Here is a 57,079-nt window from a genome sequence, read left to right as displayed (position 1 = left end):
ATCGGCGTAGTTTTTCCAGTCTTCGAGCAGTTTCTTCTGCGGGCCTTCCACTGTCGGTAGCAGCCGAGCGATCTCCAGATGAAACGCTTCAAGGGTTATTGGCGCACCATATCGCGTACCCTCCAGCCGATCGCGGCAAAACAGCGTCCATCGAGCCTGCTCCTCGGCACTCAGGGACTCCGGAAAGTTGCGCGCACGGTAACGCACCAGCAGATCAGCCAGACGCTGATCTTTCAGCGGCCACTGTTCGGCGATCAGGCTCCGGCCGTCCGCCTCACGAATCGCCGGCAGCAATCGATTATCGGCATCGCTGACAAACCCTTCGTACAGTTGCGTGTCGCAGTCATCCGTCTGCTGCCTGGCAGGAGCCGCATCATTGGCAAAGATTGATGCGAGGTGCGCCTGACCCGCTGCCCGCCAGGTCGCCAGCGTGTCGGCGTTTGCTCGCAATCGAGGCATATCCAGCTCCAGCCGTTCGATGTCCTGCTCGCGCAGGACATTCACATCTGCCAGCACGGGGCACTTGTTGATGTGCACTAGCTTCAGACCGGGGCGCTCCTGTCCTTCGGGCAGGTCTTCTCGGCGAGTATACAACCGCGCGCGGATGTCCTCCGGCGAGAGGTCGGTGAGCAGACCGGGATCGCAATCGAGGTCCCAGACGATCAGGGCGTTGCGGTTGCTCGGGTGCCAGCCAAGCGGCAGCACGACCGCCAGACCCTTGCGCTCGCGGCCGAAGCGACCGGAAACGTGAACAAGCGGCCGGACACGCTGCAGATCGATCAGCTGGCAAACTCTCTGCTTGCTGCGCAGCGAATACAGATACTCGTACAGACGCGGCTGGGCCGTGCGCAGCAGCCTGGCCATGGCGATCGTGGCCCGGACGTCGGCCAGCGCATCGTGTGCCTGACCGTGGGCTATGCCGTTGGCCGCGGTCAGCAGCTCCAGGCGCAGACTGGTCAACCCGTCCTGCTCGGGCCAGGTGATCCCTTCAGGTCTGAGCGCGTGAGCGGTACGCAAGGCATCGAGCAGATCCCAACGACTGTTCCCGCCCTGCCACTCGCGTGCGTAGGGATTGTAGAAGTTTCGGTACAGCGAGAAGCGGGTCATCTCGTCGTCGAAACGCAGATTGTTGTAACCGGCGGAGCAGGTTCCGGGCGCGGCCATCTGGTCATGCAACAGACGGATGAATTGGGCTTCCGGCAGCCCACGCATCATCCGCTGCGGGCCAATGCCGGTGACCAGACAGGCCATGGGAGCTGGCAATGTATCCTCGGCCAACCGACAGTCGATGCACAGCGGCTCACCAATTTCCTCGAGCTGTTCGTTGGTACGCACCCCCGCGACCTGCAGCGGCCGATCGCAGCGCGGGTCGATCCCCGTGGATTCGAAGTCGTACCAGAAGATGCTCTTGTCCATGTCGCCCCGCTCCAGGCAAAGCAGCAGGTTAACTCAACGGCACGACTCAGGCATCATCGGTGGGCTGGAAGCGGAAGTAATGCTCAAGCAGGCGAGCGATTCCGGCGAAGGCCTGCTGATTGGACACGATGCTGAAACCGGTATCGAAATGACCGGGCGTAAGATCCGGGCGGCACCAGTGGCTTCGTGCCTTGAAATTCAGCGTTTCGGTCTCCCCGGTCTGTGCAGGAAGGCGAATCTGCATGTCGAAGACCGCCTCGACCATCACCGGAATGGAGCTGATCATCATCATCCCGAGCGGAGATATGTTGCCGATGAATCCCATCGGCTGTCCGCTGTATGCATTGTACAACTGCAGATACGCGCTCAACTCCTGCCGCGCTATCTGTCTCTGTTCGCCATTTCCGGAGGAACCGGAGGACGGCAGGGATCGCATCAACAACGCTCCTGGACCAGTGTGGTCAGCTGGGCCTTGCGCGCCTCGACTCGCTTGCGGTCGACTTCGATCCGTTTTCCGTTGGCATCTTCGTCATACCAGAACATACGCTTGTCGAACTGCGCCAGCTGACGACGGAGGTCATCGCACTGGGCGCGCTGGCGGTTACGCTGCTCATTCAGCTTCAGCTGTTCGGCAGCCCGTTCCTCGCTGCGTACGTCCATGATGCGGCGGAGATTCTGCTCGCGCTGGCGAACCTGCGCGTCGCGTTCAATTACCTGAGGATCAACCTCGATCTGCTCGGCTCCCTGTACCGGGCGCTCACTGAAGTGCACCCGTCCCTGCGCATCGGTCCAGCGATAAATCTGCGCATGCAGCGGAGCAATGACCAGCAACAGGCTGAAACATGAGACCCATCGAAACATGAAATGATCCGTCACTCCGCCCTCGACCGGGGGCACGGCAGCACAGCATAGAGCAGCCGGACGTGATGGCCAATAGTCAGCGCCGGTCAGGCGCCAGCTTGTCCTTCGGATCGTAATGCCCGAGCAGACGCAATGTCTCGAGCCGGGCTCCGGCTCGATAGGCGTACTCGCTTGTGGGGGTATAGCGAACCAGATGCCGGTATATCTGGATGGCATCGAGGTATAGCCCCTGACGCTCAAGACACAGCCCGCGCAACAGGGATATTTCCGGCTGCAGATGGGGGCGCGAACGCGCGCTGCGCTCAGCCTGCGACAACTCCAGAATGACCTTCGCGCAATCGCCCTGATCATACGCCTTGTATGCCTGGTCAATATGTTTGCCGGGGGTGTTGGACGCGCAGCCCGCAATCAGGGCGGCTGCCAGTACGATGAGCAAGGGACGCATGATGACCTTGGGACCGGAGGATTTGATCGGTTATCGGCAAAGGCCGGTCGATCTTGAGAACACTTGATGCAGGTCACTGCGTGCGCGCCAGTGGGGACTACACTGGAGGGCAAAGGCATTCAGGCCCGAGTCACAGTTACAGAGGAGAACGGCCCCATGGATTTTCAGCACATTCTGGTAGTTATAGACCCCACCACGCCCGAGGAAGCCCAGCCCTCGCTCATCCGCGCGGAAGAACTCGGCATGCTCTACCCGCAGGCGGCTGTGACGCTGTTCATCTGCGACTACAACTCTGCGCTCGACGGCGGCAGGCTGTTCGCCACCCCCGGGCTGGAGAAGGCGCGCACCTCACTGATCGACAGCCACCTGCGGTATCTGGACAAACTGGCGGCACCCATGCGCGAGCGCGGAATCACTGTGAAAACCCGGGCGGTCTGGGGCAAACGGCTGGACCGCAACATCCTGCACGCGGTATCGGAAACCGGGGCGGATCTGGTTCTCAAGACAACGCACCACCACAACCCGATCAAACGGCTGCTGCTGACCAATACCGACTGGCAGTTGATCCGGCATTGCGAAGCGCCGCTGTGGCTGGTCAAGCGCGCTGACCGCAGCATTAAAGCGATCTGCGCAGGGGTCGACCCGCTGCACGAAGCGGATAAGCCGGCCGCGCTGGACCGCAAGCTGGTCGCAGTGGCCCAGGCGCTCGGCGCCACGACGCAGGCGCAGGTGCACACCGCGCACTGCTACAGCCCGCTACCCCGCACTCTGGTCTACGACGCCAGCGTCATAGCCGACTACGACGGCTACGCCGAGGAGGTGCGCAAGCGCCACGCATCGGCGTTCGAAGAGTTCGGCAGCAAGCTTGATCTGCCTGCGGAGCGTCGTCATTTGTTGCAGGGCTATGCCGAGGAAGTGATACCCGAGTTCGTCGAAGAGCAGCACATCGACCTGCTGGTGATGGGGGCCGTGTCGCGCTCGAGACTCGACGCTGCGCTGGTCGGCCACACGGCCGAACGCCTGCTGGACGATGTTCCCTGCGATGTCCTGGTGGTCAAGCCGGACGGTTTCGTCGATCCGAGCAAGCCCTAGGCGGACCGGGCTGCCACGGCCTCGGCCATGGACTCGCGGCATACCCGGGTGATACCCGCCCAGTCCTGCTGGGCGATCAGGTCGGTGGGCGCCATCCAGGTCCCGCCGACACCCATGACATTTTCCAGCGCAAGGTACGCGGGGACCTTGTTTCTTGCCACACCCCCCGTGGGGCAGAACCGAATCCCGGCGAACGGACCGGCGAAGGAGTTCAACGCTGCAATACCACCGCACACCTCTGCCGGGTACAACTTGAAGCGTCGATAGCCGAAGCGGTAGCCCTGGAGGATTTCGGACGCCGTCGCAACCCCCGGCAACAGCGGCACGGGACTGTCCAGCCCCAACGTGAGCAGTTCTTCGGTGCAGCCGGGTGTCACCACGAACTGGGCACCGGCATCGAGGGCCAGCTGATACTGTCGCCCATCGAGAATGGTGCCGGCACCAACGCACAGATGCGGCCGTTCGCGGCGCAGCTGAGCAATCGCACCCAGCGCATGCGATGTGCGCAAGGTAATTTCCAGCGTGGTCACGCCGCCCGCCTCCAGCGCATCGGCCAGGGCCAGCGCATCCTCGGCGCGACGCAGGCTGATCACGGGCAGTACGGGTGCGGATGCGAAGATCCGATCCAGTGTCTCGATATTGTCAGCCAGGCTCATGGGGTTCCTTGAGGTCAGGGGCGTAGAAGATGGTCAGCGGCTGCGCGAGAAACGCCGCTATCGGCATCTCTTGCGGATCCGTTTCGAAGGCGTGGGCGACTACCCGACGCTTGTCCGCACCGTTGACCTGCAGCAGGCGCACACGGGCGTTCCCGAGCACCGCACCGGTCATGGTCAGCCTGGGCAGGCGTTCGCCCTTGGGTGGCACTGCAATGCACAGAACCGCTGCATCGTCCTGCAGAGCCGCTTTCAGATCGGGCTCGCCCGGGAACAACGACGCTGTATGGCCGTCAGGGCCGACCCCGAGCACCAGCACGTCCAGGGGCAACACGCTGTCAATGTCTTCGCTCACCGCCGCGGCGTCGGCATCTGGCGCAGCGCCGCGGTACAGCGGAATCCAGCGCGCCTCGGCGAACACTCTGGGCATGCAGCGCCTGACCAGGCCGGCATTGCTCTGGGCGTCTTCGGGAGGCACCCAGCGTTCATCTGCGAGGGTCAGGGTGACACGACTCCAGTCCAGGTCGGACTCATCGAGCTTTCTGAAAAACTGGGCAGGGCTGCGGCCGCCGGATACGGCCAGGCTCGCCCGACCCCGCTCCTGCAGCGCCCGGCTCAATTCGGCCAGCACGTAATCAGCCATTTGCACTGCCTGCTCGTCGACGGACTCGGCATTGTACGTTCGGATGTGGCGGGCCGCCGCCTTCTCAGTAATCGGATCGGACATTGTCCTCCTCCGCCAGACTGCTGGTGAAGCTGCTCGCGCCCTGCTCCGCCACACTCAACGACTGGCGCATGAAGCCGAACAATTCGCGTCCCATGCCCCGCTTGACTGGCTCGCGTGCAACAACGGGCACGCGCCCGTCCAGCACATGCGGGTTCACCAGGGTAAGCGTGCCCTCCGCCGCGTCCAGACGCAGCCGGTCTCCGTCCTGAAGGTACGCCAGAGCACCACCCCGTGCCGCCTCGGGATACAGGTGGATGACGGCCGGCACCTTGCCAGAGGCGCCGGACATGCGCCCGTCGGTAACCAGTGCCACCCTGAAGCCACGATCCTGCAGCACCCCCAGATAGGGCGTGAGCTTGTGCAGCTCCGGCATACCGTTGGCTGCAGGGCCCTGGAAACGCAATACGGCGATCACATCCTGCTCCAACTCGCCGGCCTTGAACGCAACGACGAACTCATCCTGATCCTCGAATACCCGACACGGCGCCTCAACCAGCCAATGCTCGGCAGCGACGGCAGAGGTCTTGATCACTCCACGACCCAACGGCCCCTGCACCAGCCGTAGCCCGCCATCGGCACTGAACGGCTCGGCCGGAGCGCGCAGGATGCTGGCATCCAGACTCGCCGCCGGGCCTTCGCGCCAGGCGAGACGCCCATCCTGCAAGTGCGGCTCACGCGTGTACTGCTCCAGGCCCGGACCGAGGATAGTGTCGACGTCGGCATGCAACAGCTGCGCGTCCAACAGATGGCGGAACAGCCAGGCCGTGCCGCCGGCGGCCTGAAACTGGTTGATGTCGGCCTTGCCGTTGGGGTAGATGTGCGCCAGCGTCGGCACCACCTCCGACAGGCGGGCCATGTCGTCCCAGTCAATGATGATGCCTGCGCACTGGGCGATGGCTACCAGGTGCAGCGTAAGATTGGTCGATCCGCCAGTTGCCAGCAACGTGACCAGCGCATTGACGATGGCGCGCTCGTCGACGATGGAGGCGAGCCTGCCCGTTCCGCTCCGGGCCAGACGTGCGCCCTGCTCTGCCGCATGAACCGTCAGTGCGTCACGCATGGTCGTGTCAGGATTGACGAAAGACGAGCCTGGCAATTGCAGGCCCATGGCTTCGAGCAACATCTGGTTGGTGTTGGCAGTGCCGTAGAAGGTGCAGGTGCCCGGCGCATGATAGGACAGACTTTCGGCGTCGAGCAGTTCTTCACGGGTCGCCTTGCCTTCGGCGAAACGCTGGCGTACCGCTGCCTTTTCACTGTTCGGCAGGCCGGACGGCATGGGTCCGGCCGGCACGAAGACCACCGGCAGGTGCCCGAAGCGCAAGGCGCCCATCAGCAGACCCGGGACAATCTTGTCGCAGACTCCGAGGCACAACGCAGCGTCGAACATGTTGTGCGACAGGGCCACAGCGGTGGCCATGGCAATGACGTCGCGACTGTGCAGCGACAGCTCCATGCCAGGCTCACCCTGAGTCACGCCATCACACATCGCCGGCACGCCGCCGGCCACCTGGCCGGTCGCGCCGAAGGCGCGCAACGCGTCGCGAATCAGGCTGGGGAAACGCTCATAGGGCTGATGCGCGGAGAGCATGTCGTTGTAGGCCGTGACGATGCCAAGGTTGACCTCATCCATCATGCGCAGCCGGTCCTTGTCGCCGGCCGGACAGGCGGCCATCGCATGGGCCACATTGCCGCACGACAAGCCGCGGCGACCGCGGGGGCGATCGCCGGCCTCGTTCATCTGCTGCAGATACGCCTGGCGTGAGCCTTTACTGCGCTCGCGCACGCGTTCTGTAACTTCGCTGACACGGGGATGCATCCACTCTCCTTTAATGCTTGCCAGAGCGGGCCGGGACGGCCGGCAATCTGTCATGCGTCGATCATATGCTCTATTGTAGGCCGCAATTATCAGCTCACGTTCATATCGGAGGAATCCATCCATGACACTGCGCCGCACCAAGATTGTCGCCACCCTCGGGCCGGCCAGTACCAGCCCGGAGTGTATCGCAGCCCTGATCGATGCAGGGATGGATGTTGCCAGGCTGAACTTTTCCCATGGCACGGCCGATGAGCACCGCGAGCGCGCGCGACTGGTGCGCGAGCTCGCCGCCGACCGCGGCCGGCACGTCGCGCTACTGGGCGATCTGCAGGGGCCGAAGATCCGGATTGCCCGTTTCAGTGAGGGCCAGACTCATCTCGAGGTCGGCGACAACTTCCGCCTGTCCACCTCGCACCCACTGGACGAGGGCAACCACGACGTGGTCGGCATCGACTATCCGCAACTGGTCGACGACTGCCGCGCCGGCGACGAACTGCTGCTCGATGACGGGCGGATCGTCCTGCGGGTCGACAGCGTCGGCCGCGACGAGGTCCGCTGTACGGTCACCGCCGGCGGCACGCTGTCCAACCACAAGGGCATCAACCGCCGCGGCGGCGGCCTCTCGGCGGATGCGCTGACCGACAAGGATCGTGCGGACATTGTCCTTGCTGCCGAACTGAACATGGAATACGTCGCGGTATCCTTTCCTCGGGACGCCGCAGACATGCACCTTGCCCGCAAACTGTTGACCGATTCCGAATCCCAGGCCTGGCTGATCGCCAAGATCGAGCGCGCCGAGGCGGTGGCGGATCAGGCAGCGCTGGACGGCCTGATCGAGGCCAGTGACGGGGTCATGGTCGCCCGTGGCGATCTGGGTGTGGAGATCGGCGATGCCGAGCTGGTTGGCATTCAGAAGCTGATCATCAGCCGCGCCCGGGCGCAGAACAAGGTAGTGATCACCGCTACGCAGATGATGGAGTCGATGATCAGCAGCCCGCTGCCGACCCGCGCCGAAGTCTCGGATGTGGCCAACGCCGCTCTGGACTACACCGACGCGGTCATGCTTTCGGCTGAAAGCGCTGCGGGTAAATTCCCCATCGAAGCGGTCAAGGCGATGGCGCGCGTATGCGTTGGCGCGGAAAAGCACCCGACCAGTCAGCAGTCCGGCCACCGTCTTCACGAGAAATTCGAGCGCTGCGATGAAACCATCGCACTGGCAGCGATGTACGCCGGCAACCACTTTCCCGGCGTTACTGCAGTGATCACGCTGACCGAGACCGGCCACACGCCACTGATCATGTCACGCATCCGCTCACCTCTGCCGATCTTCGCGCTATCGCCCAATACGCAGACGCTGGGCAAGGTCGCGATGATGCGTGGCGTACAGTCGATCTACTTCAACCCGTCCGAACTCAACTCGCAGGACGTCAATCACGAGGCGGTCAATCGGCTGCTGCAGTTGGGGCACGTCAAGGCAGGGGATTGGGTCATTCTCACCAAGGGCGATGTGTACAACTCGCGCGGGGGAACTAACTCGATGAAACTGCTGCATGTTGGGGAGCGGTTGGTTTAGCTTTGAAATGGGGCCCCAACAACGTCGCGTCCGTGCAATCGCTTGCCGGTGCGGCAGGATTCCGCAAGACGCCGTGAACCCATCCATGGGGGCTTAACCAAGGCATCCATGCCTTGGATACTTGCTGCACTCTTCCGCACCGGCAAGCTCGGACTAGCACCAGGTGCCTTTGCGACTTTCCATCAGGCTGCACTCAGCAGGAGGCGGTATGGGGCGGCCTCGCTAAGCCGACCGTCGATCGCATGGACGCGATCGCCGAGCTACATGGACGTACTTGCCGCGTGTCGGCGTGTGGGGCCGGTCCATACCGCCTTGCACGGCGCTGATCGACACTAGTATCGGTGAACTGCGCATAAAAAACCCGGCCGAAGCCGGGTTTCCACAACGCCTGAAATCACACTTCCACGGCAAGACTTTCGGCGATCTTCTTCTGCCAGATCTGCGGGCCGGTGATATGCGCTGACTCGCCAGTGGTGTCGACGGCCACGGTGACCGGCATGTCCTTGACCTCGAACTCGTAGACCGCTTCCATGCCCAGCTCCGGGAAGGCGATGACATCGGCTTTCTTGATCGCCTGAGCGACCAGGTACGCCGCGCCACCGACTGCCATCAGATACACAGCCTTGTGATCCTTGATCGCTTCGATCGCAATCGGGCCGCGCTCGGACTTGCCGATCATGCCCAGCAGACCGGTCTGATCCAGAATCTGGCGGGTGAACTTGTCCATACGGGTTGCGGTGGTGGGGCCGGCAGGTCCGACGACCTCGTCGCGCACCGGATCAACCGGGCCAACGTAGTAGATGAACCGGCCCTTGAGATCGACCGGCAACTGCTCGCCCTTGTTGAGCATGTCGACCATGCGCTTGTGCGCCGCATCGCGACCGGTGAGCATCTTGCCGGACAGCAGTACGGTCTCGCCGCTCTTCCAGCTGAGCACGTCTTCGGGCGTGACGGTATCCAGATTCACCCGACGGACGCCACTGCCGACTTCCCAGGTGATGTCCGGATAGGCGTCCATCGGCGGCGCTTCGAGCACGGCCGGGCCGCTGCCATCGAGCACGAAATGCGCGTGGCGGGTCGCTGCACAGTTGGGAATCATGCAGACCGGCAGGCTGGCTGCGTGGGTCGGATAATCCTTGATCTTGATGTCCAGCACCGTGGTGAGGCCGCCGAGACCCTGAGCGCCGATGCCCAGCGCGTTGACCTTCTCCATGATTTCCAGGCGCAGCTCCTCGACACGGTTCTGCGGGCCGCGCTTGCGCAGCTCGTGAATGTCGATGGAGTCCATCAGTGATTCCTTGGCCAGCACCGCAGCCTTCTCGGCGGTACCACCGATGCCGATGCCGAGCATGCCTGGCGGGCACCAGCCGGCGCCCATGGTCGGCACGGTCTTGACCACCCAGTCGACGATCGAGTCGGACGGGTTGAGCATGACCATCTTCGACTTGTTTTCCGAGCCGCCGCCCTTGGCCGCGACGTGGAACTCGACCGTGTCGCCGGGTACGACTTCATAGTGAATGACCGCAGGCGTGTTGTCCTTGGTGTTGGTGCGCTTGCCCGCCGGATCAGCCAGAATCGATGCGCGCAGCACGTTTTCCGGCAGGTTGTAGGCGCGACGTACGCCTTCGTTGATCATGTCGTCCAGGCCCATGGTGGCACCATCCCAGCGCACGTTCATCCCGACCTTGACGAAGACCGTGACGATGCCGGTGTCCTGGCAGATGGGTCGATGTCCGGTGGCGCACATGCGCGAGTTGATCAGGATCTGGGCCATGGCGTCACGCGCCGCGGGCGATTCTTCACGCAGATAGGCTTCGTGCACGGCCTGAATGAAATCAACCGGATGGTAATAGGAAATGTATTGCAGCGCGTCGGCCACGCTCTGAATCAGGTCGTCTTGCTTGATTACGGCCATGCTGGGCAGGCTCCTATGGTTTGGCTACTGGATCAGCCTGCCCGGACGAGAGGGCAGTACTGCCAGAATCACGGACAAAGCGGCGAGCTGACCCCGCAGCCCTTGCTCAGGAAACAACAGGTGCCAGAGTATACCCGAGCCGCAACACGACGGCAGCGCTACCCCGGACTTTGACGGTCGGTTTCGACAAAAGGACTAGGCAAATCGAGGCCATAACGATAGATTGACGTCAAAGTGCCATCATACGGAAGAGGCATGATGTGACAGCGAAGGATTCGAGAGAAAGCAGGAATCAGGCGCTTCGATTGCAGCGCTTCTATCTTGCGCAGGTCAGCTACCTCATCACCTATTCGGTCATTGCGGTCGCCTGGCTGGTCGACCAGTACAATGGCCAGCTGTGGCATGCCGCCAGCCATGTGGTGCTCGGCGTGGTCACGCAGGCGATATTCTTCGGAATGTTCCTGACCGGGCAGAATCTGCGTTTCAGAGACCCCAGCCTGACCAGCCCGCAGATTGCCGTGGCAACCATCCTGCTGACCTATCTGCTGTTTCAGACCAGCGATATTCGCGGCAGCCTGTTGATGCTGTATCCACTCAGCTTGCTGTTTGGCGTGTTCATGTTGTCCATGCGCGCGTTCATCATGCACGCCGCGTTCGCCCTCGCCTGCTACTCTGTGCTTCTGGCTTGGGAGATTACCGCCGGCTCGCATGCGCGGGAGCTGTCAGCCAGCCTGCTTGAATGGTTCATCCTGGCCTGCTTTCTGACATGGCTGTGTCTGTTTGGCTCCTATGTGCGCGAGCTGCAGGAGCGGCTTCAGCGCCGCCATCAGACGCTGCAGGTCCATCAGGAAACGCTCAAGGGCATGATGGGGCAACTGCAGAGCCTGGCCGCTACCGATGCACTGACCGGCCTGGCCAATCGCAGGTATTTCCTGAACGAGGCCGAGCGCAGGATCCAGCTGCTCCGTCCGCCGCGTACGCTGGGCCTTGCCTTGATCGACCTGGATCATTTCAAGCGGATCAACGACCGCTTCGGGCATGCCACAGGTGATGAGGTACTGCGCGGGTTTTCCGAACTGGCGCGCGCCAATCTGCGCGGCGACGATCTGATTGCACGGTTTGGCGGCGAGGAGTTCATTCTGATACTCGGCAACAGCGACATGGCGACTCTGACCCATTGTCTGGATCGTATCCGTGAGGCGTTCTCGACCATGCGCTTCCCTGGCCTGCCCGAGGACATGTGCTGCACGCTGTCGGCCGGCCTTTGTCTGATTTACGCAGACAGCGATCTGGAGAAATGCATCCAGCAGGCCGACCAGGCGCTGTACGTGGCCAAGGAGAACGGTCGCAACCGCTGCGAAGCCCACGATCCTGCGCATGCCTGAGGTACGCGTACGCGGCCGTGCACTGCCTGTCGAAGCCGGCAAATGCCTGCTCGATGTGCTGCAGGGCGCCGGCCTTCCCGTGACGTCATCCTGCCGAGCCGGGCATTGTCAGACGTGCCTCGTGCGCAGCGACAGCTGTGCCATTCCTGCCTCTGCCCGGCACGGACTCGGTGCCGCCCAGCGCAAGCAAGGCTGGCTGCTGAGTTGCCAATGCCCGGTCCAGGGTGATCTGGACATTCAGTTGCTCGACCCCGCTCGCGACGGTACGCCCGCGACCGTGCACAGTCTAGACTGGCTGACGCCTTCGCTTGTTCGCCTCCGGCTGGTTCCGCAGCGGGCGGTCCGCTTTGCTCCCGGACAGCACGTGACACTCTGGCTGGACGACCGACTGGCCCGGCCCTATTCGATCGCCAGCCTGTCCGGCGACCCGTGGCTGGAATTTCACGTCCGCGTGCATTCGCAGGGCATCTTCTCCCGGGAAATCAGCCGGGTGGACGTCGGACGGATCATCCATCTGGGCATACCGACCGGTCACATCCGGTTCGATACGCAGTGGCTGGAGCACCCTCTTCTGCTACTGTCCAGAGGATCGGGGCTGGCACCGATTCAGGCGGTGGCGCGTGAGGCGCTGAATCAGGGACATGCACCGGGTATCACCTTATGGCACTGGCATTCCGATACTGATGATGGCTGCTATCTTGGCGAAGCCTTGCTAGAACTGCAGCAAGCCCATCCGTCGCTGACCCTGCATCTGCACCACGCGAAGCAGCTGGCCGCAGACCTGCAGAGGCTGCACATTGCCTCGCGCCGAACGGTCGCGTTGGCTGCAGGCAGTCCCACGTTCGTCGAACAGCTGCGTCGGCCGCTGTTCATGGCCGGGTTGCCCGGGCGACAGATCATCGATGAAGCCTTTGCCACCGGCAGGGCCTGACCAGAGGAGATATCCGTGAGCGAACATCTACTGGAAGAACGGACCGGAGCGGTCCTGACGTTGACCATGCATCGGCCGGAGAAGAAGAACGCGCTGACCCGGGACATGTACGGCGCCATGGCAGCGGCCATCAGTGCTGCCGAGGACGACGATTCGGTCCGCGCGCTGATCATTCGCGGTAGCGCCGAATGCTTCACCAGCGGTAATGACGTGGGCGATTTTCTGAACGCGCCGGCAAGCGGACCAGAGAGCCCGGTGTACAAGTTTCTCAAGGCGATCTGCCACGCGACCAAGCCCTTGATAGCCGCGGTCAACGGGCCGGCGGTAGGCGTTGGTACGACCATGCTGCTGCATTGCGACCTGGTCTACGTGGCCGAGAACGCCCGCCTGAAGATGCCCTTCGTCAACCTCGGGTTGTGCCCCGAAGCCGGGTCCAGCTTCCTGCTGCCACGCCTGCTTGGCCATCCGCGTACTGCTGAACTGCTGTTGCTGGGTGAGGAAATCAGCGGCGCGCGTGCCGTCGAATTTGGCCTGGCCAATCAGGCGTTGCCCGCCGGGCAGGCCGTGTTCGATGCCGCACTGACCGCCGCACGCCGCATCGCCGAGCAGCCGCCCGGCTCGATTCGTCTGACCAAGCAACTGATCAAGCGTGGCGTTGCCGATGTGGCTTCACAGGTAATGGATCAGGAAGGCGAATATTTCTCGCGCCTGCTCGGCGGCGCCGAGGCTCGTGAGGCGCTCGCTGCGTTCATGGAAAAGCGCAAGCCGGTGTTCAACTAAAGGCATCTATCGTCTGAGCATCCGCCCTAGCGGCGGATGCTGAACCAGACCGATACCAGTCGGTTGAGACTGGACCAGAGCCGGATCTTGAACCGGTGCCATAGCGGTAACGACTTCCAGGCAGACCGGGTCCACTCGACGCTTTGCTGAAAGTCCGCCTCGAAACTCTCCTGCACCGCCTGCGCCAGGTCCGAGTCGATCACGTTCTGATTGGCCTCCAGATTCCAGTGCAGACTCCAGTTGTCAAAATTGCACGAGCCCAGACTGACCCAATCATCGACCAGCACTGTTTTCAGATGCAGGAACCGCGGCTGGTATTCATAGATCCGAACACCAGCACGCAGCAACCGGGCGAAGAAACGTTGGCCGGCATAGCGGATGGAGGGATGGTCATGCTTCGGACCGCTGAGCAGCAAGCGTACATCCACGCCGCGTCTGGCTGCACGCATCAGGGCCCGGCGCACCCGCCAGGCCGGCAGAAAATACGGCGTCGCCAGCCATACGCGCCGATCGGCGCGGGCAACCGTCGCGAACAGTGATTGAAGCACTTCCTGCTGCGAGCTGGCATCGGCATACGAGACACGCGCCCAGCCGTCTCCGGTCGGCGGTGTCGGCGGGATGCGCTGTCTTTCCCCGCCGGACGGTTTACGCCGCCAGCCGGAGCCGGAGGCTTTCCATTGACGCTCGAAGAGATCCAGCCAGTCGAACACCACCGGTCCGCGTACCGCCAGCATCTGCTCGTGCCAGGGACAATAGCCACCCTCGACCGGCTGACAGAACTCATCGGTAAACCCGGTGCCGCCGACGAAGGCCAGTTCCTCGTCGATCAGCAGCAGCTTGCGATGATCGCGGTGGAAATTGCCTACCCAGTGGAACAGGCGCAGGGGATTGTAGAAACGCAGCTCGATCCCGGCATCCAGTAGTCGCTGCCGGTCGTCACTGTCCATCTCGTGGCTGCCCAGACTATCAAGCAGGCAGCGCACCCGCACGCCGCGCTGCACCGCCTCGATAAGCGTCGCGGACACCTCGTCGCTGCTCTCGCCGCTGCTGACCAGATACAGCTCGACATCGATGGTACGCCGCGCAGCCTGCATCTCCCGGATGATTCTCGGAAAGAACACCGTGCCGTCAATCAGCAGTTCGAAGCGGTTGTCGTTGCGCCACGGATAAACAGGACCAGCCATGCGTGCCTTTAATTGGGAATGGAGTAATCGTCCTGTTCGAGGAGATCCAGCCCGCACTGCAGCTGACTGGTCCAGTCGAGGAACGCATTGATCATAGCAGGCCCGACAAACGGTCGCCCGTGCTGCGGCACGATCATAGTCGGCTTGAGGGTGCGGATCATGTTCGCCCACAACCGGCACGCCTTGTTTCCCGCCATGTAGCGCCGATGAAAGCCTTCCATGCTGGGCAGGTGCGCCGTGAAGTCAGCGACCGGCTCGGCGTCATCGACCAGGGAGGCGCCCATGTCCCCGGAAAACAGGATGCCGCTGACCGGATCGAAAAACTGCAGATTGCCTACCGAGTGCAGGAAGTGGGCCGGCAGGGCCTTGATGACGGTCTGCCCGAGGGGGATTAGCTGCCCGCGATCGGGTACCGCAACCATGCGGTCAGTGGTGCTCTGGCCGTGGTGCTTGGTGAGATAGGCGGCGGAAAGATGAGGCAGAAAGCGCGCCCAGAGCTTGGAGCACACCACCTTGCAGCCGGTATGCAGAAACCACTTGTCCAGCGATGCGATGATGTCAGGGTCCTGGTGTGAAGCAAAAACATAGGTCAGCTCGCGAACCGGAATGTAGTCGCTCACCGCCAGCGACAGCGGCATGTAGGTCAGGTCGCCGCCTGGGTCGAGCAGCGCATGCTGATTGTGGTCGATGATCAGAAACTGGTTCGACTGGACGCCGTCTCCGGTTACCAGCTGGTCGAAGCAGAGTACCTTGTGCGGTCCGTTGTCGAAGAGAACGCGAGCTTTGCCGGGCATGAAAAATCCTTCTCTGGGCTGAAGACAGCGCACGTTATAAGCGACGCCCGGAACCCGGGTACTGACTCAGGTCAACACCTGGCGACTGTCATCCGAGCGCCACGAAGCCGTCATATGCCTGACACCCTCCCGTCCTAGCATCGGCCTTGAAGATCATTCCAGGCCGCCCTGACGGAGGTGCCCATGACTCACGCCGCAGTTGCACTCGAGCAAACCCCCACCCGCCACCTTGTAGTCGACATTGTCACGGATCAGAACACCTTGCGCGAAGCCCAGCGCCTGCGCTTTCGCGTGTTCGGTGAGGAGTGCGGCGCCACGCTGCCGGACGCAGCGGGCGGGCTCGATCAGGACCGATTCGATCTGTACTGCGAGCATCTGGTGGTCCGCGACCTGTTTACCGGTCAACTGGTGGCCACGACACGGCTGCTGGACAGCCAGCGGGCCAGGCAGGCCGGCGGCTTTTACAGCGAAGGCGAGTTTCAACTTGTAGGGCTTGGTTCGCTGCGCGGCGACGTTCTGGAAATTGGCCGCACCTGCGTACACCCGGATTACCGCAATGGCGCGACCATCTCCGTGCTCTGGGCTGGTCTCGCTCAGGTGATGAACGAGCGGCGCTACGACTATCTGATGGGTTGCGCCAGCATCGACATGCGCGATGGCGGCATTCAGGCTCACGCTATCATGCAGCGACTGCGCGAGCGCTACCTGAACCGCGATCACCTGAACGCCATTCCGCGCCTGCCCGTCCCTGAACTGGACCTGCCCACCAACGTCACCGCGCAGATGCCCCCGTTGCTCAAGGCGTACATGCGTCTGGGTGCGAAAATCTGTGGCGAGCCGTGCTGGGATCCGGACTTCAACGTCGCCGACGTGTTTATCCTGTTGCGGCGTGAGCAGCTGTGCCCGCGCTATGCAAAACACTTCAAGGCGGCCTGCGAGTGAGGATACGACCAACGCTGAGGCGCCTTCTGAAGGCGCCTCTGGTGGCCGCATGGATTGCCAGCGGGCTGGCGATGGTCGCGCTGGCAGCCGCTGCTGCCAGGGTGTCGCCCGGCCAGGCTGCAGCGTTCCGTGCACGGTTGTGCCAGCTCTGGATGACAGGACTGGTGGCAATCCTGCCTCTTCAGGTGCGCAGCAGCGGCAACCTGCCGCGACACCCTGCGCTGTGGGTCAGCAACCACATTTCCTGGCTGGATATCGTACTGCTTGGCCGTCTGGCTCCCCTGCACTTTCTATCCAAGGCGGAGGTTGCGGCGTGGCCGGTGATCGGCTGGCTGGCACGGGGAGCCGGCACCCTGTTCATCGAACGGGGAACGGGATCGAGCGATCTCAACGGCCACCTGGCGCAGACGCTCGAGGCGCGACGCAGCCTCGTGATATTTCCGGAGGGCACCACCACTGCTGGCGATCGGGTACGCACCTTCCATGGACGGTTGCTCGGTTGCGCTGTGGAGACCGCTACCCCACTGCAGCCTGTCGCCATTGCCTATCGCAGCCAGGGCGCGCGCGATACCGTGGCACCCTTCATCGGTGACGACGAATTCACCACGCATTTGTGGCGGTTGCTTGGCAGCGACACCATCGAGGTCGAGATCAGACTCCTGCCACCCATCCTCAGTGCGGGCGCTGCGCGCAATCAGCTGGCTCGCGACGCCCGTCAGGTGGTCGCTCAGACTCTGGGGCTGGACGGTGAACCGGAGATCAGCGCATCGCCTTCGGTGTCCAGGCGAGCCGCCTGAGCCAGCGCGAACGCGGTCACCTCCGGCATGAAGGCAAGGAAATCCTGCTGAAATTGTTCGTAGTCCGCTTCCAGCTCGCTCGCCGCACCCGGCAGAGCGGTCTGGCGGGTGAACCTGCGCGCCATGTTATCCAATGCCTGATGCATCGACTCGATACGAGCGTATGAGCCTAGCCAGTCGTGAGCAGCCATCTGGCTGATCACTCGCCGCGCGTTATCGGGCATCAGGTGCTGGTTGGACATCAGGTCGGCATAAGCTCTATCGGTGAACTGGCGCAGGGGCTGATCTTCGAAGCGCTGCCAGTTGCGCGCCAGCATGTGATCGTAAAACATGTCGACCATGATGCCCGCATAACGCCGGCGCAGCGGACTGACCCGCGCCTTGCTCAAGCCTACCTGCGGATGTGCATCGGTGAATGCATCGATCTGCCGGTGCAGCCATATGCCCTCGCGCACCCCTGGCGGCAGCTCCATGCCGGCGATCGGTCCCTTGACGAAATCGCCCAGCATACTGCCGAGCAGACGTTGCGGATCGCGCGGACCCAGATACAGGTGCGCGAGAAAATTCATCAGGGAGTACTGACCTGTTGCTGCAGCGTACGTATCTGCTCCTGCAGGGTCGTCAGGCTGCGGTTGGTCTGCAGCCGAAAGGAGTCGATCGAGCGCATTTCCTGATCCAGCGAGGACAGACGCTGGTCCAGCTCTGAGCGAATGACCAGCAGTTCCTGGGACACATCGACCGAAGACTGCTCCTGTTCGATTCGCTCCAGCGCCTGCTGCTGCGCCGCCAGCCGTTGCGACTGCGCGGCCAGCTGCTGCTCGATCTCGCTCACTGCAGCCAGCCGCTCGTCGATCGCCCGCGTCGACTCGCGCAGCTTGATCAGCTCCTCGCGTAGAGAGCTGGCAGTGTCATCACCAGCATCGAGCCTGCCGGCGAGGGTGGCAATGCGCGTATCGACCTGATCCAGGCGAGACTGCTGCTGGGTGTCCCGCTCACGTGCCGACGCACCGCCTCGCTCGGCCTCCTCGGCCTGCTGATTGACGCGGGTGGCCAGCTCATTGAGGCGGCGGCTCAGACCATCGAGCGTCTGCCGGGTCTGCTCCACATCGCTCAACGCCGACTGAGTCGTCGTGACCTTGCCGCTGATGTCCTGAAGCTGCCCTGCCGCTTCTTCACTGATCTGGGCAAAGCTGTTTTGCGTCGCGACAAGCTGCTGCTGCAATCGCGTCTGCTGTTGATGAGTCCAGTACCCGAGCCCGAGCAATGCCAGCACCAGAGCACCGCAGACCGCCCAGAGCGCGCCGCGCCCCGCTGCCCCTTCCTCACGAGAGTGGGTCCGCCGCGTGTCGCTGTTGCCCGGACGTCCGCCGCGCTGCTCGCCAGGCACATCGTCCAGCGCGCTGATCGGTGGCAGCAGATCCGGATCACGTTCTCTCATGTTCTTCCCAGCTCCATTCGCTCGAGTTCGACAACCAGCGGGCTGAAGCGGTGCACGCCGCGCACCGTCAGGCTGCATTCATCCTGCCTTCAGCGTGCGTCCGTGCCCTGGCAGGCCGCTAAAGCCGCGCCGGTGGGGAGGCCGCTGAAAGTGGTATGTATTCTGCTTGGTTGACTGCTGCTTGGCTAGGTTTCCGGGGGGAAGCCTGCCTTAAGGGGGACACATGATTAGCGAAGCACACTTCAACCGCGGCACGCTGGACTGCATGACCGCGCTGCGCCGGCGACTCAAGCAGGACATGGGGATCGTCATACGCCTGGCCGAGCCAGATGCTGTCGAACGCATGCTGCAGATCAGCCATGACAGCGCGCTCGCGGAAATCCGTGAACTGGGGATGCGGCTCTCGGGCATGCTGGCACCGCGTGCCGCTCCCGACGATGCGGTACTGGCTCAGGGGGCCATAGCTGCGCGCCGCTACCAACCGCGGGAGACACGCCCGGACGAAATGGGCGAAGAGAGCTCATCGACCCCCTCCACCAGCGTACGCATCTATCGAGGGCAGATGATTCGAAACTAGCAGGGCTAGTGGCGCCGTATTCTGCGAAACGCTAGAGCTTTTCCGAGCTCTGCCGACTGACAGCATGGAAACCGACCGGCCCAGCGGTTAGTCTGCCGGACAGGCACAGCGCAGCGGAGAACGGCATGCAATCCTGGATGATCTACGGTGCAAACGGTTATACCGGCCAGCTCGTCGCACGTGAGGCGGCTCGGCAGGGGCTGAGACCGGTACTGGGCGGCCGCCGGCGGGCGGCGGTAGAAGCCCTGGCCAGTGAACTGGGACTGGATTACAGAATTTTCGACCTGAGGGATGCCGACGCAGCCCGCCAGGGCGTACGCGGGATCAGCGTCGTTGCGCATTGTGCCGGTCCGTTCTCGGCGACCAGCAAGCCAATGCTCGACGCCTGCCTTGCCGAGCACGCGCACTATGTGGACATCACTGGCGAGATCGATGTGTTCACGGCGGCGCACGAACGGCATGCCGAAGCCGTTGCGGCAGGCATCGTGGTGTGCCCCGGTGTGGGGTTCGATGTCATTCCTACCGATTGCGTCGCCGCTACCCTCAAGTCCGAGCTGCCTGACGCCGACCGGCTGGCGCTCGGCTTCGACTCGCGGAGCGGGCTGTCGCCCGGCACCGCCAAGACCTCTGTCGAAGGACTCCGCGAAGGCGGCAAGGTACGCATTGACGGCGAGATCCGACAGGTCCCGCTGGCCTATCAGAGCCGCCACATCGATTTTGGCAACGGCACCAAGTCCGCCGCGACCATCCCTTGGGGTGACGTCGCCACCGCCTGGTTCTCCACCGGGATAGAGAACATCGAGGTGTTCGTTCCCATGGCGCCGAGCGCCGCGGTACGGCTGCGACGACTCGGTTGGGTGCAACCGGTACTGGCGCTGGGACCCGTGCAAGCATTGCTCAAGCGATATGTCGGTAAGCGGATCGTCGGCCCGGATGCCGCGCAGCGCGAGAGCGCCTGTACCTACGTCTGGGGTGAGGCGCAGAACCCCTCGGGGCGCAAGGTCACGGCACGCATCCGTACCGCCAACGGCTACGATGTGACGGTAAACGGCGTACTCATGGCGGTGCAGCATCTGCTGAACGCCGAAGCGCCGAGGCCCGGATACTTCACCCCCTCGCGGTTGCTCGGTAGCCGCTGTGTCGAACAGCTGCCGGGCTCCGGCAGCATCGTGATCAGCTGAGCAGTCGCGGCGCGGTGACGAGCAGCTGCGAGGTGAGGCGGTCGAGCAACCCGCCCCCGTGGCGCCAGCAATGCCAGTAAAGCGGGACGTCCACCGCCGCGGCGGGCGCCAGCTCGACCAGCGCGCCCCGTTCCAGCTCGCCGGCAATCTGCAAAGCCGGGACCATGCCCCAACCGGCGCCGGCCAGCAGTAGTTTGACGAAGCCTTCGGACGACGGGCACAGGTGGTGAGCGAAGTCCCCGGCCAGCCCCAACCCCGCGAGAAAACGATGTTGCAGCTGGTCATCGGGACCAAATACCACCGCTGGAACCTTCAGCAGCCGCTGCGGGTCTACTCGGCCTTCAAGTTCGCTGCGGACAAAATCATTGCTGGCGACCGCCACATACCGCATCACACCCAGTCGCACCGAGCGCGCACCGCCTATGGGCTCGGCGCTGGCACATACACAACCGGCCACTTCGCCGGCACGCATGCGACGCAGACCCACGTCCTGATCCTCCACCAGCATGTCCAGCAACAGCCGTTCCTGCCGACACAACGCCGCTACCGCATCGGCCCACCACGTGGCCAGGCTGTCGGCGTTGATGGCGATGCGCAGACGGGGCGCGGCGTCGTCTGCATCCAGCATCGGCATGTCGGAGCGAAGATCGCGCTCCAGCAACCGCACCTGCTGAACATGGTTGAGCAGGCGCTGGCCGACCGGCGTGGCGCGCGGAGGCGTCCCCCGAATCAGCACGGGTGCGCCGACTCGCGCCTCGAGCAGCTTGATGCGTTGCGATACAGCGGACTGGGACAGCGACAGCACCTGAGCGGCCCGTTCGAAACCGCCCTGTTCGACGACCGATGCCAGCGCGATGAGAAGCTTGTAGTCCAGCATCTATTTTCCTAATGGGTCATTCATAGTATTCGCTTTTCTTATACACCCGCCGTAGCGACAATACGACCCGGTCACCAACAGGAGCAGCACTCATGCCGGGCTTCGGCAGTTTCACCAACGGACTATTTGTCGGCGCCAGTCTGATCATTGCGATTGGCGCACAGAATGCCTTCGTGCTGGCCCAGGGGTTACGCCGTGAACATCACGTAGCTGTTGCGCTGGTATGCATGACCTGCGACGCCTTGCTCATCGCTGCAGGTGTGTTCGGGCTGGCCAGCCTGCTGCAGATGTATCCACTGGCATTGGACGTAGCTCGCTGGGGCGGCGTGGCCTTTCTGGTCGGCTACGCTGTACTTGCTCTGCGCCGTGCTGCCGGCAGTGGCGGATTGCGCGCGGTCGATGCGCCGCGCCGTCCGCTGGGCAGTGTGCTGCTGACTACGCTGGCGGTGACGCTACTCAATCCCCACGTTTACATTGACACCGTCGTGCTGGTCGGCTCCATCGGCGCGCAGCAACCGACCCCGGGCATCTTCGCACTGGGCGCGGTCAGCGCATCGATCCTCTGGTTCGGCCTGCTTGCCATCGGTGCCGCGAGACTCGCTCCCCTGCTGGCCAGACCATTGACCTGGCGGCTGATCGATGTGGGCGTGGCGCTGATGATGCTGAGCGTCGCCTGGATGCTCGCCAGGCCCGCCCTGAGCACCTGAGCGGGGCATAACCACACTTATGGTGCGTGGATAGCCCACGGTGCAGATGCTATGCTCTCGCCTTGCCAAACGATAGACGGGCAGCGCCCTGAGGTAAAAGAGGCGTCAGGTGCACGGATACATCCGTGAAGCCTGCCAGTCGAACGCGGAGTTAATACTTCGAAAGATTCCGTTTCTGAACCCTGATACCTGAAGATGGAGAGAAACCATGGCTTTTGAACTACCCCCACTTCCGTACGAGAAGAACGCTCTCGAGCCGCATATGTCTGCCGAGACGCTCGAGTACCATCACGACAAGCACCACAATACCTATGTGGTCAATCTGAACAACCTGGTCCCGGGCACCGAGTTCGAAGGCAAGGATCTGGAAACCATCATCAAGACTTCCAGCGGCGGCGTCTTCAATAACGCAGCCCAGGTGTGGAACCACACCTTCTTCTGGAACTGCCTGAGCCCGAACGGCGGCGGCGAACCCACGGGCGAGCTGGCTGAAGCCATCAACAAGGCTTTCGGCTCCTTCGACAAGTTCAAGGAAGAGTTCAGCAAGACGTCCATCGCTACCTTCGGCTCCGGCTGGGGCTGGCTGGTCAAGAAGTCGGACGGCTCGCTGGCGATCGTCAGCAAGGGCGGCGCCGGTAACCCGATGACCGATGGCGACGCTCCATTGCTGACCTGCGATGTGTGGGAACATGCCTACTACATCGACTACCGCAACGCGCGGCCGAAATTCGTCGAAGCGTTCTGGAACCTGGTCAACTGGGACTTCGTTGCGAAGAACTACGCAGCGGCCTGATCCCTCCAGGTTGACGAACACCCCGCCCAGGCGGGGTGTTTCGTTTGTGTCATATCACAATGATTTCATATTGATTTCAGTCAACATTTGCCCGCCCCCGCCGACGGTACATTGCGTTTAGGTATTGCAGGACATGCTGAAGAGCCTGCATGATGATTCGGGCCTAACCGATGCACGGAAATAACAAGACCTTGAAACTCGAGCGCCGGCACAGCCTGTCCATCAAGTTGCTGCAACTCGTATTGCTGTGGGCACTGGTGGTGGGACTGATACTCAGCTTTGGGCAGATCCTTTACGATCTGCGCAAGGAACGGGAGCTTATCGACAGTACTGCCGAGCAGATCCTGGCGATGGCGCGCGATCCAGCCACCCAGGCGGTGTACAGTCTCGACCGGGAAATGGCACTGCAGGTAGTGGAAGGGCTTTTCGAGCACCGTGCGGTACGCTTCGCATCGATCGGTCATCCAGACGAAGCGCCGCTGGCCAGCCGGGTTCGCGACCCTATGGACACGCCCTTTCGTGACATCACGGACTGGCTGTTCGGCGTCGAGCAGGCCTACGGCATAGCACTGCACGGCCGCCCACCCTACAGCGAATACTACGGTGATCTGGAGTTGATTCTGGACACCGCGCCCTATGGCAGTGAATTCCTTCAGCGATCGCTGATCATCGTCATTTCGGGCATCTTCCGTGCCATGGCCATGGCGTTCGTACTCTATCTGATCTACCACGTGCTGCTGACGAAGCCGCTGGCCCGCATCATCGAACACATTGCCCAGATCAACCCTGACCAGCCTGGCAGAGCGCCGATCCCGATGCTCCCGGGTCAGGAAAAGAATGAACTGGGTATCTGGATCACCAAGGCCAACCAGTTGCTCGACTCGATCGAGCGCAACAGCACCCGTCGCCGCGAGGCGGAGGCAAATCTGCTGCACATGGCCCAGCACGACCATCTCACCGGACTGCCCAACCGCAGCATGCTGCAGGAGCAACTGGGACGCGTTCTGGCGGATGCCGGCCGACGTCATCGAGGCGTGGCGGTGCTGTGCTGCGGCCTGGATGATTTCAAGGAGGTCAATGAGCAGTTCACCTACCAGTCCGGTGATGCGCTGCTGGTGGCGGTTGCGGATCGGCTGCGAGTCAGCAGCGCCCGTCTGGGCTGTCTGGCCCGGCTCGGCGGGGACCAGTTTGCGCTGGTCCAGACCGGCATCAGCGAGCCGTACGAGGCAGCGGAACTGGCACAAACCGTACTGGACGATCTGAGCGAGCCATTCGAGATCGGTGAGCATCGCGTCGGTCTGCGCGCGACCATCGGCATCACGCTGTTCCCCGATGATGGTGACGATGCGGAAAAGCTCCTGCAGAAAGCCGAGCAAACGATGATGCTCGCCAAGGCGCGCTCGAGAAACCGCTATCAGTTCTACATCGCCAGCCTGGACAGCGAGATGCGCATTCGCCGCGAACTGGAGAAGGATCTGCGCGGTGCGCTGTCACGCAACGAGTTTCACCTGGTCTACCAACCGCAGATCTGCCTGCGCAGCCACAAGGTGGTGGGCGTCGAGGCGCTGCTGCGTTGGGAGCACGCTGAGCGAGGACTGGTTCCCCCGGATTTGTTCATTCCGTTGGCCGAGCAGAACGGCTCGATCATTGCCATCGGCGAGTGGGTGCTCGACCGGGCCTGCCAGCAGCTGCGCACCTGGCACACCGCGGGCTATCCGCATCTGCGCATGGCGGTCAATCTGTCCACCGTGCAGCTGCATCACAGTGAACTGGCCCGGGTAGTGACCAATCTCATGCAGCGCTACGCGCTGCCACCGAACAGCCTCGAGCTGGAGGTGACCGAAACAGGCCTGATGGAAGATATCTCGGCCGCGGCGAACCACCTCAACAGTCTGAAGAAGGCAGGCGTGCTGATTGCCATCGACGATTTCGGTACTGGCTACTCCTCGCTCAGCTACCTGCGCGGCCTGCCGTTGGACAAGATCAAGGTCGACAAGAGTTTCGTTCAGGACGTGCTGCTGGACGAGGATGATGCAACCATCGTGCGCGCGATCATTCAGCTTGGCCGCAGCCTGAATATGGAGGTCATCGCCGAAGGTGTTGAAACCGCAGCGCAGGAAGCCTACATCATTGCCCAGGGCTGCAACGAGGGTCAGGGCTATTTCTACAGCAAACCCCTGCCCGCCGCCGCGCTGATGGACTGGGTACGCGATTTCGAGTATCACCACACTCCTGAAGGCACGCCAAGCCGTTGACGGAATCGGGCCGCACCCCGGTCATCATGTGGCGATCTTGACGGCAAAAGGCCGCTATCCCTGGTTATATTCGCCTTTTTCATACAATTGCGCTTATGCAACGCACAGTTGCCACAACGTCGTTGGATAATACCCAGCCGGACGTGGATAATACGTCGCTCTCCTCGCTCGCCACGCTTTCAGAAGGACCTATTCATGCTGCGTCGCCTGGTTATCCTCATCGTTCTGTTCGTGGTTGTGGTTGCCGGGTTGGGCGTCTACAAGGCGCTCTCGATCCGCTCGCAGATTGCCCAGTTCACCGCACCCAAGCCGCCGATCCACGTGGGCGCCGCCCCGGCCGAGCAGCTGCAGTGGCAGACGCGCCTGCCGGCGATCGGCACGCTGACTGCTGCGCTAGGCGTCGAACTGACCGCCGAGGTCAGCGGGGTGGTATCCGAGGTGCTGTTCGAGTCCGGACAGATGGTCGAAGCCGGGCAGGATCTGGTGCGCATGAGCGGCGACGTCGAGGAGGCCGGCCTGGCAACCGCCGAAGCCCAGGCCGAGCTCGCCGGCGTCGAGTTCAAGCGACAACAGAACCTGCTGCAGCGTCAGAGCATTTCGCAGAGCCAGTTCGATCAGGCGCGGTCTTCTCTGCGTCAGGCCACAGCGCGGGCCGACGAGTTGCGCGCGACGCTGGCGAAAAAACGTATCCGCGCGCCGTTCAGCGGGCGCATCGGCATCAGCCGGGTCGATCCCGGCGACTACCTCTCGCCCGGTGCCAACATCGCCACGCTGCAGAATCTGGAGCGGCTGTTCGTCGACTTCTTCATGCCCGAGCAGTATTACCCGCAACTGGCGGTTGGGCAGACCGTGCGGGTCAAGGTCGGGGCCTTCCCGGGCGAGGTCTTCGAAGCGACCGTAGCGGCCATCAACCCCAAGGTGGAAGCGACCTCGCGTAACCTGCAAATCCGCGCCAGCGTGGCGAACCCGGACGAGAAGCTCCTGCCTGGCATGTTCGCCGAGCTGGAGCTGGTGCTGCCGGGCGATACCGAACAGGTGGTGGTCCCGGAGACAGCGATGACGTTCACGCTGTACGGCAACTCCGTCTATGTCATCACGCCGCGGCGTGACGAAAACGGCGAAGCCGTTGCCGATCAGAGCGGCGAGCCGGTTCTGGAAGTGCAACGCCGTTTCGTCGAAACCGGCCAGCGGCGTGACGGACAGGTGGTCGTGTTGAAAGGTCTGCAGGCAGGCGAACAGGTGGTCACATCGGGCCAGCTCAAGCTGGATAACGGCGCACGCGTCGCCATCGACAACAGCAACCCCCTGTAAGGCGACCCGCCCATGGCATTCACAGATCCGTTCATCCGCAGGCCGGTACTCGCTACCGTCGTCAGTCTGCTGATCGTGCTGCTTGGCCTGCAGGCCTTCAGCAACCTCACCATCCGCCAGTACCCGCAAATGGAGAACGCGCTGGTTACCGTGACGACCGCCTATCCGGGGGCCAACGCCGAGGTCATTCAGGGGTATATCACCCAGCCGATCCAGCAGAGCCTGGCCAGCGCCGAAGGCGTCGACTACATCAACTCGGTAAGCCGCCAGAATTTCTCGGTCATTCAGGTCTACGCGCGCCTGGGCACCGACACCGATCGGCTGTTCACCGACATCATGTCCAAGACCGCCGAAGTGCGGAACCAGCTCCCACCGCAGGCGCAGGAACCGGTCATCAGTCGGCAGGCGGCAGACTCCACCGCGCTGATGTACATCAGCTTTTACAGCGAGACGATGAACAATCCGCAGATAACCGACTATCTGACGCGGATCGTCCAGCCACGCCTCGCCACTCTGCCCGGCATAGCCGAGGCGGAAATTCTCGGCCGCCAGACCTTCGCCATGCGCCTGTGGCTCGATCCGGTCCGCATGGGCGCCTACGGCGTCACTGCAGACGATGTGAACCAGGCAATCCGCGCCTACAACTATCTCTCTGCGGCCGGCGAGACCAAGGGCGAGTACGTGGTTACCAGCGTCAACGCGATGACCGATCTCGAGGACCCGGAGGCCTTCGCGGCGATCCCGGTGAAAATAGATGGTGAGACCCGGGTCCTCGTGCGCGACGTGGCGCGCGTGGAACTTGGCGCCGAAAGCTACGACTCGATCAGCTTTTTCGACGGCATTCCCTCGGTATATATCGGTATCCAGGGAACGCCGCTGGCGAACCCGCTCGACGTGATCAAGGAAGTCCGCGCAGCAATGCCGGAGATCGAAGCGCAACTGCCTCCCGAGCTCAAGGGCTCGATCGCCTACGATGCCACCCAGTTTATCGAGGAATCCATCGATGAGGTGATCAAGACACTGGGCGAAGCGGTGATCATCGTCATCATCGTGGTATTCCTGTTCCTCGGTTCGATGCGCTCGGTGATCATTCCGGTCGTCACCATTCCGCTGTCGATGATCGGCGTGCTGTTCTTCATGCAGCTGATGGGCTACTCGATCAACCTGCTGACACTGCTGGCACTGGTGCTGGCTATCGGGTTGGTAGTCGATGACGCCATCGTGGTAGTGGAGAACATCCACCGTCATATCGAGGAAGGCAAAACACCGTTCGACGCGGCAATCATCGGTGCGCGCGAGATCGCCATGCCGGTTGTCGCCATGACCATCACGCTGGCAGCAGTCTATGCGCCCATCGGCTTCCTGGAAGGTCTGACCGGTGCGTTGTTCCGGGAGTTTGCCTTCACCCTGGCGGGCTCGGTGATCATCTCCGGCATCGTCGCCCTGACGCTATCGCCGATGATGTGTTCCAAGCTGCTGCGCCACGAGGCCAATCCGTCCGGGTTTGCGCACAGGCTCGATGTGATCTTCGAGCGCCTGCAAACGCGTTATCGTCGGATGCTCTCCAGCAGTCTGGACACCAAGGCGGTCACTCTGACCTTCGGCGTTCTGGTGCTGTTACTGATCCCGGTGCTGCTGATGTTCACTCGCAGCGAGCTGGCACCCGAAGAGGACCAGAGCATCATCTTCATGATGTCCAACGCGCCGAAGACGGCGAACCTGGACTATCTCACCCATTACACCGATGAGGTAACACGCGTACTCAAGCAGTTCGACGAGTACGAATCGCACTTCCAGATCAATGGGTCGGACGGCGTTCAGAGCGGTATCGGAGGATTTCTCCTCAAGCCCTGGGAGCAGCGAGACAAGACCCAGATGGAGCTGTTGCCGGACATCCAGGCAGAACTGAACAAGGTCTCGGGCCTGCAGATCTTCGGCTTCAACCTGCCCTCGCTACCGGGCACCGGCGGCGGTTTGCCGGTGCAGTTCGTGATCACCAGTCCCGGCGACTATGAATCGCTGTTGCAGGTGACCGAACAGGTCAAGGCCCGTGCCCAGGAAAGCGGCAAGTTCGCGTTTCTCACCATTGACCTGGCGTTCGACAAGCCCGAAATCACCGTGCGTATCTCGCGGGAGAAAGCCGCGCAGATGGGGGTGTCGATGGCCGACATTGGCAGCACGCTTTCGACGCTGATGGGTGAAGGCGAGATCAATCGTTTTTCCATCAGCGGTCGCAGCTACAAGGTCATCGCCCAGGTCGAGCGAGCCTATCGCGACAACAGCGGCTGGCTGAATCACTACTATGTGCGCAACGAAGCGGGCGAGATGCTGCCGCTGGGCACGCTGATCGAACTCGACGAGCGCGCCCGGCCGACCCAGCTCAACCAGTTCCAGCAACTCAACGCAGCGCGTATTCAGGGCGTACCCCTGGTGAGCATGGGCGAAGCGCTGCAGACGCTGGAAGAGATCGCCGCCGCCGAGATGCCGCAGGGTTTCACCTTTGATTACGCCGGCGCAGCGCGCCAGTACAAGCAGGAAGGTGCCGCGCTGTACGTCACCTTCGGCCTTGCCCTGGCGCTGATCTACCTGGTGCTGGCAGCGCAGTTTGAAAGCTTCCGTGATCCGCTGGTGATTCTGGTCACCGTACCGCTCTCGATCTGTGGGGCGCTGATCCCGCTGTTTCTCGGGATCTCGACAATGAACATCTATACCCAGGTGGGGCTGGTGACGCTGATCGGCCTGATCAGTAAGCACGGCATTCTTATTGTCGAATTCGCCAATCAGCTGCAGCGTCAGGAAGGCCTGTCACAGCGCGAGGCAGTCGAAGCATCGGCGGCCGTCCGTCTGCGGCCTGTACTCATGACGACTGCCGCCATGGTGTTTGCGATGATTCCCTTGCTGCTCGCGGAAGGCGCAGGCGCAGTAAGCCGATTCGACATCGGTGTAGTGATTGCAGCGGGCCTGACCATCGGCACCCTGTTCACGCTGTTCGTGCTGCCGGCGGTGTATCTGGTCTTCGCCGAAAACCATAAGGCTCAGGCGATCGAAGCCCCGGTCTGAACCGAGGACTATCGGGCGACATGGACGCTGCCCGGGATCTGAGGGGCTTCGATGGCCGTTTGACGGTCGACCTATGCCGCCGATAACGGCCAAGAACACTGGATGACAGAGGAAGGGATTCGAAAAGGGACCGACCGCACTGCCGGTCGAGTGCTGGCAGCGCGGCAGCTGACCTGTATCTACTGAAACAATGACTCGCCAGTGAGACCGTGCTGCTCGAGGATGTCACGCAGACGCTTCAGCGCTTCGACCTGAATCTGACGAACCCGCTCGCGGGTCAGACCGATCTCCCGGCCAACCTCCTCCAGCGTGCTGCTCTCGTGGCCACGCAGACCGAATCGACGGGCGACCACTTCACGTTGCTTCTCGGTGAGCTCCGAGAGCCATTGATCGATGCTGGCGTTGAGGTCATCCCCCTGGAGCAGCTCGCACGGATCGTTGTTCTGCTCATCGGTGAGCGTATCGAGCAGCGTCTTGTCAGAATCCGGCCCGAGTGACATATCGACCGAGGCGACTCGCTCGTTGAGACCCAGCATCCGCTTGACGTCTTCGACGGGCTTGTCGAGCAGGTGGGCGATTTCTTCAGGTGAGGGCTCATGATCGAGCTTCTGCGTCAGCTCGCGCGCCGCACGCAGATAGACATTGAGTTCCTTGACGACATGAATCGGCAGGCGAATCGTGCGCGTCTGGTTCATGATCGCGCGTTCGATGGTCTGGCGGATCCACCAGGTGGCGTAGGTCGAAAAGCGGAAGCCGCGCTCCGGATCGAATTTCTCCACCGCGCGAATCAGCCCAAGGTTACCCTCTTCGATAAGATCCAGCAGGCTCAGCCCGCGATTCACGTAACGACGGGCGATCTTCACCACCAGGCGCAGGTTGCTTTCGATCATCCGCTTGCGACCCGCGGCATCACCTTTCTGGGCAAGCCTGGCGAAGTGCACTTCTTCTTCGGGAGTCAACAGGGGGGAAAAGCCGATTTCATTGAGATACAGCTGCGTGGCATCCAGCTGCTTGGTAAATTCGAAGGAGTTCTCGCGGCGATGCGTCCGGGGTGACGCAGCGCGACGCCCGGTTGGCGTCTCCAGACTCAGTTCTTCGACTTCCCTGGCCTCAGGCTCGACTAGAGTCGTTTCATCGTCACTGAGAACCTGTTCGGGCTGATTATTATTGACTGCCATTTTGCTTGCCCCATGTCAAAGTACGTCTGGATTAACGAGAAAGCCCGGCATTACCTTGCCACTCTCCCATCTTTCACACTTATTGACCGAGCAAGCCTCCGCTTGTTCCGGCCTGAACTATACTTTCGCAGATTATCTGCCGAGCATGACAACATTGTGCCGGTTTTGCCCCGCCGTCAACGTTTCGGCAGATGTCCGAGCGGATCAACCGGCTTGCCTTTCTGACGAATTTCGAAGTGCAGCTTCACCCGGTCGGTACCGCTGCTGCCCATTTCGGCGATGACCTGACCGCGCTTGACCTGCTCCCCTTCGCTGACCATCAACTTGCTGTTATGCGCATAGGCACTGAGGAAGGTGTCGTCATGCTTGACGATGATCATGTCGCCGTAGCCGAGCAGCCCGCGCCCGGCGTACACGACGGCGCCATCCGCCGCTGCCTTGATGGGTTGACCGAGCGTGCCGGCGATGTCGATGCCCTTGCTCAGGCTGTTGCCTGACTGGAACCGGGCGATCAGCGGGCCGTCAGCGGGCCAGGCCCAGCCCGAAACCTTGGCTGGCACACTGATGGTGCCGGCGCTCCTCGAGGGAGTGGACTGAGCAGGCGTCGGCGCCGGGATGGTACGCGTCGCGCTGGGTGCAGCCGCAGGCGCACGCGTGATCGGCGCAGAGGGTGACGGTGAGGGTTGCTTGGGCGGTACCGGTGTGGCCGCGGTGCGTCGCGGTGTCTGACCGGGCGCCACACGAAGCTGCTGCCCCGGATAGATGGTGTAGGGCTGTCTCAGATTGTTGTAGCCGGCCACGCTCTGCCAGTCCGTGCCGTAACGGAAGGCGATCTGATAGAGCGTTTCGCCGCGCTGCACCGTGTGCAGTCCCGAGGCGGGTATTTCAGCGGCGCGTGCCTGCGCCCGAGCGGACTGTCCGCCGCGGCTGCGATCATCGATCGGAACATACCCGGAGGGCCCGGCACAGGCTACCAACAACGAACCGACAAGGGCTATCGCACATTGCCGCCAACCGATCACGATCGCAAAACGCTCTGACACACACTGCCCCTGACCAACGCCGACGTTTGCTGGATCACGCCGGGCACTCAGGCCCGCCGTCCCCATCTCTCAAGTGCCATCACTAATACCACGCCCAGCGCCATCAGCGCCATTCCGAGTAGCCAGAACGAGGGTGTTCCTGTGAGCTGTTCGTACTGCAACGGGCCGACGTTGCTCTGGATAAGAGGCACCATCTCGCCGTGACTGTCCTGTCTCCAGCTGACGGTTTCCTTCCACGGCCAGACCTTGTTCAGCGAACCGAGCAGCAGGCCAGTGAGGAATGCCAGCGTGATGTTACGTACGTAGTCGAGCAGCCAGGACAACAGCCGCGCGAAGCTGAGCAGCCCACCAATGCAACCGAGCATGAACACGCCGAGCAGCGCCAGATCCAGGTTGCGCACCGCTTCGAGCACGCCGGCGTACAGACCCAGCAGCAGCAGAATGAAACTTCCGGATATTCCCGGGAGGATCATGGCGCAGATCGCAATGGCCGCGCCGAAGAACAGCGTGACCATGGTCACCGGCAATTGAATGGGGACCGCCACGGTTACCAGATAGGCAAATACGGTGCCGGCAAATACCGCGGCAAGACTGCCTGCGTTCCATCGCTCTATCTGCCGTCCAACCAGCAGCACCGACGCAATGATCAGGCCGAAGAAGAACGACCACAGCGGCTCGGGATGCTCGGTCAGCAGATAGCTGATCAACTGCGCCAGGCTGAATACGCTGGTGAGGATGCCAGCCAGCAGCGTGAGCAGAAACGGCGCGTCGACCGCTTGCCAGGTTTCCCGAAATCGCCCGCGGACCAGCCACAACAACTTGTCCGGCGTGCACGCAGCAATGGCATCGATCAAGCGGTCGTAAATGCCGCTGATGAATGCAATGGTGCCGCCTGAAACGCCGGGAACAATGTCCGCGGCGCCCATCGCCATGCCTTTGAAAAATACGGGTATATACTGCCTGAAGGGTGTGGGTGGTGCGCTCACGAGTTGATGGCTCCTGCCAGCAATGGTACGAATCGTACCGGTTCGACCTGATGTCGTATGAACTGTTCGCCTTCGCGAATCACCAGCGTCAGATATTGCTCGCTTTCGCCCACAGGAATCACCATGCGCCCGCCGTCGGCCAGTTGACCGAGCAACTCGGCGGGGACGTCAGCCGGCGCAGCGGTAACCAGGATTGCATCGTAGGGGCCGTATTGTGGCCAGCCCCAGTTGCCATCGGCGTGCCGAAACACCACATTGCGCACGTTGATGTCCTTGAGCACCACCTTGGCGCGCTCCTGCAACGGCAGAATCCGCTCGACGCTGAACACCCGCTCGACCACCTGCGCCAGGATGGCAGTCTGGTAACCGGAGCCGGTCCCCACCTCCATTACCTTGTCCAGCGGACCGCCGCCCAGCAGCAGTTCGGTCATGCGGGCAACGATGTAGGGTTGCGAAAGCGTCTGGTTATGCCCGATCGGCAGTGCCGTGTCTTCATAGGCACGATGGGCCAGAGCTTCGTCGACGAACAGATGCCGCGGCGTCCGGCGGATCGCCTCGAGCACATGAAGGTTGCGGATACCTTCTTCGAAGAGTCGCTCGAGCAAGCGTTCGCGCGTCCTCTGCGAAGTCATGCCGATGCCGCTTTTATATATGTCGTCTCTCACATCTACCCCAACCGTTCCAGCCACTGGCCAAGGTGATCGAATACTTCGTAGTGCGTCTTGTCCACGCGCAGCGGCGTGACCGAAACGTAGCCCTGCATGACCGCATGGAAGTCGGTGCCCTCGCCGCCGTCCTCGGCGTCGCCGGCCACCGATATCCAGTAGCCTTCCTTGCCCCGAGGGTCGACCCACTTGACCGGGCGCGCCGCGCGGGAGCGATGCCCGAGGCGGGTCAAGCGTATACCCTTGATGTGTTCCAGCGGCAGATTGGGAATGTTGACGCTCAGCACGGTTCGGGGCGGCAGATCCAGCTCTTCGTGCGTCTCGACCATGCGTCGCGCGATGGACGCCGCCGCCGGGAGGTTGTCTGGCTGACGGCCGACCAGAGAGAAGGCCATGGCCGGGCGCGATAGAAAGCGTCCCTCCAGTGCGGCGGCGACCGTGCCGGAGTAGAGCACGTCATCACCCAGATTGGCACCGAGGTTGATGCCCGCGACGACCATATCGACACTGTCCTGATACAGCGCATTGAGCCCGAGGTGTACGCAGTCGGTGGGTGTGCCGTTGAGACCTATGAAGCCATTGGCAAGGGTGAACGGACGCAGCGGCTTGTCCAGGCTCAGGGCGCTGCTTGCACCGCTGCGATCTTCATGGGGTGCCACGACCACACAGTCGGCGTAATCTTTCAAGGCGCCATGCAACGCTGCCAGGCCAGGAGCCAGCACGCCGTCGTCGTTGGCAATAAGGATACGCATCAGCTCTCGCTTTCCAGTCCGCCGCCGGGCTCGTCAGTCAGGTCGACGAGTTCTCGTATGACCGCCGTCGCAAAGCAACCCGTTGGCAGGGTGAATTCCAGTTCAATACTCGTAGGGGACGGATAATGCCATGCCAGCGAACCTATTGGGAGGCGCAGAATGCGTCTGGCCTGCTCCAGACCGGCCTGTTCCAGCCAGGCCGCCAGCGCTGGCTCGCTTTGCGCGGTTTCCCGTTCCAGCGATGCCAGCATCGGCCCGACGGACGGCTCACCACTCCCCCAGAGCGGCCCCGTAGGATGAATATCCAGTGCCAGCACCCGTGGATCGTTCTCAACCAGACGCGCCGCCGCAAAGTGACTGCGGCTGTCGGTGAAGGCCACACAATCCTCTTCCTGAATGCGATTCCAGGTACCGGCCGCTACCCGGCGCGCCAGAACGCGATTGAACAGCAGGCTGCGGGCAGCACTCAGCAGGCGCGAACGGGTGCCTCGCGCGGGCGGGAAGGCGCCGCGGGCGGCCCAGTCCTGCGCATCGACAACGTTGGAGCCGCCGCGGCCGAAACGCTGCGGGCCAAAGTAGTTCGGCACACCCGCCGCTGCGATCTGCTGCAGACGACGGTCAAGCGCCTCGCGGTCTGCCTGTAGCTCGCTGAGCACGATGACGAAACGGTTGGCGCTGTGCGCCCCGCGTTGCAACTTGCGACGATGGCGTTGACTGTCCAGACAGCGCAGATCATCGCTCCACAGGCCAGACAGGTCCGGATCAGGGCGGCCGGGCAGCTGAATACTGAACCATTGGCTGGTCACCGCACGTCGGTCCTTGAGACCTGCGTAGCTTACGTCCCGCACCGACACGCCAGCCGCACGCGCCAGGCGGCGGGCGACATCCTCGGTATTCAGGTTGCGTTTGAGCAGGTGCAGCCAGAGGTGCTCACCTTCGCCACCGAGTTCAATATCCAGGATCTCGATGACGTGGAAGTGCTCTGGCAACGCCTTGAGCACGGCGGACCCGCAACTCGGCCCCCATGCGGTGGGGCCGAGGAGTTCGACGCCACTCACAGAGCCAGCAGGAGCGCGACAGCGTGAACCGCTATGCCCTCTTCCCGGCCGATGAATCCCAGCTTCTCGGTGGTAGTGGCCTTGACGTTGACCTGATCGAGGTCAACCGCAAGGTCGTCGGCGACCTGCTGCCGCATGGCTGGAATATGCGGCGCCATCTTCGGTGCCTGTGCAACGATGGTTGCGTCCACATTACCCACCCGCCAACCCCTGGCCTGAACCAGGCCGAGCGCATGGCGCAGCAACACTCGGCTGTCCGCACCCTTGAAGCGGGGGTCAGTGTCGGGGAAATGCTGGCCGATATCACCCAGCGCGGCGGCACCGAGCAGCGCGTCGGTCAGCGCGTGCAGTAGTACATCGCCGTCGGAATGCGCGACCAGCCCATGATGATGCGGGATGCGGACCCCGCCGAGGATGATGTGATCGCCGTCGCCGAAGCGATGGACGTCGTAACCGTGGCCGATGCGCATGGCAATCCTGAGTAATGGATGGGGCGATCGATTCTACCGGCTGGGCCTCGATAATAGAAAGGCCAGCCGGTGAATGCGACGCCGGTGCAGCCTGTTGGTGCTAGCGCGGCACGCCCAGCGCCCGGGCGTGGTGATGCAGATGCTCATCGATGAAACTGGCGATGAAGTAATAACTGTGGTCATAACCCGGTTGGCGCCGCAGCGTCAGCGGGTAGCCCGCAGCGGCCGCCGCTTCTTCGAGCGCTTCCGGCTTGAGCTGTTCAAGCAGAAATGAGTCGTCCTCCCCCTGATCCACCAGGCACGGCAGCTTCTCGGTCGCCTGGGCCATCAGCTCGGATGCATCCCACTGCTTCCATTGCGCCTCGTCAGGACCCAGATAACGCCCAAGCGCCTTCTGCCCCCAGGAGCACGCCGACGGATTGGCGATCGGCGCGAAGGCCGAAACCGAACGATAGCGACCCGGATTTTTCAGCGCACAGATCAGAGCGCCGTGACCACCCATCGAATGTCCGCTGATACTGCGTTGTTCGCTGACCGGGAAATTCGCCTCGATCAGCGCAGGCAGTTCCCGGGCCACATAGTCGTACATGCGGTAATGGGTCGCCCAGGGCTGCTGGGTAGCGTTGACATAAAAGCCCGCACCCAGACCAAAATCGTACGCGCCGTCCGGATCGTCCGGCACGCCTTCGCCACGAGGGCTGGTATCCGGGCAAACGATGACCAGACCAAGTTCTGCAGCCAGCCGCTGAGCCCCGGCCTTCTGCATGAAGTTTTCATCGGTACAGGTCAGGCCGGACAGCCAGTACAACACCGGCAGCGGGTTGCCCTGCTCCGCCTGCGGCGGCAGGTAAACCGCAAATATCATGTCGCAGCCAAGCACGTCGGAGCGGTGCCTGCAACGCTTGTGCCAACCGCCGAAGCTTCTGTTGGCAGCGACCAGTTCCAGATCAGTCATTGAAACCTCTTCGTGGGCAGTGATCGATAGTCCTTCGAGGTCCCGCGCGCCGGGTGAGGCGGGAACGGACCCGGTCAAGGCTTCTAGAAATGGATAACCGTACGAATACTCTTGCCCTCGTGCATCAGGTCAAAGGCCTCATTGATCTCGTCCAGTCCCATGTTGTGAGTGATGAACGTATCGAGCGGGATCTCGCCGGTCTGGGCCTTCTCGACATAGCCCGGCAGTTCCGTACGGCCCTTGACGCCGCCGAACGCGCTACCACGCCACACCCGACCGGTCACCAACTGAAATGGACGGGTGCTGATTTCCTGGCCAGCACCGGCAACGCCAATGATGGTCGACTCGCCCCAGCCCTTGTGGCAGCACTCCAGAGCAGCGCGCATCAACTGAACATTGCCCACGCACTCGAAGGAATAATCCACACCGCCATCGGTCATCTCGACAATGACGTCCTGAATCGGTTTGTCGTGATCCTTCGGATTGACGAAATCGGTAGCACCCAGCTCACGGGCGATATCGAACTTCGACGGGTTGATGTCGATGGCGATGATGCGACTGGCGTTGACCATTTTCGCACCGATAATCGCTGCCAACCCGATACCCCCGAGGCCGAATATGGCGACGGTGGCGCCCGCTTCAACCTTCGCTGTATTGATCACGGCGCCGATGCCCGTGGTAACGCCGCAGCCAAGCAGGCAGACCTTGTCCAGAGGCGCTTCCCTGGGGATCTTCGCCAGTGAAATTTCCGGCAGAACGGTGTACTCGGAAAAGGTTGAGGTGCCCATGTAGTGATAGATCGGCTTGCCCTGATAGGAAAAGCGGGTGGTTCCATCAGGCATCAGACCCTTGCCCTGCGTGGCCCGGACGGCCTGACACAGGTTCGTCTTTCCCGATCTGCAGAATTTGCATTCGCGGCATTCGGCCGTGTACAGAGGGATAACGTGATCACCTACTTCCAGCGAGGTCACCCCCTCGCCCACCGCCTCGACAATGCCACCGCCCTCATGACCGAGAATCGCCGGGAAAATGCCTTCCGGATCCTCACCAGACAACGTGAACGCGTCGGTATGACAGACCCCGGTCGCCACGATACGCACCAGAACTTCGCCGGCCTTCGGCGGAGCGACGTCTACTTCGACAATTTCAAGTGGCTTGCCTGCTTCGAACGCCACAGCTGCGCGGGACTTGATCATCAAACTTTCTCCAACTGCGTTAGGGTCGGCACAGTTTAGGTCATGCGGGACGGGGGCGAAAACAGCGCGTGCGCCGCTGACCAGGGGAAGCTGGAACAACGGGCACGAAAAAAGGGGCCGTAGCCCCTTTTTTCAATGCGTCACATCGAGACGATGTGCGCACACGGCGCGATCAGTTCATGCTGGATACGCGCTGCTGCAGCTCCGGATCGCTCTGCAGACGGGTTGCAATTTCGTTGTACTTGGGAATTTCCATACCCTCGTCACGAACGGCCTCGACCATTTTTTCCTGGGCTTCCATCTGCAACGACTGGGCCTTCTCCTGATCTTCAGCTTCTGCCAGCTTCTCGGAGAACTCGTCGCGGATCTCGCTTACCTTCGACTCGGCAGAGGCAAACTTCTCCAGATCGTTATCGCTGATCTGTGCGGTTTCAGCGCCCATGGCACCCGGAGCACCCTGCTGGCCTTGCTGAGTCTGCTGAGCCTGCTGGCCCTGCTGAGCGCCTGTAGCACCTTGCGAACCGGTAGTGGACTGTGCAAGTGCGCTCGGTGCGGCTGCACCAAGGGTAGCCAGAGCGACGGCGGCGGTAAGAGTCTTGAGTGTATTCATGGTCTTCTCTCCTTTCGTTTGAGATTCCCTGTTCATCCTTCAAGGTGCGTGCCAACCCTATGTAAAATCACGTATCTATCTGATTTAAGGCATTTTTTTATTCGTCACCCGCCTTCATGCGTCAGCGCTAGCGCGCGATTAGATGTGACATATATATACATGGGACAAATCTGACCGTATCAATCTTGCGCACTCCCCTGTTTATCGCGCGCAAAAAAAAGGGCCCCGAAGGGCCCTCTTCATGCACTAAGCGATCAGTTCGCGTCGCGCTCGAGATCACGCTGTTCGCGTTCCATCTCGTCAGGCGCACCGGTAACGCCCGAACGGTCAGCGGTACGGGCTGGATCATCCATGCCTTCCCCTGCTCGCGCCGAGTTACCCGAAGCACCGGTTGCGCCAGACGCCGAAGTGGCGCTGCTGCCACTGCTACCGGAAGTGGAAGCACCTGACGATTGCGAGCCGGAGGTGGTACCAGCGGCAGCACCCTGCCCGGTCTTCGACTTGGAATCAGACTTCATGTCCTCGTCCATGGTGCTGTCGCCCATACCTGCTTCAGCAGCGCCCCGATTGGTCGGCCGAATGCTGGCGCCTTCCGGACCGGCTGACGTGTTGGTGCCCGAATTGGCGCCCTGTGTGCCGCCAACGCCCGGAGCATCCGGATCAGCGTGGGGAGCACCGGGTGTTGCATGGGTGGCGCCCTGGCCACTGGCGGCCTTGTTTGCGGACGCAGACTGTGCGAGCGCGTCCGAACCGATCATAGAAAGCGAAGCGAATGCAACGGCGGTACCAAGTGTTGTCATGATTTTCATTCTGCATCTCCATCATTTCTGTCTGGATGTAAGGCATTGGGCGAGGCACGCCGCGCAAAGTTCCTCTGAACGGTTGCTACGAGATGTGTGCTCGACGCTTCAGGCCCCGCCAGATACCGGATCAGTAATCGCTGGCCCGATCTTCCTCTTCTTCCAGATCCGAGGTATTTGCAGCGTCGGGGCCGGTCACGCTTGGCGTGCTTTGCGCCGCGCTACCTTCATCGGCAGGGCCCATGCCGGTGCTGGCTCCGGGCGTGGTGGTTCCGCTCCCGGCACCTGTTGCCGTGTCGGTGGAGGCACCGCCGGCAGTACCGGTTGTGGTACCTGTTCCAGTACCGCCGGAACCGGCTGTTCCGCTACTGCCAGCCCCCATGCGAGTGTCTGCCCCAGTGCGGCTGTCAGTGGTCGTGGTCGGACCTGTGGTGGTACCAGCACCCGTCGTGGATCCGGCGCCCGCAGCGGTGCCTGAGCCGGTATTGGTCCCGGTTGCGGCGTCGACGCCGGTGGTGGTGTTGGCGCCCGAGGTACCTGCACCGGCTCCGGACGACCCGGCAGCGCCTTGCGCCATGGCAGCGGTACCGGCCAGGCTGAGGGATGCAAATGCGATTGCGGCAGTGAGAGTCTTCAGGGTGTTCATGCACTACTCCTCTTCGGATGAGCATTAACGACACACCATTTCGCGTAGCCGACCGGATTGTCGACGCTGCGCGGCACTGCAGGCGCATCGATCTTGCAGGGGGCCTCGATTTGCCATGCGGATGAAGCTGTATAGAATCTATACATGATTAAAAAATATCCGCTCGAACAGAAGCTTCCCTTCCTCAAGACCGCCTGGTCCAGTGCCAACGGATTACAGCAGACATTGCTGGTGTTCGTGGTGCTTCCGCTCATGCTGCTGACGGCACTGGGTATACGTATTGGCCTCCAACAAGCGAACCAGTTCCAGGAACAGCGCCTGAAAAACGATCTTGAGCTGATCGGACGCGCTATAAGCATCCCGGTCGGCGCCGCCCTGAGTCAGGGCGATCAGCGCCAGATCGAGCTGTCGCTGGGTTCCGTATTCGTGCTGGGCGAGGTGTACGGCGCCTCGGTTTTCGATGTCAACGGGGTACGCATTGCGTCGGCAGGCATTACTGAAAGCGACCTGTCGCGGTCGACGATTCCCGAACGCATCGTGTCCACGGGCCAGGGACAGGAAGGCTACAGCCGGGTAGCCGGGCGCGAACTGTTTTCCCACTTTCTGCCGCTGTTCGACAGCGCCGGGCAGATTCAGGGGCTGATCCAGATCACGAGATTGGCGAGCGATTTCCGTCAGGCGCTGGATCGCTTCACCATCATCGCCTGGTTGATCTGGGGATTGCTCAGCGTGACCATCGTCGCCGCGGTGCTGCTGGGCCACCACGGCGGGATTGGTCGCTACGTTGACAGACTCCTGGAACACATGAGCCGCGTCGCCCAGGGCGACCACTCGCACCGTGCCGGTCTGGATGGCCCTCAGGAAGTGGCATCGCTTGCAGAGGGACTCAATCGGATGCTCGACAGCATCGAGGCGGCCAACAGCGAACTCGACGAACATCGCCGCGCCGAAACGGAGCTGCTCAGACGGCTCAAGGACAACGAGAAAATGGCGGCGATTGGCAGCATGGCCCGCGGCATCGCCCATGAGCTCGGAGCACCATTGAGCGTGATAGACGGCCGTGCGCGCCGGCTGGAGCGTTCGGCCAGCCTGGATGAACAACAACAGCGGCAACTGATAGGCATCCGTTCACAGGTCGCCCGCCTGACGCGTACGGTGAGTCAGCTGCTTGATTACTGTCGTCCGGCTGCGCCTCAGCCTCGCTTGCTGGACCCCCATCTGATGATCGCCAACATCGTCGAGGGCATTCAGCCTGAAGCCGATTCCAGCGCACGCACGCTGTCAGTCGGAGCCAGCGACGCGCTGCCGCCGATCATGGGGGACTCCGGCCGCCTCGAGCTGGCGCTGCTGAATCTGGTACGCAATGCCCTGCAAGCGTCCACCAGCCAGGTCCATATCCGCGCGCGGACCGACGACGACTGGTTGCGAATCGACGTCATCGACGACGGACCCGGGCTACCCGATCTGCCAGTAGAGCAGCTGCTGGAGCCGTTCTTCACCACCAAATCCCCCGGCGACGGTACTGGCCTCGGCCTGGCCATCGTACAAACCGTCGCCGAGGAACATCACGGCAGACTGACCTTGCACAACGCCGCGGAAGGAGGCTGCATGGCGACGCTGTTGCTGCCGCTTTCGCACCCAATGAACCCGGAGGTTGCATGAACGACAGGGAGCACATCGTACTCATCGAAGACGACCGGGGCCTGCGCGAGCTGCTGCAGGAAGAACTCGAGGGTGAAGGCTATTCGGTAACCGCCTGCGCAGATGCCGAAAGCGGTCTGCTGGCGATACGCGAGCACGTGCCCGCGCTCGTCGTCAGCGACCTGCGCCTACCGGGTGCGGATGGGTTGAGCCTGCTTCCGGCCATCGCGAAGTGCTCCCCCAGACCTTCGGTGCTGATCATCACCGCCTTCGGCTCGGTCCAGCAGGCGGTGGAATCACTCAAGGCCGGCGCAGACGACTTCCTCACCAAGCCGCTTGAGATGGATCACTTTCTGCTGACCGTAAGCCGGCTGCTGGATAACCGGCGCCTGCGTAGCGAAGTCCAGCGTTACCGCTCGATCCTCGGCGTCGAGCAGTTTCACGGCATTATCGGGCAGAGCCCGGCCATGCAGCAGCTGTTCCACCAGATCAGGCAGATCGCCGGCTCGGACGGCCCGGTGCTGGTCCAGGGCGAAAGTGGAACGGGCAAGGAACTGGTCGCGCGCGCCGTGCACGAACAGAGCTCGCGCAAGGATAAGCCCTATCTGGTGGTGAACTGCGGAGGGATCCCCGGCGAACTGATGGAAAGCGAATTCTTCGGACATTCAGCCGGAGCATTCACCGGCGCGAAGAATCAACGTGCCGGCCTGTTCCAACAGGCCGACGGCGGGACGCTGATGCTCGACGAACTCGGCGAGATGCCGCTGGCCCTGCAGGCCAAGTTACTGAGAGCCCTGCAGGACGGGCGCATCAGGCCGGTCGGCAGTGATCATGAAATCCAGGTTGATGTGAGGGTCATCGCCGCCACCAACCGCAACCTCACCGAGGCTGTGGCAGATGGCACCTTTCGCGAGGATCTGTACTACCGGCTGGAAACGTTCGGCATTCAGGTGCCACCTCTGCGCTCACGCCGCGAAGACGTCCCTCAGCTGGCCGCGTTTTTCCTGGCGCGGTTCAATGCCCGCCAGGGCCGTAGCGTCAAGGGCTTCAGCGATGAGACCCTGGCGCTGCTGGCTGGCTACGGCTTCCCCGGCAATGTGCGCGAGCTGCAGAACGCTGTCGAGCGCGCTGCGACGTTTTGCGATACGGCGCTGATCGAGCCCCGTCATCTGCCCGAACGCATGCTCGATACGCCTGCCGCGGAGCCCGCTTCAGCGGACGTGTCGCACGAAGACGCTCCCAGCCAGGGCGATGCGCAGAATCTGCCGGACCTGGAGACCGTTCAGCGCAAACACATCCATCGCGTCCTCGCTGCGACCCAGGGGAACAAGCGACGGGCTGCCGACATCCTCGGCATCACTCGCCGCACGCTGTATCGCTGGCTGGAGTAACCACAAGGATAAGGCTGTCGCATACCGGACGATTCCGCGCGCTGCTGAAGCTGGTGTACAAGCTGCAGGGGGCCTACGGTCGGAGCGACATTGCACAGGAGTACTCCATGGAATTTGCCAAGGCATTCTTCGATATCGGCGTGTTCACCAACCAGCGCGAGGCCCAACAGGTGTTCTGGGCGGAGCGTGCGGGCTTGCCGTTCGACCATACCCAGAAGCTCGGCGGCGGCGTGTTGCAACATCGCTATCAGGCCGACGCCGCAATTCTGAAACTCAACGATGCACGCGATGCGCTGGCCGACATCGGGCCAGGTCCGATCCGAGAAATACTGGTCGCAAGTCCTGATGCTCCCGAGCCGATATCGCTGAGCGACCCGGACGGCAACCGTGTGACGCTCGTACCTTGCGGTCACCAGAACATACAGGGGCTGGCCGCGCGTCTTGTGGTGAGCGATCCCCTGCGCAGCCGGACGTTCTATCGCGATGCGATAGGCATGACCGAGCTCTCTGATGACAGGCTACATTGCGGCCTGGGTCAGTTGTGGCTGGAGCCCGGCGGCACCGCCGACCCTGACCAGCCTCTGGCCGCTCGCGGCATCCGCTATCTGACCTTTCAGGTGTTCGATTGCGATACGGCGTTCGCGCACGCCGTTGCGGCGGGAGCGATGCCTGCCCGAGAACCGGTGACGCTGGGGAGCACAGCCCGCATTGCCTTCGTGAAGGATCCCGACGGTACCTGGATCGAACTGTCTCAACGCGCTTCGGTCACCGGCAAGGCGGTCTGAAAGAGGTTCTGGAAGCACCTCTTTACAGAGTCTTTACGCTGCAGGGCGCGCGCTTGACAGTGAGCACAGTACACTGGCTCCACGATTTCAGCAGAGACCTCTTACGATGAACTCCGCAGCACCGGGCAAACGCCGCCGGTACGTCTGGCTTGCGCTGGCCATTGCGCTGTGCGTTGCGCTGGCCGGCTGGTATGCCTGGTCCAGCAACGCCCGCGGTACCCCGACCTACTCCACTGCCAGCGCAGAACGCGGCGACGTGGAGGACAACATCACGGCACTCGGAACGCTCGAGCCCTTGAACAACGTGGATGTCGGTACTCAGGTCTCGGGGCAGCTGCGGGCACTGCATGTGCAGCTGGGCGATCAGGTGGAGGAAGGTCAGCTCCTCGCGGAAATCGATCCCACCGTGTATCTCGCCCGCGTCGAGGCGACCCGCGCCCAGCTGGCCAACCTGAGGGCGCAGCTGGCCGATCGCGAAGCCCAGCAGACGCTCGCCCGGCTGCAGGCCCAGCGCCAGCGAAATCTGATCGAGCTAGACGCGACCAGTCAGGAGCAAGTGGAAAGCGCCGAGGCCACCCTGCGCTCGGCCAACGCACAGATTCAGGCCATCGAAGCCCAGGTCCGCCAGGCCGAATCGGCGCTCAAGGGGGAAGAAGCCGACCTCAATTACACCCGCATTTACGCACCCATGGGCGGCACCGTGGTGCAACAGCTGGCCAACCAGGGCCAGACGCTGAATGCCAACCAGACGGCGCCGATCATCGTGCGGGTCGCCGATCTCAGCACCATGACCGTCCGCACCCAGGTGTCAGAAGCCGATATCGCCCAGTTGAAGGTGGGCATGCCGGCCTACTTCTCCACGCTTGGCCAGCCGCAACGGCGCTGGGAGGGTACGCTACGCCAGATATTGCCCACGCCCGAGGTGCTCAATAACGTTGTGCTGTTCAACGCCCTGTTCGATGTACCCAACCCTGACGGCAACCTGCTTCCGCAGATGAGTGCTCAGGTCTTTTTCGTGCGCGCGGCTGCGCGGGATGTGCTGACCATTCCGGTGGCGGCCTTGAAGCCGGCCTCCAGCGAACAACGCCGCTCGGACGGTGACTGGTGGCAGGTCGAGGTCATCGATGCACAAGGCGGTATCCAGCCGCGGGAGGTCCGTGTAGGCATCCGCAACCGGGTGAGCGTGGAGGTCCTCGAAGGCCTGAACGAAGGTGAACAGGTCGTGACCGGCCAGGCCAGCACGGCTGCGGCCAACCGTGGCGGCCCATCCCGCCGGTTCATGTGACATGGCAGAGCCCCTGATCAGCCTGCAGGACATTACCCGTACCTACCGCAACGGCGAGCTGGCGACCACGGTGCTGCATGGCGTGTCGCTGGACATCCACGAAGGCGAGTTCGTCGCCATCATGGGCGCATCGGGTTCCGGTAAATCGACATTGATGCACCTGCTCGGCTGTCTGGACAGTCCCACGGCCGGCAGGTATCGCTTCGCCGGTGAGGATATCGCCGCACTGGACAAGGATCAGTTGGCACATCTGCGGCGCAAGACCTTCGGGTTCATATTCCAGAGTTATCACCTGATCCCCTCTGCCACCGCGACGGAAAACGTCGAAGTGCCGGCCATCTATGCCGGCACACCGCGCCACGAACGGCATGCCCGCGCCGAGGCGCTGCTGAGCGAGCTGGGGCTGGCCGAACGACTCGGCAACCGTCCCAGTCAGCTGTCCGGCGGGCAGCAGCAGCGCGTGTCCATCGCTCGTGCGCTGATGAACGATGCACGGGTGATCCTGGCCGACGAGCCGACCGGCGCGCTGGACAGCAAGAGTGGCGCCGACGTTCTCGCGCTGCTCAAACAGCTGCACGCCCGGGGCAAGACGGTCATCGTGATTACCCACGACCGCGAAGTCGCCAGCCACGCCGATCGTCTGGTGGAGATCAGGGACGGCCGCATCATTCATGACAGCGGCCCGTCAGCACGCGCGCGGCAGTCTCCAACCGGCTCGGACTGCCTCACCGGAGAGCGGGAGACAGAGCGGCGGGCGGCGCTTGCTGACACCGGGGAGGCCATCCGGATGGCATTACGTGCGCTGCGGGCCAACCTGTTTCGCACGGTACTGACCCTGCTCGGTATCGTCATCGGCGTAGCCTCGGTGGTGGTGATGCTCGCAGTAGGCAATGGCGCGCGCCAGGACGTGATCGATCGCATCAGCTCGCTGGGCACCAACCTGTTGCTGGTCCGACCCGGCGCACCGAACATGCGCCGCTCGCTCGACGGACAGGTCACCACGCTGGTCGCAGCCGATGTGGAGGTGATCGCCGAGGTCGACAACGTTCGGGCCGCCGTGCCGGAGATGAACGGCCGCGTCATCCTGCGCGCCGGCAATACCGATTACTCCACGCAGGTAACCGCCACCACTGCAGCGCTGCCGCTGGCCCGCGATTGGGCCGTGGCGGCCGGCGTGTTCATCGATGATCTGGACAATCAGCGCTATTCGGCTGTCGCGGTGCTGGGAAAGACGGTCGCCGGCAATCTGTTCGGCAGTTCCGACCCGCTGGGGGAGTACGTACTGATCAACAACGTGCCCTTTCAGGTCATCGGCATCATGGCCGAAAAAGGCGCCGCCCCCTGGGGCGCTGACCAGGACGACGTTGTGTTCGTGCCACTCAACACCGGCAGCCTACGGCTGATCGGGCAGCGTTATCTGAACTCGATAACCGTGTTGATCGATGATCTCGCCGCAGCAGAAGCAACACAGGAGGCCGTACAGCAGACACTGTTGCAGGCCCATGGCGGCGTGGAAGACTTCCAGATTCGCAACATGGCCTCATTGCTGGAGAACATCGCAGATACCCAGAACACCTTCACCGTACTGCTCGGCTCGATTGCAGCGATATCCCTGCTGGTCGGCGGCATTGGCGTGATGAACATCATGCTGGTCAACGTCACCGAGCGTACGCGGGAGATCGGTATACGGGTGGCGACCGGCGCGCGCACGCGCCACATCCTGCAGCAGTTCATCGTCGAGGCGCTGGTGGTGTCGGCGATCGGCGGGGCGCTGGGTGTACTGTTCGGGCTTGGCTTCGCTGCGCTGCTGCAGCTGCTTGGCACGCCCATCCAGTTCACGCCGGGTCCGGTGGCTCTGGCCTTCGGTTGCGCATTCGCCACCGGCCTGATCTTTGGCTACATGCCCGCTCGCAAGGCGGCGCATCTCGATCCAGTGGTGGCCCTGAGTGCAGAGTAAAGGATTCATCCTGCTACCGGTCGCCCTGCTCACCCTGGCCGGCTGTGCAGCCAGGGTGGCGCAGCCAGACGTCGGAATCGACGTGCCTGATAGCTGGAGCGTACACACGCCAGAGGCCGAATGGCCTGCCGAGGACTGGTGGCATGGCTATCAGTCCCCCGCCCTGGATGAGCTGCTTCACCGTGCCCGTAAGGGCAACCTGGATCTGGCCTCCTCGGCCGCCCAATTGCTGCAAGCTGACGCCCAGCTCCGTCAGGCCGGTGCCAGCCTGCTCCCGCAGCTCGGCGGGAGCCTAGGCGCCTCGCGCAGTGAAAGTCAGCGTGCCGCCGAGCCCAGCAGTGACCGTCGCAGCTACTCCGCCGCGCTGAACGCCAGTTACGAGGTTGATTTCTGGGGACGCAATCGGGCCAACGTGGAGTCAGCGCGGGCGGCGTTGCAAGCCTCCCGCTTCGATCGGCAAACGCTGGCGCTGAGTATCGATGCCAGCGTGGCAAGCACCTGGATACAGTGGCTGGAAACGCACGAGCGGCTTCAACTTGCGCGCAGAAGCCTGGAAAACGCCGAGCGTGTGCTTGCACTGATCGAAGCCCGCCAACGCTTCGGAGCGGCAGACCGGCTTGAAGTCAGTCAGCAGCGTACACTGGTGTTGCAGCTGCAAGCTTCATTGCCTGCGCTCGATCAGAGCGAACTGCAGTTGCGCAATGCGCTGGCCCTGCTGCTGGGTGAAGCGCCCGGTACGACCCTTCCCGCGCCGATTGCGCTTGGCAATGTGGCTGTGCCGGAGATTGGCGTCGGCCTGCCAGCCGAACTGCTGGCCCGGCGCCCCGACATTCGCGCCAGCGAAGCGCGCCTTGCCGCGGCCAATGCCGATCTGCATGCAGCGCGGGCAGCGTTGTACCCCTCCATTCAGTTGACCGGCCAGCTCGGCGTGCAAAGCCTGGCGCTGTCCGGACTGGTCAACGACCCTGCCAGGACCTGGAACCTGGTAGCCGGGCTTACCCAGCCGATCTTTCAGGGCGGGCGGTTGCGGGCGCAGGTCGACCTGTCCGCGGCGCGCCAGGAGGAACTGTTGGTGAATTATCAGCGGGTGGTATTGCAGGCGCTGCAGGACGCCGATACGGCGCTGGGCGCGGTGTATCGCGCGCGCATGCGGTTCGCGCTGCTCGAGCAGGCCAACGAAGAGGCCCGCCGATCGTTCGACCTGGCCGAGACACGCTATCGCGCCGGCGCCATTACGCAGCAATCACTGCTCGACACCCAGCGCACCTGGTACCAGAGTCAGGACAATCTGGCGCAGCAGCGTTCGGCCTGGCTGCAGACCACCGTCGACCTGTTCCGGGCCCTGGGTGGCGGCTGGCAGGAGCCGGCGGTAAGCTACGCAGAGCCATCCCCCTCAGGAGACTAGTCCTTGTCAGCCGTACTGCATCTCGCCACGCTGATCGACCGGGAGTTTCGCACTGAACCACAGGCCTATGTCGGTCTCGTCTCGCATCTACAGCGGCTGGATGAACTGTCGCGCACCCTGGGCGTGACGCCGCCGAGCCAGTTCATCGATGTCACGGAACTGGAGTACCGGGAAGCCGCAGTGCTGATCGAGCCCGACGCGGCAACGCGCGCCGAGCCCGACCCGCTGACCGGCCTGCCCTATGGCATCGAAGACATGTCCTGGTCCCCGGTGGCGATCGGAATGGTGACCATCGAGGCGCTGGCAGGCTATCTCTCGCGTAACCAGCCGAGCGGTATCGGCGAGCGCGCCCGTAGCGATCTGCGTGAGGAGCTGGCTCAGCTCGAACGGGCGCTTCGGCCGCTCGAGGCAGAAGGCGCGCAATTTCATCTCGCGGCGCGCTGAAGTCAGAACGGCTGCGGGTTGATCCCCGGCCTGGCAGGTTCGCCCGACGCCGCCACACCCGCCGCCTGCTCGCCGAGCAGATCGAGCATCCTCGCGCGCGTTTCGGTCATGAGCCCCGCCAGATCATAGCGGCAGCTGTCGATTGGCTCACCGATATGTACGGAGACCGGCTGCCCCAGATTGAACTGCCGCGTTCTGGCGGGCAGCACGTGATGAATGCCGCGAATGGCTACCGGTACGACGATCGCTCCGGTGTCCAGCGCCAGGTGGAAGCAGCCCTTCTTGAAGGGCAGCAGACTGCCGTCCGGCGAACGGGTCCCTTCAGGGGCAGCCCAGAGCACGATCCCAGACTCCATCATCGTCCGAGCTCGCTGCAGATCAGCCAGCGCCTGGTCGCGCCTGTGCCGGTTGATCGATGGAAACTCTGCCGCGCGCATAGCCGAGCCCAGCAAGGGAATACGGTAAAGCTCCGACTTGGCCAGCATGCGAATCGAGCCCGGCATCGCGACGAATGTGGCAGGGATGTCGTAGTGGCTGGCGTGGTTGCAGAGAATGATGTACCGCCGGCCGTCATTGAAATCAGGACAGTCGCCTTCAACGCTCAGGCGCATCCGGATCAGCCGCAGTAGCCAGCCGGACCAGCTTCGTGTGTAGCGGTCCACGCGGCTGCGCTCGAGCCGTCCCAGCGCAGCGCGCCAGAGTACGTCGACGCAGTAGGCCACGGTAACCAACAGGGAGCCGAGAAACACGCCGATCCGCTGCCACGGCGCGGCTGCTGTTACCTTCCGTTGGTTGCATGCCATGGGGAATCCTCGACCAGCGGCAGACGTTTCTTGAAATACAAAGCTTGCCATAGTTCATTCCCCAGCGCCTATGCTCCTGATTCAGCACCTCCTACACGGGCGTTTATGACAGAACTGGTCCGCATCGTTTACATCAGTCGCGCGAGCTTCCAGCCGGTATCGGCGGAAGACGGGGTGGAGCCGACCGTAGCGCGCATCCTTGCCGTGTCGCGGCGCAACAACCAGCGCAGCGGGGTGGTTGGCATGCTGCACTATGGCGACGCCTGCTTCTTCCAGTGCCTGGAAGGTGAACGCGGCAAGATCAACTCGCTGTACCGTCGACTGCAACGCGACGGCCGTCACACGGACCTGAAGGTGCTGGTACAGGAGCCGATTCGTCGACTCTCATTCCCCGACTGGTCGATGAAATTCGTCCCGGTCGATACCCACGTCAGAAATCTGCTTGAGCAGCATGGTTTCAGTACCTTTGATCCCTATCGCTTCGATCATCATCTTGTCGAGCGGATGCTCAGTCTTATGCAGGGCAGTGCTGATCCCACCCAGGATGATCCGGTGGTAGCGCCCTCCGCTCCGGCGCGTTCGACGATGATCGTTCACGCGCCACAGACCCAGACCGGAAGTGCCGCTCCGAGTGGGCGCTGGCCGCTAATCATCAGTCTGCTTGCGCTGGGCATCAGCCTGCTGAGTCTGCTGATGTCGATCAGCCGCAGCGGATCCTGAAGCGGGCTCCCGCTTCGTCAGCAGCTATGCAGCGTTCTTTTTCTGGTGAATGGTTGTGACCTCGGCGCGATTGATTTGCCATAGTGTCAGCTGACACCCTGACCGGACCGAGGCCATGACCGAGCAGCACATCCTTCACGTCAACGATATCGAACTGAGCGTCCATTTCTCCGGCCCGGAGGACGGCAAGCCGGTATGGCTGCTGCACGGCTTTCCTGAATGCTGGTACTCCTGGCGGCATCAGATCGACGCTCTGGCGGCAGCAGGCTATCGCGTATGCGCGCCGGAGATGCGTGGATATGGCCGTACCAGCGCGCCGCAACCGGTTGAAGCCTATGATGTGATTACGCTGTGCGGCGACATCCAGGCCGCTATGGATCACCTCGGGCACACCCGGGTCGCCATGATCGGCCACGACTGGGGCGCACTGGTGGCCTGGCATATGGCGCTGCTCGAGCCCGAGCGGGTTCAGGTCGTTTCAGGCATGTCGGTGCCGTTCGGCGGTCGCCCGAAGCGCCCGGCCATCGACATGATGCGCGAACACTTCCAGGATCGCTTCCACTACATTCTCTACTTCCAGCAGCCCGGACGCGCCGAAGCGGAACTGGAGTCGGACATTCCCCGAACCATGCGTCTGGTCATGCACGGACTGTCCGAGAGTGGCAGCGGCAATACATTGTTCGGTAACAAACCAGCCGACGCGCGCTGGCTCGACGACCGCGTCGATCCGGGCGTGCCGCCGCAATGGTGTTCGCAGGACGCCTTCAATGTCTACGTCGAGACGTTCGAGCGCAGCGGCTTTCGCGGGCCGTTGAACTGGTACCGGAACTTCGGCCGCAATTGGGAGCGCACCGCAGATCTCGCCGGCCGCATGATCGAGCAACCCGCCCTGTTCCTGATCGGTGATGGGGACCCGGTAGGCGAAATGGAAGCCTACACGATCAAGAAGATGCCCTCACTGATACCCCGGGTCGAGCAGCATGTGTTCGAGGACTGCGGCCACTGGATTCAGGGCGAAAAGCCCGAGCAGGTCAATCGATACCTGCTCGAGTTCCTGAAGCGTACTTTTACCTGACGCCGCGCCCCCTGGCATATCGACAGTCGTCTCGCTCAAGGAAATTTCATGCAACCGATCGATCTTTCAGGCAAACGTATTCTGCTCACGCATTCTGATGCGTTCATGGGCCCAGCTCTGCACCAGATGTTCAAACGCTGCGGCGCAGAGGTCATTGCTGCCGAAGGAGCACTGACCGGCCCTGGCGAAGCGCAGGCGGTTGTCCGGCAGGCCGGCCGAATCGATGCGCTGGTGGCCAACCTCGGCGTACCTGCACCGAACACCCCGGCAGTCGACGTCGAGGACGACGAGTGGCGCCTGATGTTCAGCCAGATGGTCGACCCGCTCCAGCGGCTGGTACGCGCGGCGCTGCCGACGATGATCGAGCGCAAGTCCGGCAAGATATTGTTGATGGGCAGTGCTTCAGCGCTACGCGGCATCAAGCGTGCCTCCAGCTATAGCGCCGCGCGGGGTGCGCAGCTTGCGTATATCCGTTCGGTGGCGCTGGAAGCGGCGCCGCACAATGTGCAGATCAATGCGATCGCACAGAACTTCGTCGACAATCCGACGTATTTCCCCGAAGAGATTCAGGCCAATCCTGCCTTCCAGGCCAGACTCAAGCGTGAAGTACCGCTCGGCCGCCTGGTATCTGCCGAAGAGGATGCCTCGTTCGCTGCCTACCTGTGCAGCGATGCAGCCGACTGCTTCGTTGGGCAGATCTTCCCCGTGTGTGGCGGGTGGGCTGACTGACCATGTCGAACGAGAACGCCGCAGTCGCACACAGCCTGACCATTGCCTCGCGGTTCTGCGGGCCGCCTGATAGCGGCAACGGTGGATACGTGGCCGGACTGTTGGCGCGCGAAATGTCAGGCCAATGCCAGGTCACGCTCCATGCACCGCCCCCTCTGGATCGTCCGCTTTCGCTGGTTAGCGCGGGCGATGGTTTGCAGCTGCGCGATGGCGATCGGCTGCTGGCCAGTGCGCGACCCTATCAGCTGGTGATGGACGTGCCTCCACCGCCCACCCAGGACGAGGCAAGCCAGGCCCAGCAGCACTTCGTCGGCATCGTCCATCATGATCTGCCAGGGTGCTTCGTCTGCGGCCCGAACCGCGAGCCCTGCGATGGCCTGCGTATCTTCGCTGGGCCGCTGGGCGCTGCACAGGGGAACGTTGCTGCATTGTGGACGCCGGATGCGACGCTCACTGCCGCGGACGGATACGTCGCCAGCGAATACATCTGGGCAGCGCTGGATTGCCCCGGTTTCTTCGCCGTGCGCCCGGTTTCCGGCCTGGCACTGCTGGGGCGCTTCGCAGCCAGGTTGCTGGTGCCGGTGCCGGCGGGAGACACGCTGACGGTAGCCGGCTGGGCACTCCGTCATGATGGTAGAAAGCATCAGGCCGGCACTGCCCTCTTTCGCTCCGACGGTGCGCTGGTCGCGTTCGCTGAAGCGACCTGGATCAGCATCCCGGCCCGCTGAACGGTACTCAACTTTATCTGCTGGCGGCCGATTCTCAGAATTGCGACAGCTGACCAGCGAGACGAAACCGTGTCGACTAGGATTCCCTCAGCTTCGCCTATACGACCGAGAAGAGATCGTCATGCAGAGATTGAGCTTTCACGCCCGCCCCGTTTGTCTTGCTGCCCTGCTCGCCAGTACCCCCCTTGTTCTGTTTCCGATCATCGCGCACGCGCAAAGCGCGAATGTTGCAACCTCGACCGCCTATACCAACGTGTTGAGCCAGGATCAGGTGCGCAGCCTGGTCGAGGCAGCCGGCCGTTCTGATACCGCGCTGCGCCAACAGGCCGGCGAACTGATGTCGCAGGGAGATGCGATCGCCCGGTCGGTATACGTGGAGACACAGGGCCTGATCAGCGCTGACCAGTCCGCCATGCTCGAGCAGATGCTCGAGCAGCGCCTGGCACGGACCCCTGAACGCTCAGCCGGCATGCAGGCGGACCGGCGTACGCTTGGCTGGATCGCAGGCGGCGGGCTGGTCATCGGTATTGCCGCTGCGGCGGCGGGTGGTGGCGGGGGCGGTGGTGGCGGGGGCAGCGATCCAGCTCCGACGCCGACTCCGCCTCCTGAAGGAGGCGATGACCAGCCTGTCACCGAACAGCCCGGCGACGGCTCGCTTCCCGTGCTGACTCCGCCGTCCGACACCCCTGTGCCTGATCAGCCGATTACCGGCGATCCGGGCGCCCTGCCTGATCCGGGCCCCCTCCCCGGCGATGACGAATCAGCCAAGTCGACTCCGCTGACGCGCGAGCACTTCAATACAGGCGGCTACGAGCTGACCTACGGGCACGTTGCTCACGACCGCGGTTTTACAGGCAGTGGCGAGCGCATCGCGATCATCGACAGCGGCGTTAACTCCAGCCACCGGGAGCTGCAGGGCCAGATTGTCGGGCATTACAACGTTCTGACGGGCACCACGACTGAGGCCGATGGGCAGGACAGCGGCGGTCACGGTAGTCACGTGGCCGGGACATTGGTAGCCCGCCAGGACGACTTCGGCGTGGTTGGTTATGCACATGGCGCGCAGCTGCTGAACGTCCGCTTCAGCGACGCCAACGACAACATCACCGCGACCGATGCCCAGCTGGCCAGCGGCTTCGCCTGGGCACGCGCCAATGGCGCCACCTGGTTCAACAACAGCTGGGGGATCGACGCGACCGTCGCCGAATTCAGTCGCGGAGAGGTGGAGGCGTATTTCCCCAACCTGCGCGCAGAATGGCAGGCCGGAGCGCAGGCTGACCGGATCTATGTCTGGGCCACCGGCAACGAAGGTCTGAACCAGCCCCTGGTCTTTGCTGCGATGCCGCAACTGTATCCGGAACTTCAGTACAACTGGGTCGCGGTAACCAGTGTCGACTCCGATACCGGCGTACTCAGCGACTTTGCCAATGCATGCGGTGACGCTGCAGCCTGGTGCGTAGCCGCGCCGGGAACCGACATCATCTCCAGCTATGTTGGTGGTGACGACGCCTACGCCATCGCCTCCGGAACCTCAATGGCCGCCCCGGCGGTGACCGGCGGCCTCGCCGTCATCAGCCAGGCGTTTCCGACCCTGGCGCCGGAACAGGTGGTACAGCGCCTGCTGGTCACGGCCAACAAGGAGGGCATCTATGCCAACCAGAGTTTCTACGGCCAGGGTCTGATGGACCTGGAGCGGGCCACGCGTCCCGTCGGCGGACTGACTGTGGTCAGTGATTCCGGAGACGTGCTGTCGGTAGACGAATCTGCGCTGGTGCTGGGCGGTGCCTTCGGCTACGACAACCCGCTCTCCAGTCTGCAGGTCATGGCGACCGACTCACTGGAAGCGGGCTTCAGTGTCGATCTGGGTGAGCAGGTCAGCCAGCGACGCTATCGCTACGACACCCATCAGGCATGGCAGCGACTCGGACGTAGCTGGCAGAGCCAGGGCGAAGGTCACCACACGCTCAGCTGGACCGCCGGAACCGTAGGCGGATCCAACAGCCAGGTGATGCATTTCAACCAGGGCGCAGGCCGCACCATCAGCATGGGCCAGGTGGATGATCTGGATATGCTTGAGGCGCGCCGCAGCTGGGCCGGCTTCAGTCAACTGGACGCCACGCTCTCCTCTCCCTTGTGGCTGCAACAGCCCGGCGAGCAGACCTTGGCGGTCCGCCAGCGGCTCCCGCTGGGGAGTTTCAGCGTGGATCTGACCAGCACGGCAAATGCGCTTCGCCAGGGTGTGTCGGCCGGCTTGAATCTGCCGACGATCGCCGGCTATATGCCGCGGCTTGAAGCAGGTTACGTGCGCAGCGAGGACGGGCTGTTCGACAGCCACGGGCGCGGCGCCTTCGATCTAGACGATGTCAGCCAGACGCTGTTCGCCGGCGTTCGCGGTGAGCTGCAACAGGGGGCAGTTACCTTCGGTCACGCCGCGTACATTGGTCAGAGTCAGGCCGACGCCAAAGGTCTGTTCAGCGATCTGGGCACGGTGACCACCAGCAGCTGGCTGTTTGCAGGACGCTACGCCCTTGATAAATCAACGCTGGGCGTCGTGCTGCAGCAACCATTGCGCGTCGAGTCTGCCGACACCCGTATCAACGTTGCGACCGGCTACGCCGGGAACCTCTTCGATATGCAGACGGTGACGCTCGACCTGACGCCAGATGGCCGGCAGATCAACCTGGAAGCGTTCTGGCAGAAGCCTGTGTGGAAAGACAGCGATGTGAAGCTGTCCTGGCTCGGCATTCGCGAACCAGGGCATCAGGCGCAGGCTGGACCCATGCAGGTCTTCATGGCCCAGTGGCAGCAGCGCTTTTAAGCGCTGCCTTCCTCCGCGTTGAGATAGGACGAGCGAGTCAGGCCGAGACGCAACGCATCCAGGTAACGGGTGCGTTCGGTCTGGCTCAGCTTGGCCCCTGCCACCTTGTCCCGGTACAGCGTGACCAGCTCGTGCGGCTCGATGTGCACGTAGCGCAACATGTCCTCGATGGTATCGTGGGTTTCGATGCCACCCTGCACCACGCGCCCATCCTCGCGCAGGAAGACATTCACCGAGTCGGTATCACCGAACAGGTTGTGCATGTCGCCCAGAATTTCCTGATACGCACCGACCATGAAAATGGCCAACAGATAGTCCTCGCCTTCCTTCAGTTCATGAACCGGCAGACTGTTTTCGATACTCTGCTCATCCACATAGTGACGAATCTTGCCGTCCGAATCGCAGGTCAGATCCTGCAGCACCGCGCGGCGCAGTGGCTCTTCATCCAGACGGTTCAGCGGCATGATGGGCAGCACCTGAGCAATCGCCCAGGTATCCGGCAGGCTCTGGAACACCGAGAAGTTGCAGATGTACTTGTCGGCCAGCTTGTCATTGAGTTCATCGAGCACCTGACGGTGCGAACGCTGGCGCGCCTTGAGCAGCGTGTGCAGGCGGGTGCACAGGGCAAAGTAACACTGCTCGGCAAGGGCCTTTTCCGACAGCGACAGCTTGCCCTCGGCATACTGTGAACCCACATCGGCCATGTAGTGGGTCGCGCGCCAGTAGGTTTCGGTCACCATCTCGATGTCGGTCTGACCAAGCAGCCCGACAAGGTTGCGCACTACCTGCGGCAACTCTTCGACATTTTCCAGCGGCGGCACCGTGTCGTTATGCCGTTCCACATCGGTGACCTGAACGATCAGCACCGCATGGTGCGCCGTCATGGCGCGGCCACTTTCGGAGAAGATGTGCGGATGGGGCAGGCCCTGTTCGTCACAGAAGTCCTTGAGCATGCCCACCACTGTCTGCGCGTACTCGTCAACGTCGTAGTTGATCGAGCTGGCGTTGCGCGAGTGCGTACCGTCATAGTCCACGCCCAGCCCGCCGCCGACATCGATATGATCCACCGGCATGCCCAGCGCCCGCAGCTCGCCGAAGTAGCGGATCGCTTCGCGGAACCCGTGCTGATAATCGGCCAGGTTCGCAATCTGCGAGCCCATGTGAAAGTGCAAAAGCCGCACACCATCCTCGAGTCCGGCGGCCCGGAAGCGATCGATCACCCGCAGCAGCTGGGCGGCGGACAGACCGAACTTGGACTTCTCGCCGCCGGTGTCAGCCCACTTGCTCGAAGCCAGCGAGGACAGGCGCACCCGCAAGCCCACCTGAGGCGTAATTCCGAGCTTCTCAGCTTCCTCGATGACCAGTCGAACTTCCGACTCCTTTTCGATCACGATGAACACCTTGTGGCCGAGCTTCTGCCCCACCAGCG

At 62.6% G+C, this 57,079-nt stretch carries 53 protein-coding genes (2 of these 53 running past the window's edge); 26 read left to right on the top strand and 27 right to left on the bottom strand.

Translation table 11 applies throughout. The annotated features are described in order from the left end of the window. From sbcB to KEM63_RS04960, 4 genes are all read right to left on the bottom strand, one after another. On the bottom strand, positions 1 to 1,416 hold the 5' portion of the coding sequence (gene sbcB, locus KEM63_RS04975) for an exodeoxyribonuclease I (protein ID WP_223655096.1). It extends 45 nt beyond the left edge of the window; the window shows 1,416 of its 1,461 coding nt (coding positions 1-1,416); it begins with the start codon at positions 1,414 to 1,416; its stop codon lies off the left edge, out of view. Positions 1,417 to 1,462: 46 nt separating this feature from the next. Then, complete coding sequence (locus KEM63_RS04970) at positions 1,463 to 1,852, bottom strand: PilZ domain-containing protein (protein ID WP_223655095.1); 390 nt, start codon at positions 1,850 to 1,852, stop codon at positions 1,463 to 1,465. Further along, the gene (locus KEM63_RS04965) at positions 1,852 to 2,277 is read right to left on the bottom strand and encodes a DUF4124 domain-containing protein (RefSeq protein ID WP_223655094.1); all 426 of its coding nucleotides are present in this window, start codon (positions 2,275 to 2,277) and stop codon (positions 1,852 to 1,854) included. The genes KEM63_RS04970 and KEM63_RS04965 overlap by 1 nt, the downstream gene beginning before the upstream one ends. Positions 2,278 to 2,353: 76 nt before the next feature. After that, the gene (locus KEM63_RS04960) at positions 2,354 to 2,722 is read right to left on the bottom strand and encodes an outer membrane protein assembly factor BamD (protein ID WP_223655093.1); all 369 of its coding nucleotides are present in this window, start codon (positions 2,720 to 2,722) and stop codon (positions 2,354 to 2,356) included. 156 nt (positions 2,723 to 2,878) lie between these two features. Between KEM63_RS04960 and KEM63_RS04955 the strand changes: the two genes are divergently transcribed. Beyond that, positions 2,879 to 3,814 carry a universal stress protein gene (locus tag KEM63_RS04955; RefSeq protein WP_223655092.1) on the top strand — a complete coding sequence of 312 codons (936 nt, stop codon included), beginning with the start codon at positions 2,879 to 2,881 and terminating at the stop codon, positions 3,812 to 3,814. On the opposite strand, the gene eda is transcribed toward KEM63_RS04955, so the two are convergent. Genes eda through edd form a run of 3 tightly spaced genes read right to left on the bottom strand, consistent with a single transcriptional unit; the run spans position 3,811 to position 7,010 of the window. Beyond that, positions 3,811 to 4,470: a bifunctional 4-hydroxy-2-oxoglutarate aldolase/2-dehydro-3-deoxy-phosphogluconate aldolase gene (eda, locus tag KEM63_RS04950; RefSeq protein ID WP_223655091.1), complete on the bottom strand. Its 660-nt coding sequence runs from the start codon at positions 4,468 to 4,470 to the stop codon at positions 3,811 to 3,813. The genes KEM63_RS04955 and eda overlap by 4 nt on opposite strands. Next, positions 4,457 to 5,194, bottom strand: coding sequence for a 6-phosphogluconolactonase (pgl, locus tag KEM63_RS04945; RefSeq protein WP_223655090.1), 738 nt, complete (start codon positions 5,192 to 5,194; stop codon positions 4,457 to 4,459). The genes eda and pgl overlap by 14 nt, the downstream gene beginning before the upstream one ends. After that, positions 5,175 to 7,010: a phosphogluconate dehydratase gene (gene edd / locus KEM63_RS04940; RefSeq protein WP_223655089.1), complete on the bottom strand. Its 1,836-nt coding sequence runs from the start codon at positions 7,008 to 7,010 to the stop codon at positions 5,175 to 5,177. Before edd ends, pgl begins: the two co-directional genes overlap by 20 nt. A 121-nt stretch (positions 7,011 to 7,131) precedes the next feature. Between edd and pyk the strand changes: the two genes are divergently transcribed. Then, positions 7,132 to 8,583, top strand: coding sequence for a pyruvate kinase (gene pyk, locus KEM63_RS04935; protein WP_223655088.1), 1,452 nt, complete (start codon positions 7,132 to 7,134; stop codon positions 8,581 to 8,583). A gap of 394 nt (positions 8,584 to 8,977) precedes the next feature. Here the strand turns inward: pyk and KEM63_RS04930 are convergent, their stop codons facing one another. Continuing rightward, complete coding sequence (locus tag KEM63_RS04930) at positions 8,978 to 10,498, bottom strand: fumarate hydratase (protein WP_223655087.1); 1,521 nt, start codon at positions 10,496 to 10,498, stop codon at positions 8,978 to 8,980. 260 nt (positions 10,499 to 10,758) lie between these two features. Between KEM63_RS04930 and KEM63_RS04925 the strand changes: the two genes are divergently transcribed. The 3 genes from KEM63_RS04925 to KEM63_RS04915 are packed head-to-tail and all read left to right on the top strand — an operon-like array spanning position 10,759 to position 13,594. Further along, positions 10,759 to 11,883, top strand: a complete 1,125-nt coding sequence (locus KEM63_RS04925) for a GGDEF domain-containing protein (protein WP_223655086.1) — start codon at positions 10,759 to 10,761, stop codon at positions 11,881 to 11,883. Beyond that, on the top strand, positions 11,876 to 12,814 hold the full coding sequence (locus KEM63_RS04920; protein ID WP_223655085.1) for a 2Fe-2S iron-sulfur cluster-binding protein: 939 nt from the start codon (positions 11,876 to 11,878) through the stop codon (positions 12,812 to 12,814). Before KEM63_RS04925 ends, KEM63_RS04920 begins: the two co-directional genes overlap by 8 nt. Before the next feature lie 15 nt (positions 12,815 to 12,829). Then, positions 12,830 to 13,594, top strand: a complete 765-nt coding sequence (locus KEM63_RS04915; protein WP_223655084.1) for an enoyl-CoA hydratase — start codon at positions 12,830 to 12,832, stop codon at positions 13,592 to 13,594. Positions 13,595 to 13,620: 26 nt separating this feature from the next. Here the strand turns inward: KEM63_RS04915 and KEM63_RS04910 are convergent, their stop codons facing one another. Next, positions 13,621 to 14,778 (bottom strand): phospholipase D-like domain-containing protein, encoded by a 1,158-nt coding sequence (locus KEM63_RS04910; RefSeq protein WP_223655083.1) that lies wholly within the window; start codon positions 14,776 to 14,778, stop codon positions 13,621 to 13,623. An 8-nt stretch (positions 14,779 to 14,786) separates the two neighbouring features. Continuing rightward, positions 14,787 to 15,572 (bottom strand): oxygen-binding di-iron domain-containing protein, encoded by a 786-nt coding sequence (locus KEM63_RS04905; protein WP_223655082.1) that lies wholly within the window; start codon positions 15,570 to 15,572, stop codon positions 14,787 to 14,789. Between the two features lie 183 nt (positions 15,573 to 15,755). Here KEM63_RS04905 and KEM63_RS04900 point away from each other — a divergent pair, with 183 nt between their 5' ends. After that, positions 15,756 to 16,514, top strand: coding sequence for a GNAT family N-acetyltransferase (locus KEM63_RS04900; protein ID WP_223655081.1), 759 nt, complete (start codon positions 15,756 to 15,758; stop codon positions 16,512 to 16,514). 41 nt (positions 16,515 to 16,555) lie between these two features. Continuing rightward, positions 16,556 to 17,311 (top strand): lysophospholipid acyltransferase family protein, encoded by a 756-nt coding sequence (locus KEM63_RS04895; RefSeq protein ID WP_223655080.1) that lies wholly within the window; start codon positions 16,556 to 16,558, stop codon positions 17,309 to 17,311. Here KEM63_RS04895 and KEM63_RS04890 read toward each other — a convergent pair. Together KEM63_RS04890 and KEM63_RS04885 are read right to left on the bottom strand one after the other, a co-directional pair. Beyond that, positions 17,242 to 17,880 carry an acyl carrier protein phosphodiesterase gene (locus tag KEM63_RS04890; protein WP_223655079.1) on the bottom strand — a complete coding sequence of 213 codons (639 nt, stop codon included), beginning with the start codon at positions 17,878 to 17,880 and terminating at the stop codon, positions 17,242 to 17,244. The genes KEM63_RS04895 and KEM63_RS04890 overlap by 70 nt on opposite strands. Next, positions 17,880 to 18,749: a coiled-coil domain-containing protein gene (locus tag KEM63_RS04885; RefSeq protein ID WP_223655078.1), complete on the bottom strand. Its 870-nt coding sequence runs from the start codon at positions 18,747 to 18,749 to the stop codon at positions 17,880 to 17,882. The genes KEM63_RS04890 and KEM63_RS04885 overlap by 1 nt, the downstream gene beginning before the upstream one ends. Positions 18,750 to 18,972: 223 nt before the next feature. Here KEM63_RS04885 and KEM63_RS04880 point away from each other — a divergent pair, with 223 nt between their 5' ends. Further along, a complete protein-coding gene (locus tag KEM63_RS04880) occupies positions 18,973 to 19,326 on the top strand; it encodes a hypothetical protein (protein ID WP_223655077.1) in 354 nt (117 codons plus the stop codon). A 125-nt stretch (positions 19,327 to 19,451) separates the two neighbouring features. Further along, on the top strand, positions 19,452 to 20,507 hold the full coding sequence (locus tag KEM63_RS04875; protein ID WP_223655076.1) for a saccharopine dehydrogenase family protein: 1,056 nt from the start codon (positions 19,452 to 19,454) through the stop codon (positions 20,505 to 20,507). Here KEM63_RS04875 and KEM63_RS04870 read toward each other — a convergent pair. Further along, entirely contained in the window at positions 20,500 to 21,384 is an 885-nt protein-coding gene (locus tag KEM63_RS04870) for a LysR family transcriptional regulator ArgP (RefSeq protein ID WP_223655075.1), read from the bottom strand. The genes KEM63_RS04875 and KEM63_RS04870 overlap by 8 nt on opposite strands. Before the next feature lie 92 nt (positions 21,385 to 21,476). Here KEM63_RS04870 and KEM63_RS04865 point away from each other — a divergent pair, with 92 nt between their 5' ends. The 5 genes from KEM63_RS04865 to KEM63_RS04845 all read left to right on the top strand — a co-directional run bounded on the left by KEM63_RS04865 (position 21,477) and on the right by KEM63_RS04845 (position 29,510). Then, complete coding sequence (locus KEM63_RS04865) at positions 21,477 to 22,091, top strand: LysE/ArgO family amino acid transporter (protein ID WP_223655074.1); 615 nt, start codon at positions 21,477 to 21,479, stop codon at positions 22,089 to 22,091. 208 nt (positions 22,092 to 22,299) lie between these two features. After that, positions 22,300 to 22,884, top strand: coding sequence for a superoxide dismutase (locus tag KEM63_RS04860; protein ID WP_223655073.1), 585 nt, complete (start codon positions 22,300 to 22,302; stop codon positions 22,882 to 22,884). 191 nt (positions 22,885 to 23,075) lie between these two features. Then, positions 23,076 to 25,139: a putative bifunctional diguanylate cyclase/phosphodiesterase gene (locus KEM63_RS04855; protein WP_223655819.1), complete on the top strand. Its 2,064-nt coding sequence runs from the start codon at positions 23,076 to 23,078 to the stop codon at positions 25,137 to 25,139. A gap of 195 nt (positions 25,140 to 25,334) precedes the next feature. Further along, entirely contained in the window at positions 25,335 to 26,450 is a 1,116-nt protein-coding gene (locus KEM63_RS04850) for an efflux RND transporter periplasmic adaptor subunit (RefSeq protein ID WP_223655072.1), read from the top strand. A gap of 12 nt (positions 26,451 to 26,462) precedes the next feature. Further along, on the top strand, positions 26,463 to 29,510 hold the full coding sequence (locus tag KEM63_RS04845; RefSeq protein WP_223655071.1) for a multidrug efflux RND transporter permease subunit: 3,048 nt from the start codon (positions 26,463 to 26,465) through the stop codon (positions 29,508 to 29,510). Between the two features lie 179 nt (positions 29,511 to 29,689). Here the strand turns inward: KEM63_RS04845 and rpoS are convergent, their stop codons facing one another. The 12 genes from rpoS to KEM63_RS04785 all read right to left on the bottom strand — a co-directional run bounded on the left by rpoS (position 29,690) and on the right by KEM63_RS04785 (position 39,869). Then, on the bottom strand, positions 29,690 to 30,688 hold the full coding sequence (rpoS, locus tag KEM63_RS04840; RefSeq protein ID WP_223655070.1) for an RNA polymerase sigma factor RpoS: 999 nt from the start codon (positions 30,686 to 30,688) through the stop codon (positions 29,690 to 29,692). A gap of 176 nt (positions 30,689 to 30,864) precedes the next feature. Further along, entirely contained in the window at positions 30,865 to 31,731 is an 867-nt protein-coding gene (locus KEM63_RS04835; protein WP_223655069.1) for a peptidoglycan DD-metalloendopeptidase family protein, read from the bottom strand. Between the two features lie 47 nt (positions 31,732 to 31,778). After that, a complete protein-coding gene (locus KEM63_RS04830; RefSeq protein ID WP_480383394.1) occupies positions 31,779 to 32,717 on the bottom strand; it encodes a polyprenyl-phosphate transporter in 939 nt (312 codons plus the stop codon). Next, a complete protein-coding gene (locus KEM63_RS04825) occupies positions 32,714 to 33,349 on the bottom strand; it encodes a protein-L-isoaspartate(D-aspartate) O-methyltransferase (protein ID WP_223655068.1) in 636 nt (211 codons plus the stop codon). Before KEM63_RS04825 ends, KEM63_RS04830 begins: the two co-directional genes overlap by 4 nt. Positions 33,350 to 33,384: 35 nt before the next feature. After that, complete coding sequence (gene surE, locus KEM63_RS04820; protein WP_223655067.1) at positions 33,385 to 34,134, bottom strand: 5'/3'-nucleotidase SurE; 750 nt, start codon at positions 34,132 to 34,134, stop codon at positions 33,385 to 33,387. Next, positions 34,134 to 35,192, bottom strand: a complete 1,059-nt coding sequence (gene truD, locus KEM63_RS04815; protein WP_223655066.1) for a tRNA pseudouridine(13) synthase TruD — start codon at positions 35,190 to 35,192, stop codon at positions 34,134 to 34,136. Before truD ends, surE begins: the two co-directional genes overlap by 1 nt. Beyond that, positions 35,189 to 35,662: a 2-C-methyl-D-erythritol 2,4-cyclodiphosphate synthase gene (ispF, locus tag KEM63_RS04810; RefSeq protein WP_223655065.1), complete on the bottom strand. Its 474-nt coding sequence runs from the start codon at positions 35,660 to 35,662 to the stop codon at positions 35,189 to 35,191. The genes truD and ispF overlap by 4 nt, the downstream gene beginning before the upstream one ends. Positions 35,663 to 35,762: 100 nt before the next feature. Further along, complete coding sequence (gene fghA / locus KEM63_RS04805; RefSeq protein ID WP_223655064.1) at positions 35,763 to 36,617, bottom strand: S-formylglutathione hydrolase; 855 nt, start codon at positions 36,615 to 36,617, stop codon at positions 35,763 to 35,765. An 83-nt stretch (positions 36,618 to 36,700) separates the two neighbouring features. Then, complete coding sequence (locus KEM63_RS04800; protein ID WP_223655063.1) at positions 36,701 to 37,813, bottom strand: S-(hydroxymethyl)glutathione dehydrogenase/class III alcohol dehydrogenase; 1,113 nt, start codon at positions 37,811 to 37,813, stop codon at positions 36,701 to 36,703. Positions 37,814 to 37,985: 172 nt separating this feature from the next. Continuing rightward, positions 37,986 to 38,423 carry a DUF4168 domain-containing protein gene (locus KEM63_RS04795; RefSeq protein ID WP_223655062.1) on the bottom strand — a complete coding sequence of 146 codons (438 nt, stop codon included), beginning with the start codon at positions 38,421 to 38,423 and terminating at the stop codon, positions 37,986 to 37,988. 254 nt (positions 38,424 to 38,677) lie between these two features. Then, positions 38,678 to 39,232: a hypothetical protein gene (locus KEM63_RS04790; RefSeq protein WP_223655061.1), complete on the bottom strand. Its 555-nt coding sequence runs from the start codon at positions 39,230 to 39,232 to the stop codon at positions 38,678 to 38,680. 121 nt (positions 39,233 to 39,353) lie between these two features. Next, positions 39,354 to 39,869, bottom strand: coding sequence for a hypothetical protein (locus tag KEM63_RS04785; protein WP_223655060.1), 516 nt, complete (start codon positions 39,867 to 39,869; stop codon positions 39,354 to 39,356). Positions 39,870 to 40,013: 144 nt separating this feature from the next. Here KEM63_RS04785 and KEM63_RS04780 point away from each other — a divergent pair, with 144 nt between their 5' ends. The 7 genes from KEM63_RS04780 to KEM63_RS04750 all read left to right on the top strand — a co-directional run bounded on the left by KEM63_RS04780 (position 40,014) and on the right by KEM63_RS04750 (position 48,777). Further along, positions 40,014 to 41,531 (top strand): sensor histidine kinase, encoded by a 1,518-nt coding sequence (locus KEM63_RS04780; protein ID WP_223655059.1) that lies wholly within the window; start codon positions 40,014 to 40,016, stop codon positions 41,529 to 41,531. Further along, positions 41,528 to 42,901, top strand: coding sequence for a sigma-54-dependent transcriptional regulator (locus tag KEM63_RS04775; protein ID WP_223655058.1), 1,374 nt, complete (start codon positions 41,528 to 41,530; stop codon positions 42,899 to 42,901). Before KEM63_RS04780 ends, KEM63_RS04775 begins: the two co-directional genes overlap by 4 nt. A gap of 107 nt (positions 42,902 to 43,008) precedes the next feature. Continuing rightward, positions 43,009 to 43,686: a VOC family protein gene (locus tag KEM63_RS04770; RefSeq protein WP_223655057.1), complete on the top strand. Its 678-nt coding sequence runs from the start codon at positions 43,009 to 43,011 to the stop codon at positions 43,684 to 43,686. A gap of 106 nt (positions 43,687 to 43,792) precedes the next feature. After that, the gene (locus KEM63_RS04765) at positions 43,793 to 44,971 is read left to right on the top strand and encodes an efflux RND transporter periplasmic adaptor subunit (RefSeq protein WP_223655056.1); all 1,179 of its coding nucleotides are present in this window, start codon (positions 43,793 to 43,795) and stop codon (positions 44,969 to 44,971) included. Between the two features lies 1 nt (position 44,972). Next, positions 44,973 to 46,928, top strand: coding sequence for a MacB family efflux pump subunit (locus KEM63_RS04760; RefSeq protein WP_223655055.1), 1,956 nt, complete (start codon positions 44,973 to 44,975; stop codon positions 46,926 to 46,928). Next, the gene (locus KEM63_RS04755) at positions 46,918 to 48,333 is read left to right on the top strand and encodes an efflux transporter outer membrane subunit (protein WP_223655054.1); all 1,416 of its coding nucleotides are present in this window, start codon (positions 46,918 to 46,920) and stop codon (positions 48,331 to 48,333) included. Before KEM63_RS04760 ends, KEM63_RS04755 begins: the two co-directional genes overlap by 11 nt. 3 nt (positions 48,334 to 48,336) lie before the next feature. Further along, entirely contained in the window at positions 48,337 to 48,777 is a 441-nt protein-coding gene (locus KEM63_RS04750) for a hypothetical protein (RefSeq protein ID WP_223655053.1), read from the top strand. Positions 48,778 to 48,779: 2 nt separating this feature from the next. Here KEM63_RS04750 and KEM63_RS04745 read toward each other — a convergent pair whose 3' ends face one another. Continuing rightward, positions 48,780 to 49,580 carry a lysophospholipid acyltransferase family protein gene (locus KEM63_RS04745; protein ID WP_223655052.1) on the bottom strand — a complete coding sequence of 267 codons (801 nt, stop codon included), beginning with the start codon at positions 49,578 to 49,580 and terminating at the stop codon, positions 48,780 to 48,782. 105 nt (positions 49,581 to 49,685) lie between these two features. Between KEM63_RS04745 and KEM63_RS04740 the strand changes: the two genes are divergently transcribed. The 5 genes from KEM63_RS04740 (at position 49,686) to KEM63_RS04720 (ending at position 55,650) form a co-directional block, all read left to right on the top strand. Then, positions 49,686 to 50,300, top strand: coding sequence for a BLUF domain-containing protein (locus tag KEM63_RS04740; protein WP_223655051.1), 615 nt, complete (start codon positions 49,686 to 49,688; stop codon positions 50,298 to 50,300). Positions 50,301 to 50,415: 115 nt separating this feature from the next. Next, positions 50,416 to 51,375, top strand: a complete 960-nt coding sequence (locus KEM63_RS04735) for an alpha/beta fold hydrolase (RefSeq protein WP_223655050.1) — start codon at positions 50,416 to 50,418, stop codon at positions 51,373 to 51,375. 48 nt (positions 51,376 to 51,423) lie between these two features. After that, on the top strand, positions 51,424 to 52,104 hold the full coding sequence (locus KEM63_RS04730; protein ID WP_223655049.1) for an SDR family NAD(P)-dependent oxidoreductase: 681 nt from the start codon (positions 51,424 to 51,426) through the stop codon (positions 52,102 to 52,104). Positions 52,105 to 52,106: 2 nt separating this feature from the next. Then, positions 52,107 to 52,832 (top strand): hotdog fold domain-containing protein, encoded by a 726-nt coding sequence (locus KEM63_RS04725; RefSeq protein WP_223655048.1) that lies wholly within the window; start codon positions 52,107 to 52,109, stop codon positions 52,830 to 52,832. A 121-nt stretch (positions 52,833 to 52,953) separates the two neighbouring features. Beyond that, entirely contained in the window at positions 52,954 to 55,650 is a 2,697-nt protein-coding gene (locus KEM63_RS04720) for a S8 family peptidase (RefSeq protein ID WP_223655047.1), read from the top strand. Here the strand turns inward: KEM63_RS04720 and speA are convergent. After that, a protein-coding gene (speA, locus tag KEM63_RS04715; protein WP_223655046.1) for an arginine decarboxylase crosses the window boundary here: on the bottom strand, positions 55,647 to 57,079 show its 3' portion. The gene runs 496 nt beyond the window's last position; only the last 1,433 of its 1,929 coding nucleotides appear in the window; its start codon lies off the right edge, out of view; the stop codon is at positions 55,647 to 55,649. The genes KEM63_RS04720 and speA overlap by 4 nt on opposite strands.

The sequence above is a fragment of the Halopseudomonas nanhaiensis genome, assembly GCF_020025155.1.
Classification (GTDB): domain Bacteria; phylum Pseudomonadota; class Gammaproteobacteria; order Pseudomonadales; family Pseudomonadaceae; genus Halopseudomonas; species Halopseudomonas nanhaiensis.
The sequence above is the reverse complement of the archived record's forward strand: the minus strand, read 5'-3'. Positions and strand labels throughout refer to the sequence as shown.

Excerpts from the sequence above, each read along its gene's own strand:
- KEM63_RS04970 (WP_223655095.1), bottom strand. The coding sequence starts at position 1,852 with ATGCGATCCCTGCCGTCCTCCGGTTCCTCCGGAAATGGCGAACAGAGA.
- KEM63_RS04965 (WP_223655094.1), bottom strand. The coding sequence starts at position 2,277 with ATGTTTCGATGGGTCTCATGTTTCAGCCTGTTGCTGGTCATTGCTCCG.
- KEM63_RS04960 (WP_223655093.1), bottom strand. The coding sequence starts at position 2,722 with ATGCGTCCCTTGCTCATCGTACTGGCAGCCGCCCTGATTGCGGGCTGC.
- KEM63_RS04955 (WP_223655092.1), top strand. The coding sequence starts at position 2,879 with ATGGATTTTCAGCACATTCTGGTAGTTATAGACCCCACCACGCCCGAG.
- eda (WP_223655091.1), bottom strand. The coding sequence starts at position 4,470 with ATGAGCCTGGCTGACAATATCGAGACACTGGATCGGATCTTCGCATCC.
- pgl (WP_223655090.1), bottom strand. The coding sequence starts at position 5,194 with ATGTCCGATCCGATTACTGAGAAGGCGGCGGCCCGCCACATCCGAACG.
- edd (WP_223655089.1), bottom strand. The coding sequence starts at position 7,010 with ATGCATCCCCGTGTCAGCGAAGTTACAGAACGCGTGCGCGAGCGCAGT.
- pyk (WP_223655088.1), top strand. The coding sequence starts at position 7,132 with ATGACACTGCGCCGCACCAAGATTGTCGCCACCCTCGGGCCGGCCAGT.
- KEM63_RS04930 (WP_223655087.1), bottom strand. The coding sequence starts at position 10,498 with ATGGCCGTAATCAAGCAAGACGACCTGATTCAGAGCGTGGCCGACGCG.
- KEM63_RS04920 (WP_223655085.1), top strand. The coding sequence starts at position 11,876 with ATGCCTGAGGTACGCGTACGCGGCCGTGCACTGCCTGTCGAAGCCGGC.
- KEM63_RS04910 (WP_223655083.1), bottom strand. The coding sequence starts at position 14,778 with ATGGCTGGTCCTGTTTATCCGTGGCGCAACGACAACCGCTTCGAACTG.
- KEM63_RS04905 (WP_223655082.1), bottom strand. The coding sequence starts at position 15,572 with ATGCCCGGCAAAGCTCGCGTTCTCTTCGACAACGGACCGCACAAGGTA.
- KEM63_RS04900 (WP_223655081.1), top strand. The coding sequence starts at position 15,756 with ATGACTCACGCCGCAGTTGCACTCGAGCAAACCCCCACCCGCCACCTT.
- KEM63_RS04890 (WP_223655079.1), bottom strand. The coding sequence starts at position 17,880 with ATGAATTTTCTCGCGCACCTGTATCTGGGTCCGCGCGATCCGCAACGT.
- KEM63_RS04885 (WP_223655078.1), bottom strand. The coding sequence starts at position 18,749 with ATGAGAGAACGTGATCCGGATCTGCTGCCACCGATCAGCGCGCTGGAC.
- KEM63_RS04880 (WP_223655077.1), top strand. The coding sequence starts at position 18,973 with ATGATTAGCGAAGCACACTTCAACCGCGGCACGCTGGACTGCATGACC.
- KEM63_RS04875 (WP_223655076.1), top strand. The coding sequence starts at position 19,452 with ATGCAATCCTGGATGATCTACGGTGCAAACGGTTATACCGGCCAGCTC.
- KEM63_RS04870 (WP_223655075.1), bottom strand. The coding sequence starts at position 21,384 with ATGCTGGACTACAAGCTTCTCATCGCGCTGGCATCGGTCGTCGAACAG.
- KEM63_RS04865 (WP_223655074.1), top strand. The coding sequence starts at position 21,477 with ATGCCGGGCTTCGGCAGTTTCACCAACGGACTATTTGTCGGCGCCAGT.
- KEM63_RS04860 (WP_223655073.1), top strand. The coding sequence starts at position 22,300 with ATGGCTTTTGAACTACCCCCACTTCCGTACGAGAAGAACGCTCTCGAG.
- KEM63_RS04850 (WP_223655072.1), top strand. The coding sequence starts at position 25,335 with ATGCTGCGTCGCCTGGTTATCCTCATCGTTCTGTTCGTGGTTGTGGTT.
- KEM63_RS04845 (WP_223655071.1), top strand. The coding sequence starts at position 26,463 with ATGGCATTCACAGATCCGTTCATCCGCAGGCCGGTACTCGCTACCGTC.
- rpoS (WP_223655070.1), bottom strand. The coding sequence starts at position 30,688 with ATGGCAGTCAATAATAATCAGCCCGAACAGGTTCTCAGTGACGATGAA.
- KEM63_RS04825 (WP_223655068.1), bottom strand. The coding sequence starts at position 33,349 with ATGACTTCGCAGAGGACGCGCGAACGCTTGCTCGAGCGACTCTTCGAA.
- surE (WP_223655067.1), bottom strand. The coding sequence starts at position 34,134 with ATGCGTATCCTTATTGCCAACGACGACGGCGTGCTGGCTCCTGGCCTG.
- ispF (WP_223655065.1), bottom strand. The coding sequence starts at position 35,662 with ATGCGCATCGGCCACGGTTACGACGTCCATCGCTTCGGCGACGGCGAT.
- fghA (WP_223655064.1), bottom strand. The coding sequence starts at position 36,617 with ATGACTGATCTGGAACTGGTCGCTGCCAACAGAAGCTTCGGCGGTTGG.
- KEM63_RS04800 (WP_223655063.1), bottom strand. The coding sequence starts at position 37,813 with ATGATCAAGTCCCGCGCAGCTGTGGCGTTCGAAGCAGGCAAGCCACTT.
- KEM63_RS04795 (WP_223655062.1), bottom strand. The coding sequence starts at position 38,423 with ATGAATACACTCAAGACTCTTACCGCCGCCGTCGCTCTGGCTACCCTT.
- KEM63_RS04790 (WP_223655061.1), bottom strand. The coding sequence starts at position 39,232 with ATGAAAATCATGACAACACTTGGTACCGCCGTTGCATTCGCTTCGCTT.
- KEM63_RS04785 (WP_223655060.1), bottom strand. The coding sequence starts at position 39,869 with ATGAACACCCTGAAGACTCTCACTGCCGCAATCGCATTTGCATCCCTC.
- KEM63_RS04780 (WP_223655059.1), top strand. The coding sequence starts at position 40,014 with ATGATTAAAAAATATCCGCTCGAACAGAAGCTTCCCTTCCTCAAGACC.
- KEM63_RS04775 (WP_223655058.1), top strand. The coding sequence starts at position 41,528 with ATGAACGACAGGGAGCACATCGTACTCATCGAAGACGACCGGGGCCTG.
- KEM63_RS04770 (WP_223655057.1), top strand. The coding sequence starts at position 43,009 with ATGGAATTTGCCAAGGCATTCTTCGATATCGGCGTGTTCACCAACCAG.
- KEM63_RS04765 (WP_223655056.1), top strand. The coding sequence starts at position 43,793 with ATGAACTCCGCAGCACCGGGCAAACGCCGCCGGTACGTCTGGCTTGCG.
- KEM63_RS04760 (WP_223655055.1), top strand. The coding sequence starts at position 44,973 with ATGGCAGAGCCCCTGATCAGCCTGCAGGACATTACCCGTACCTACCGC.
- KEM63_RS04745 (WP_223655052.1), bottom strand. The coding sequence starts at position 49,580 with ATGGCATGCAACCAACGGAAGGTAACAGCAGCCGCGCCGTGGCAGCGG.
- KEM63_RS04740 (WP_223655051.1), top strand. The coding sequence starts at position 49,686 with ATGACAGAACTGGTCCGCATCGTTTACATCAGTCGCGCGAGCTTCCAG.
- KEM63_RS04735 (WP_223655050.1), top strand. The coding sequence starts at position 50,416 with ATGACCGAGCAGCACATCCTTCACGTCAACGATATCGAACTGAGCGTC.
- KEM63_RS04730 (WP_223655049.1), top strand. The coding sequence starts at position 51,424 with ATGCAACCGATCGATCTTTCAGGCAAACGTATTCTGCTCACGCATTCT.
- KEM63_RS04725 (WP_223655048.1), top strand. The coding sequence starts at position 52,107 with ATGTCGAACGAGAACGCCGCAGTCGCACACAGCCTGACCATTGCCTCG.
- KEM63_RS04720 (WP_223655047.1), top strand. The coding sequence starts at position 52,954 with ATGCAGAGATTGAGCTTTCACGCCCGCCCCGTTTGTCTTGCTGCCCTG.